Source organism: Streptomyces thermocarboxydus (assembly GCF_024760485.1).
Taxonomy (GTDB): domain Bacteria; phylum Actinomycetota; class Actinomycetes; order Streptomycetales; family Streptomycetaceae; genus Streptomyces; species Streptomyces cellulosae.
In genome coordinates, this window is sequence record NZ_CP058273.1 from 5,815,421 (window position 1) to 5,872,160 (window position 56,740).

Annotated in this window: 50 protein-coding genes and 3 pseudogenes (1 of these 53 only partly in view); 31 read left to right on the plus strand and 22 right to left on the minus strand. The window is 73.9% G+C overall.

Annotated features, from left to right (window positions below; genetic code table 11):
* Positions 1-271, plus strand: a pseudogene (locus AY578_RS26630) (DNA-3-methyladenine glycosylase 2 family protein); the annotation flags it as partial.
* 5 nt (positions 272-276) lie between these two features.
* Positions 277-771 (plus strand): methylated-DNA--[protein]-cysteine S-methyltransferase, encoded by a 495-nt coding sequence (locus tag AY578_RS26635; RefSeq protein WP_026243598.1) that lies wholly within the window; start codon positions 277-279, stop codon positions 769-771.
* 12 nt (positions 772-783) lie between these two features.
* Here AY578_RS26635 and AY578_RS26640 read toward each other — a convergent pair whose 3' ends face one another.
* Positions 784-1,266 (minus strand): DUF456 domain-containing protein, encoded by a 483-nt coding sequence (locus AY578_RS26640; protein ID WP_019523329.1) that lies wholly within the window; start codon positions 1,264-1,266, stop codon positions 784-786.
* 1,040 nt (positions 1,267-2,306) lie between these two features.
* Here AY578_RS26640 and AY578_RS34150 point away from each other — a divergent pair.
* Both AY578_RS34150 and AY578_RS26650 read left to right on the plus strand, forming a co-directional pair.
* Entirely contained in the window at positions 2,307-3,443 is a 1,137-nt protein-coding gene (locus AY578_RS34150) for a protein phosphatase 2C domain-containing protein (protein WP_420341320.1), read from the plus strand.
* Between the two features lie 66 nt (positions 3,444-3,509).
* Complete coding sequence (locus tag AY578_RS26650; RefSeq protein ID WP_019526584.1) at positions 3,510-5,255, plus strand: pyruvate dehydrogenase; 1,746 nt, start codon at positions 3,510-3,512, stop codon at positions 5,253-5,255.
* Positions 5,256-5,261: 6 nt separating this feature from the next.
* Here the strand turns inward: AY578_RS26650 and AY578_RS26655 are convergent, their stop codons facing one another.
* Positions 5,262-6,635 carry a helix-turn-helix domain-containing protein gene (locus AY578_RS26655; protein ID WP_258905797.1) on the minus strand — a complete coding sequence of 458 codons (1,374 nt, stop codon included), beginning with the start codon at positions 6,633-6,635 and terminating at the stop codon, positions 5,262-5,264.
* A gap of 266 nt (positions 6,636-6,901) precedes the next feature.
* On the opposite strand from AY578_RS26655, the gene AY578_RS26660 reads away from it, so the two are divergent.
* Both AY578_RS26660 and AY578_RS26665 read left to right on the plus strand, forming a co-directional pair.
* Entirely contained in the window at positions 6,902-7,567 is a 666-nt protein-coding gene (locus AY578_RS26660) for a hypothetical protein (RefSeq protein ID WP_136238966.1), read from the plus strand.
* Between the two features lie 218 nt (positions 7,568-7,785).
* Positions 7,786-8,211, plus strand: a complete 426-nt coding sequence (locus AY578_RS26665; RefSeq protein ID WP_026244085.1) for an ATP-binding protein — start codon at positions 7,786-7,788, stop codon at positions 8,209-8,211.
* A gap of 61 nt (positions 8,212-8,272) precedes the next feature.
* Here the strand turns inward: AY578_RS26665 and AY578_RS26670 are convergent, their stop codons facing one another.
* Positions 8,273-9,319, minus strand: a complete 1,047-nt coding sequence (locus AY578_RS26670) for a DUF2637 domain-containing protein (RefSeq protein ID WP_019526588.1) — start codon at positions 9,317-9,319, stop codon at positions 8,273-8,275.
* A gap of 325 nt (positions 9,320-9,644) precedes the next feature.
* On the minus strand, positions 9,645-10,517 hold the full coding sequence (locus AY578_RS26675; protein WP_215049107.1) for a (2Fe-2S)-binding protein: 873 nt from the start codon (positions 10,515-10,517) through the stop codon (positions 9,645-9,647).
* 167 nt (positions 10,518-10,684) lie between these two features.
* On the opposite strand from AY578_RS26675, the gene AY578_RS26680 reads away from it, so the two are divergent.
* Positions 10,685-11,491 carry a GntR family transcriptional regulator gene (locus AY578_RS26680; RefSeq protein ID WP_258905798.1) on the plus strand — a complete coding sequence of 269 codons (807 nt, stop codon included), beginning with the start codon at positions 10,685-10,687 and terminating at the stop codon, positions 11,489-11,491.
* Positions 11,492-11,572: 81 nt separating this feature from the next.
* Here the strand turns inward: AY578_RS26680 and AY578_RS26685 are convergent, their stop codons facing one another.
* Together AY578_RS26685 and AY578_RS26690 are read right to left on the minus strand one after the other, a co-directional pair.
* A complete protein-coding gene (locus tag AY578_RS26685; RefSeq protein ID WP_037779178.1) occupies positions 11,573-12,340 on the minus strand; it encodes a hypothetical protein in 768 nt (255 codons plus the stop codon).
* A 274-nt stretch (positions 12,341-12,614) separates the two neighbouring features.
* Positions 12,615-14,309, minus strand: a complete 1,695-nt coding sequence (locus tag AY578_RS26690; protein WP_136238967.1) for a PucR family transcriptional regulator — start codon at positions 14,307-14,309, stop codon at positions 12,615-12,617.
* Positions 14,310-14,659: 350 nt separating this feature from the next.
* On the opposite strand from AY578_RS26690, the gene AY578_RS26695 reads away from it, so the two are divergent.
* From AY578_RS26695 to AY578_RS26715, 5 genes are all read left to right on the plus strand, one after another.
* Positions 14,660-15,550 carry an FAD binding domain-containing protein gene (locus tag AY578_RS26695; protein WP_136238968.1) on the plus strand — a complete coding sequence of 297 codons (891 nt, stop codon included), beginning with the start codon at positions 14,660-14,662 and terminating at the stop codon, positions 15,548-15,550.
* A complete protein-coding gene (locus tag AY578_RS26700; RefSeq protein WP_019526594.1) occupies positions 15,550-16,125 on the plus strand; it encodes a (2Fe-2S)-binding protein in 576 nt (191 codons plus the stop codon). Before AY578_RS26695 ends, AY578_RS26700 begins: the two co-directional genes overlap by 1 nt.
* Before the next feature lie 2 nt (positions 16,126-16,127).
* Positions 16,128-18,512, plus strand: coding sequence for a xanthine dehydrogenase family protein molybdopterin-binding subunit (locus tag AY578_RS26705; protein ID WP_136238970.1), 2,385 nt, complete (start codon positions 16,128-16,130; stop codon positions 18,510-18,512).
* Between the two features lie 409 nt (positions 18,513-18,921).
* A complete protein-coding gene (locus tag AY578_RS26710; RefSeq protein WP_258905807.1) occupies positions 18,922-20,379 on the plus strand; it encodes an NCS2 family permease in 1,458 nt (485 codons plus the stop codon).
* Between the two features lie 58 nt (positions 20,380-20,437).
* The gene (locus AY578_RS26715) at positions 20,438-21,586 is read left to right on the plus strand and encodes an XdhC family protein (protein ID WP_136238972.1); all 1,149 of its coding nucleotides are present in this window, start codon (positions 20,438-20,440) and stop codon (positions 21,584-21,586) included.
* 15 nt (positions 21,587-21,601) lie between these two features.
* Here the strand turns inward: AY578_RS26715 and AY578_RS26720 are convergent, their stop codons facing one another.
* The 3 genes from AY578_RS26720 to AY578_RS26730 all read right to left on the minus strand — a co-directional run bounded on the left by AY578_RS26720 (position 21,602) and on the right by AY578_RS26730 (position 23,675).
* A complete protein-coding gene (locus AY578_RS26720; RefSeq protein ID WP_215049147.1) occupies positions 21,602-22,324 on the minus strand; it encodes a DinB family protein in 723 nt (240 codons plus the stop codon).
* A 110-nt stretch (positions 22,325-22,434) separates the two neighbouring features.
* On the minus strand, positions 22,435-22,875 hold the full coding sequence (locus AY578_RS26725; RefSeq protein WP_019526599.1) for a hypothetical protein: 441 nt from the start codon (positions 22,873-22,875) through the stop codon (positions 22,435-22,437).
* A 29-nt stretch (positions 22,876-22,904) separates the two neighbouring features.
* Positions 22,905-23,675 (minus strand): polysaccharide deacetylase family protein, encoded by a 771-nt coding sequence (locus AY578_RS26730; protein ID WP_136238974.1) that lies wholly within the window; start codon positions 23,673-23,675, stop codon positions 22,905-22,907.
* 387 nt (positions 23,676-24,062) lie between these two features.
* Between AY578_RS26730 and AY578_RS26735 the strand changes: the two genes are divergently transcribed.
* Genes AY578_RS26735 through AY578_RS26765 form a run of 7 tightly spaced genes read left to right on the plus strand, consistent with a single transcriptional unit; the run spans position 24,063 to position 30,365 of the window.
* Positions 24,063-25,067, plus strand: coding sequence for a glycosyltransferase family 2 protein (locus AY578_RS26735; protein ID WP_258905816.1), 1,005 nt, complete (start codon positions 24,063-24,065; stop codon positions 25,065-25,067).
* Complete coding sequence (locus AY578_RS26740) at positions 25,064-25,711, plus strand: D-glycero-alpha-D-manno-heptose-1,7-bisphosphate 7-phosphatase (protein ID WP_136238975.1); 648 nt, start codon at positions 25,064-25,066, stop codon at positions 25,709-25,711. Before AY578_RS26735 ends, AY578_RS26740 begins: the two co-directional genes overlap by 4 nt.
* Complete coding sequence (locus tag AY578_RS26745; protein WP_258905817.1) at positions 25,708-26,697, plus strand: glycosyltransferase family 9 protein; 990 nt, start codon at positions 25,708-25,710, stop codon at positions 26,695-26,697. Before AY578_RS26740 ends, AY578_RS26745 begins: the two co-directional genes overlap by 4 nt.
* Positions 26,694-27,644 carry a glycosyltransferase gene (locus AY578_RS26750; RefSeq protein WP_028961533.1) on the plus strand — a complete coding sequence of 317 codons (951 nt, stop codon included), beginning with the start codon at positions 26,694-26,696 and terminating at the stop codon, positions 27,642-27,644. Before AY578_RS26745 ends, AY578_RS26750 begins: the two co-directional genes overlap by 4 nt.
* Positions 27,641-28,600, plus strand: a complete 960-nt coding sequence (locus tag AY578_RS26755; RefSeq protein WP_258905818.1) for a glycosyltransferase family 9 protein — start codon at positions 27,641-27,643, stop codon at positions 28,598-28,600. The genes AY578_RS26750 and AY578_RS26755 overlap by 4 nt, the downstream gene beginning before the upstream one ends.
* Positions 28,597-29,472, plus strand: a complete 876-nt coding sequence (locus tag AY578_RS26760; RefSeq protein ID WP_258905819.1) for a glycosyltransferase family 2 protein — start codon at positions 28,597-28,599, stop codon at positions 29,470-29,472. The genes AY578_RS26755 and AY578_RS26760 overlap by 4 nt, the downstream gene beginning before the upstream one ends.
* A complete protein-coding gene (locus AY578_RS26765) occupies positions 29,469-30,365 on the plus strand; it encodes a glycosyltransferase family 2 protein (protein WP_258905820.1) in 897 nt (298 codons plus the stop codon). Before AY578_RS26760 ends, AY578_RS26765 begins: the two co-directional genes overlap by 4 nt.
* 817 nt (positions 30,366-31,182) lie before the next feature.
* On the opposite strand, the gene AY578_RS26770 is transcribed toward AY578_RS26765, so the two are convergent.
* The 3 genes from AY578_RS26770 to AY578_RS26780 all read right to left on the minus strand — a co-directional run bounded on the left by AY578_RS26770 (position 31,183) and on the right by AY578_RS26780 (position 33,227).
* Positions 31,183-31,530 carry a DUF3040 domain-containing protein gene (locus tag AY578_RS26770; protein ID WP_258905822.1) on the minus strand — a complete coding sequence of 116 codons (348 nt, stop codon included), beginning with the start codon at positions 31,528-31,530 and terminating at the stop codon, positions 31,183-31,185.
* 62 nt (positions 31,531-31,592) lie between these two features.
* On the minus strand, positions 31,593-32,522 hold the full coding sequence (locus AY578_RS26775) for a polysaccharide pyruvyl transferase family protein (protein WP_258905824.1): 930 nt from the start codon (positions 32,520-32,522) through the stop codon (positions 31,593-31,595).
* 84 nt (positions 32,523-32,606) lie between these two features.
* Complete coding sequence (locus tag AY578_RS26780) at positions 32,607-33,227, minus strand: hypothetical protein (protein WP_258905825.1); 621 nt, start codon at positions 33,225-33,227, stop codon at positions 32,607-32,609.
* A gap of 180 nt (positions 33,228-33,407) precedes the next feature.
* Here AY578_RS26780 and AY578_RS26785 point away from each other — a divergent pair, with 180 nt between their 5' ends.
* Complete coding sequence (locus AY578_RS26785) at positions 33,408-34,532, plus strand: winged helix DNA-binding domain-containing protein (protein ID WP_258905826.1); 1,125 nt, start codon at positions 33,408-33,410, stop codon at positions 34,530-34,532.
* A gap of 600 nt (positions 34,533-35,132) precedes the next feature.
* On the opposite strand, the gene AY578_RS26790 is transcribed toward AY578_RS26785, so the two are convergent.
* Both AY578_RS26790 and AY578_RS26795 read right to left on the minus strand, forming a co-directional pair.
* A complete protein-coding gene (locus tag AY578_RS26790) occupies positions 35,133-37,937 on the minus strand; it encodes an ATP-binding protein (protein ID WP_258905828.1) in 2,805 nt (934 codons plus the stop codon).
* Between the two features lie 153 nt (positions 37,938-38,090).
* Positions 38,091-38,692: pseudogene (locus tag AY578_RS26795) on the minus strand (helix-turn-helix transcriptional regulator).
* 125 nt (positions 38,693-38,817) lie between these two features.
* On the opposite strand from AY578_RS26795, the gene AY578_RS26800 reads away from it, so the two are divergent.
* Genes AY578_RS26800 through AY578_RS34155 form a run of 3 tightly spaced genes read left to right on the plus strand, consistent with a single transcriptional unit; the run spans position 38,818 to position 42,520 of the window.
* Entirely contained in the window at positions 38,818-40,491 is a 1,674-nt protein-coding gene (locus AY578_RS26800) for an AMP-binding protein (protein WP_258905829.1), read from the plus strand.
* A complete protein-coding gene (locus AY578_RS26805; protein WP_258905830.1) occupies positions 40,488-42,080 on the plus strand; it encodes an AMP-binding protein in 1,593 nt (530 codons plus the stop codon). Before AY578_RS26800 ends, AY578_RS26805 begins: the two co-directional genes overlap by 4 nt.
* 53 nt (positions 42,081-42,133) lie before the next feature.
* Entirely contained in the window at positions 42,134-42,520 is a 387-nt protein-coding gene (locus tag AY578_RS34155; protein ID WP_420341334.1) for an SDR family oxidoreductase, read from the plus strand.
* A 5-nt stretch (positions 42,521-42,525) separates the two neighbouring features.
* On the opposite strand, the pseudogene AY578_RS26810 reads toward AY578_RS34155, so the two are convergent.
* Both AY578_RS26810 and AY578_RS26815 read right to left on the minus strand, forming a co-directional pair.
* Positions 42,526-42,897 (minus strand): annotated as a pseudogene (locus AY578_RS26810) (GNAT family N-acetyltransferase); the annotation flags it as partial.
* 43 nt (positions 42,898-42,940) lie between these two features.
* Positions 42,941-43,615, minus strand: a complete 675-nt coding sequence (locus AY578_RS26815) for a hypothetical protein (protein ID WP_258905831.1) — start codon at positions 43,613-43,615, stop codon at positions 42,941-42,943.
* Between the two features lie 214 nt (positions 43,616-43,829).
* Between AY578_RS26815 and gcl the strand changes: the two genes are divergently transcribed.
* Positions 43,830-45,614, plus strand: coding sequence for a glyoxylate carboligase (gene gcl, locus AY578_RS26820; protein WP_258905832.1), 1,785 nt, complete (start codon positions 43,830-43,832; stop codon positions 45,612-45,614).
* A gap of 116 nt (positions 45,615-45,730) precedes the next feature.
* Here the strand turns inward: gcl and AY578_RS26825 are convergent, their stop codons facing one another.
* The 6 genes from AY578_RS26825 to AY578_RS26850 form a co-directional block, all read right to left on the minus strand.
* Positions 45,731-46,318 carry an RICIN domain-containing protein gene (locus AY578_RS26825; RefSeq protein ID WP_215188738.1) on the minus strand — a complete coding sequence of 196 codons (588 nt, stop codon included), beginning with the start codon at positions 46,316-46,318 and terminating at the stop codon, positions 45,731-45,733.
* Between the two features lie 311 nt (positions 46,319-46,629).
* Positions 46,630-47,904 (minus strand): acyltransferase family protein, encoded by a 1,275-nt coding sequence (locus AY578_RS26830; RefSeq protein ID WP_258905834.1) that lies wholly within the window; start codon positions 47,902-47,904, stop codon positions 46,630-46,632.
* Between the two features lie 112 nt (positions 47,905-48,016).
* Positions 48,017-48,721 carry a TIGR04222 domain-containing membrane protein gene (locus AY578_RS26835; RefSeq protein ID WP_258905836.1) on the minus strand — a complete coding sequence of 235 codons (705 nt, stop codon included), beginning with the start codon at positions 48,719-48,721 and terminating at the stop codon, positions 48,017-48,019.
* Between the two features lie 166 nt (positions 48,722-48,887).
* Complete coding sequence (locus AY578_RS26840) at positions 48,888-49,124, minus strand: hypothetical protein (protein WP_258905837.1); 237 nt, start codon at positions 49,122-49,124, stop codon at positions 48,888-48,890.
* A gap of 388 nt (positions 49,125-49,512) precedes the next feature.
* Complete coding sequence (locus AY578_RS26845; protein WP_019521906.1) at positions 49,513-50,403, minus strand: 2-hydroxy-3-oxopropionate reductase; 891 nt, start codon at positions 50,401-50,403, stop codon at positions 49,513-49,515.
* 68 nt (positions 50,404-50,471) lie between these two features.
* A complete protein-coding gene (locus AY578_RS26850) occupies positions 50,472-51,302 on the minus strand; it encodes a TIM barrel protein (protein ID WP_019521905.1) in 831 nt (276 codons plus the stop codon).
* A gap of 118 nt (positions 51,303-51,420) precedes the next feature.
* On the opposite strand from AY578_RS26850, the gene AY578_RS26855 reads away from it, so the two are divergent.
* The 7 genes from AY578_RS26855 to AY578_RS26885 form a co-directional block, all read left to right on the plus strand.
* A complete protein-coding gene (locus AY578_RS26855) occupies positions 51,421-51,672 on the plus strand; it encodes a thiamine-binding protein (RefSeq protein ID WP_078504458.1) in 252 nt (83 codons plus the stop codon).
* Positions 51,669-52,037 (plus strand): helix-turn-helix domain-containing protein, encoded by a 369-nt coding sequence (locus AY578_RS26860; protein ID WP_019521903.1) that lies wholly within the window; start codon positions 51,669-51,671, stop codon positions 52,035-52,037. The genes AY578_RS26855 and AY578_RS26860 overlap by 4 nt, the downstream gene beginning before the upstream one ends.
* A gap of 156 nt (positions 52,038-52,193) precedes the next feature.
* Entirely contained in the window at positions 52,194-52,703 is a 510-nt protein-coding gene (uraD, locus tag AY578_RS26865; protein ID WP_028961520.1) for a 2-oxo-4-hydroxy-4-carboxy-5-ureidoimidazoline decarboxylase, read from the plus strand.
* Between the two features lie 6 nt (positions 52,704-52,709).
* Positions 52,710-53,099: a hydroxyisourate hydrolase gene (gene uraH / locus AY578_RS26870; protein ID WP_019521901.1), complete on the plus strand. Its 390-nt coding sequence runs from the start codon at positions 52,710-52,712 to the stop codon at positions 53,097-53,099.
* Positions 53,100-53,104: 5 nt separating this feature from the next.
* Positions 53,105-54,001, plus strand: coding sequence for a factor-independent urate hydroxylase (gene pucL, locus AY578_RS26875; RefSeq protein ID WP_136238984.1), 897 nt, complete (start codon positions 53,105-53,107; stop codon positions 53,999-54,001).
* 117 nt (positions 54,002-54,118) lie between these two features.
* Positions 54,119-55,498, plus strand: coding sequence for an 8-oxoguanine deaminase (locus tag AY578_RS26880; RefSeq protein ID WP_019521899.1), 1,380 nt, complete (start codon positions 54,119-54,121; stop codon positions 55,496-55,498).
* Positions 55,499-55,752: 254 nt separating this feature from the next.
* A protein-coding gene (locus AY578_RS26885; RefSeq protein WP_026243375.1) for a nucleobase:cation symporter-2 family protein crosses the window boundary here: on the plus strand, positions 55,753-56,740 show its 5' portion. It continues 401 nt past the right edge of the window; 988 of the gene's 1,389 nt are visible here — the first part of the coding sequence; its start codon is at positions 55,753-55,755; its stop codon lies off the right edge, out of view.

Sequence of the window (56,740 nt, forward strand, 5' to 3'; positions counted from 1 at the left end):
CGCCGGCGCCGAGCCCGGCGGCACCCTGGGCGCGCTCACCGCCGCCCTCGCCGACGGCGCCGTACGGCTCGGACCCGGTGACGACCGGGACGCGGCGCGGGACGCCCTCGCCGCCGTCCCCGGCCTCGACGACCGTACGATCGCCGAGATCCGCACCCGTGCGCTCGGCGACCCCGACGTGGCCCCGCCCGGCCTCGACGCCCCCGACAGCTGGCGCCCCTGGCGCTCGTACGCCCTGAACCACCTGCGCGCCGCAGGGGAGTTGGAGTGACCCTCATGACGACGACGTACTGGACGCACGTGGACAGCCCGCTCGGGCCGCTGCTGCTGACCGCCGCACCGACCGGCGAGCTGACCTCGCTCACCGTGCCCGGGCAGAAGAAGGCGACCGTGGTGCTGGACGACTGGACGCGGGACTCCGGGCCCTTCCGGGAGGCGGAACGGCAGCTCGCCGCGTACTTCGCCGGTGACCTCAAGGAGTTCCGGCTGCCGACGCGGGCCGTCGGCACCCCCTTCCGGGAGAAGGTGTGGGCCGCCCTCGACGACGTGCCGTACGGCGGGACCGTGACCTACGGGGAGATCGCCGCGCGCGTCGGGGCGCCCCGGGCGGCCGTGCGCGCGGTCGGCGGCGCCATCGGCGCGAACCCGTTGCTGATCGTCCGCCCGTGTCACCGCGTCATCGGCGCCGACGGGTCCCTCACGGGGTACGCGGGCGGGCTGGAGCGGAAGGTCGCGCTGCTCGCGCACGAGGGTGTGCTGCCGCGGCCCTGATCCCGGGGGGCGTCAGCCGAAAAAGACCGCGCCGAGCCACGCCGCCGCGATCAGCTGGCAGGTGAACAGCTCCGTCAGCAGGCTCCACCCGCCCGACCGCATCACCGTGCGCACCGCCGCCCTCGCCTCCCCACGGCGGCCGAGACGGATCCGTTCGTGGACGTACACCCCGGCGAGGAAGCCGGGGATCGCGCCGATCACCGGGAGCAGGACGAACCCCGCGAACGAGCCGCCGCCCGCGTACGTCAGCAGTTCGGCGTCCACCCCGCCCTCCCGGAGTCTGCGGGGCGGCAGCGCCCAGCGGACCACCTGCGACAGGAACAGCACCACGGTCGCCCCCACCAGCACCCACCACGAGACCGCCTGCGGGTCCTTCAGCGTCCACCACAGGACCGCGGCCCACACCAGCCAGGACCCGGGCACACCGGGCACCAGCACTCCGCACAGACCGAACAGGAGCACCAGTCCGGTGAGCAGGAGGTCCCACGCTCCCATCTGTCCAGGGTGCAGGAGGGTGCGGGACGGCGCAGATCGGGAGCCGGGACCGCGCAGATCGGGAGCCGGGACCGCGCGGTGAGGGTCGCGCGGTGCGGCGATTTTCCCGATGCCCCGTTTTCATCCGGCCCGTCCGGTGGACAATTGGGGGCATGAGTCAGCAGGGGGGAAGGCCCGGCGGGCCCACCGGTCCCGGTCCCGAGGACGACTGGTGGGGTCAGCTGTACGACGACGCCGCCGACGACACGGGGCCGGCGCCCGCGGCCGACTCGCTGGACGACCGGTTCGCCTCGGCGGCGGGAGCGGTGGGGGGTGCCGGGGTGCCTGCCCCGTCGGCCCCGGATCCCCGGGGCGGCCCCGGGACCCCGGTGGTGCCGGGCCAGCGCCGGACGCCGCCGGTGCAGGGCTCCGCCGGGACGCCGTCCCGGGCCTGGTGGGAGCCTGCCCCTCCGGCGGACGCCCGTCCGACGCCGTTACCTCCGGACCAGGCCGGTCCGGCCGACACGCCTCCGGCGGCGGAGCCGCCCGCGAAGCTCCCGCCGGAACCTGCCGTCCCGGCCGACCCGCCGCCCGCGACGCCCCGCCGGGCGGACTTCTCCGGCCGACGGCCTCCCGCGCCGAACGGCCGTCCGGCCGGTGCCGGCGCCTGGACCAACGGCGCCTTCGTACCCCCCGGTCAGGGCGGTCCGGCTGACTCGCCGTCTGCGTCGCAGCCGCCGTCCGGCCCGCCGCCGGCGCCGGGTCGGCGCCTGGGCCAGCGCGCCCCGCAGCGCCCCGTACCCGCCCGGACCGGGCCGTCCGGCCGACCCGCGCCCGCGTCACAGCCGCCGTCCGGCCCGCCGTCGCCGTCGGCTCCCGAGGCGACGGCGCCCGCAGCGCCCCGCACCCGCCGACCGGGCCGTCCGGCCGACCCGCGCCCGCGTCGGAGACGCCTCCTGCGCCGCCCGCATCCAGGTGCCCGGCACCCGGCGCCGCAGCCGAGCCGCCCCGCCGACGTCCCCGCCGCGCCGGAGGCGGAGCCCGCGTCGGAGGCGGACCCCGTGTCGGAGGCGGACCGCGCGCCGGAGGCGACCCCCACCCTCGCCGACCGTCCGCCCCCCTCCGGCCCCACCGCCGCCCCCGTCTACGGCGACTGGACCCCCGCCGCGCCGGCCGACGGTGAGCCGGAGGACGGCGGTGAGTCCAGGCTCGGGCCGCTCCCGCCCCCACCGCCCTCCCGTGCCTACGTCGGCACCCGGCCGCCCACCTACGACGCCGAGCCCACCGCGCTTCCCGCCGCCGACCCCGACGACCTGGACGCGCTCGTGCCGGACACCGTGCTGGACGGCGCCCGGTACGGGGCCTGCACCCTGCGGGCCGTGTCCGTGCGGGGGGACTCCGCGCGGTACCGGGGCGAGCCCCGCCGTGACGCGCTGCTGACCGCGCGGTTCGGGGCGGGGGAGCGGGCCCTCGTGCTGGTGGCGCTGGCCACCGGCGCCAGGACCGCTCCCGGCGCGCACCTGGCCGCCGCCGAGGTGTGCCGCTGGATCGCCGCGGCGGTCGGCCGCAGCCACGAGCGGCTCACCGGCGACATCCGGGCGGCCCGCCGCGCCGACCTCAAGGCGGGCCTGCACCGCCTCACCGACCGCAGCCTCGGCAAGCTGCGGGCCGCCGCGGCCGAGCAGGGCCTCGACCCCGACGACTACGCGGCCACCCTGCGCTGCCTGCTGCTGTCCGCCGACCCCGAGTGCCGCACCCGGGTGTTCTTCGGGGTCGGCCCCGGAGGACTGTTCCGGCTGCGGGACCGCGAGTGGCAGGACATCGAGCCGGAGGTCGCGGAGGTGAAGGGCGAGCCGGTCCTCGGCTTCGGCTCGGCGCCGCACGAGACGCCGGACGGCGACCGCCTCACCATGGACCTCGGCATCCCCACGCCCCCGAGCCCGTACGAGCCGGCCCCCGAGCCGCCCCGCGAGCCCTTCCGTTTCCGTACCTCCGTAGCCCGGCCGGGTGATGTGCTGCTGATGTGCGGCACCGGGTTCGCCGAACCCCTGCGCGGCGAACCGGAACTCCGCGCCCACCTCGCCGACCGGTGGTCCGGTCCCGAGCCGCCGGGACTGACGGCGTATCTGGCCGACACCCAGGTACGGGTGAAGGGGTACGCCGACGACCGTACGGCCGTGGCCGTCTGGGAGGCGTGAGCCCGCGCGGTGTGAATTCATGGAAACCGTCAGGCATCTCCGGCACCCGAGGGGCAGACGGAAACCATGGCCAAACAGAACATCGCGGAACAGTTCGTCGACATCCTCGTCCGAGCGGGAGTCAAACGCCTGTACGGCGTGGTGGGCGACAGCCTCAACCCGGTCGTGGACGCCGTGCGCCGCAACTCCGCCATCGACTGGATCCATGTCCGGCACGAGGAGACCGCCGCGTTCGCGGCCGGCGCCGAGGCGCAGGTCACCGGCCGGCTCGCCGCCTGCGCCGGCTCCTGCGGCCCCGGCAACCTCCACCTCATCAACGGCCTCTACGACGCACACCGCTCCATGGCGCCCGTCCTCGCCCTCGCCTCCCACATCCCGTCCAGCGAGATCGGCCTCGGCTACTTCCAGGAGACCCACCCGGACCAACTGTTCCGGGAGTGCAGTCACTACTCCGAGCTGATCTCCAGCCCCCGCCAGATGCCCCGGCTGCTGGACACCGCCATTCAGCACGCGGTCGGCCGCTCCGGCGTCAGCGTCGTCTCGCTGCCCGGCGACCTCGCCGACGAACCCGCCCCCGACCAGGCGCCCGAGACCGCGCTGGTCACCTCCCGGCCCACGGTCCGCCCCGGCGACGACGAGATCGACAAGCTCGTCGACATGATCGACCGCGCCGAGAAGGTCACCCTGTTCTGCGGCGCCGGCACCAAGGGCGCGCACGCCGAGGTGATGGAGTTCGCCGGGAAGATCAAGGCCCCGGTGGGCCACGCCCTGCGCGGCAAGGAATGGATCCAGTACGACAATCCGTACGACGTGGGCATGAGCGGGCTGCTCGGCTACGGCGCCGCGTACGAGGCGACGCACGAGTGCGACCTGCTGATCCTGCTCGGCACCGACTTCCCGTACAACGCCTTCCTGCCCGGCGACGACGTGAAGATCGTCCAGGTGGACGTGCGGCCCGAGATCATCGGGCGGCGCTCCAAGCTGGACCTCGCGGTGTGGGGCGACGTGAGGGAGACGCTGCGCTGTCTCATCCCCCGGGTGCGCGCCAAGGACAACCGCAAGTTCCTCGACCGGATGCTGAAGAAGCACGCGGAGGCGCTGGAGGGGGTGGTGAAGGCGTACACCCGCAAGGTGGAGAAGCATGTGCCGATCCACCCGGAGTACGTGGCGTCCGTCCTGGACGACATGGCCGACGACGACGCCGTCTTCACCGTCGACACCGGCATGTGCAACGTCTGGGCCGCCCGCTACATCTCACCCAACGGCCGCCGCAGGATCATCGGTTCGTTCTCCCACGGCTCCATGGCGAACGCGCTGCCGATGGCGATCGGGGCGCAGTTCACCGACCGGCACCGTCAGGTCGTGTCGATGTCCGGCGACGGCGGATTCAGCATGCTGATGGGCGACTTCCTCACGCTCGTGCAGTACGACCTGCCGGTGAAGGTGGTCCTGTTCAACAACTCCTCGCTGAGCATGGTGGAGCTGGAGATGCTGGTCGCCGGACTGCCCTCGTACGGAACCGGGATGAAGAACCCCGACTTCGCCGAAGTGGCCCGCGCGTGCGGCGCCTACGGGGTGCGGGTGGAGAAGCCGAAGGAGCTGGCGGGCGCGCTGAAGGCGGCGTTCAAGCACAAGGGTCCGGCGCTGGTGGACATCGTGACCGACCCCAACGCGCTGTCCATCCCGCCGAAGATCAGCAAGGAGATGGTGACCGGGTTCGCCCTGTCCGCGTCCAAGATCGTGCTGGACGGCGGGGTCGGCCGGATGGTCCAGATGGCCCGCTCCAACCTGCGGAACGTGCCGCGCCCGTAGGCGGGTTCACGTGCTCCGGGCCCGCCAGGACCGGTTCAGGGTGTCGTACTCGTAGTGCGGCAGGCCCTCGACGGCACTGGTGCGGAAGGGACGGCCACGGTCGTCGATCCGCACCGTGCCGGTGCGGCCCTGCGAGGACCAGTCCAGCTCCAGGTACCAGCGGCAGTCGCAGCCCTCGGTGCGAGCGGTGATCATCAGCACCTCGGGGTCGGTCGCGGACACCCGGTACGGCATCCGCACCGCCGGGATCGGCGTCCCCGCGTCGTTCCCGGCGACCGCCCGCGCGATCGGCCGGTCCTTGTCGAGGTCCACGTCGAAGTAGCGCGGGGTCAGCGCGCCGCCGCACCCCTGGTCCATCGCGTACGCGTTGCCGGGCGCCGGCGCCGAACGGCCGGCCACCCGGACCCGCAGGGCCGTGAGTACGACGGCCGTGTCGGACCTCCCCTGCACCGACAGCTCCACCAGCATCTCCTTGCCGTGCACGGCGCCCTGCGTGGCCGCCCAGGTCCGGGCGTCCTGCGGGGCGGGCGGCGGAGGCACCCGGGCGGGCGGCTTCGCCACCACGTAGTCGTGGCCGCAGCCGTACGCCCAGGCGTGGTCGTTCACCGACCAGGTGAGGGGCACCGGCCCTGCGGGCGCGCTGTCCGGGGCGGTGGGGGAGACGGCGGGGGCCGGCGCCTTGGACGCGGTGCCGTTGCCGCCGTGGCGGGCGGAGGGGGAGGGGGAGGCCACCTTCGACGGGGAGGGGGAGCCGGTGGGCGCGACGGACCGCGCGGGGCCCGCGCCCCTCGAGGTGCCGCTCTCCTCGGTTTCCTCCGCGGCCCCGACGGCCCCGCTCCCGGACACCGTCCCCCGGTCCTTCGGCAGGAACGACAGACTCCCGACGGTGGCGAGCACGGCGCACATGGCAGCGGCGGCCACGGCGACACGCTTGTGCCGCCAACGCCCCCGACGGGGGCCCTGGTTGTGCCCCACGGGCCCGCTGACGACGTGGGTATCGTCCGGGCCCGGCTCCTCGGAGTGGCCGGAACCGATCGCTGGGGAGGAACCCGGTTGCTCACCCTCTGATGTCCCGGACGAGGCCTCCGGCCCCTGGGGCGTCTCCGGGGTCTCCCCACCCCGTGGCCGGCGCCGTGCCTCCGCCGCGCGGAGCCACAGGCGGTGCAGTTCGAGGCGTTCCGCGTCGGTCGCTCCGCACAGGGCGGCGAACCGTTCGACCGGGGCGAAGTCGACCGGGACCGCGTCTCCGGCGCAGTAGCGGTGCAGCGTCGAGGTGTTCATCTGGAGGCGGCGGGCCAACTGGCCGTAGCTGCGGTCCGTACGGTCCTTCAGCTCCCGCAGCAGCGCCGCGAACTGCGTCACCTCGTCCTGTGCCGACACCGGTTCCGTCCCCCCGTCACTCGTCCGAACGTGCCCGAGTCCGCCTCGCCCGGGCGTCCCGGTCCGTCCCAGGCACCCTGTATCCCTGCACGTCGCACGGGCCGGGATGGTTCCATGCCGGGGAATCGGGCGGCGACGCTTGCGCCGGTCCTCCGCGACGGCGGATGCTCTGACCACGGCGTACCGCCCCGACGGCCCGGATGACCATCCCGGCCGTCGCGGTGCACGTGTCGTCATTCCACCACGCACATCCACGGGGGTCACCCATGCCTGTCCGCACCCGTGTCGCGGCACTCGCCGCGCTCACCGCCACCGCGCTCGCCGTGGGCGCTGCCGCCACCACACAGGCCGGCGCCACGCCGGGCGACGCCGCACGGACGAACGCGGCGGCGAAGAACGCGTCCGCGCAGAAGAAAGCAGCGGCACCCCGGTTCCTCGCGGCGTCCGAACTGCCCCCGCACCCGACCGGCTGGACCGCGGGACCGGTCACCGACGGCTTCCCTGAGCAGCTCGCGTACTGCCTGGGCGAGGGCGTGCCCGCGTACGACTACCGGCACCGCCTGTTCCACACCGAGCTGGACACCAGCGCCGTGCAGGTCACCGTCGTGACCGGGTCCGCCGCGAAGGGCAAGGCCCTGGCGGCCCGGCTGAACAAGGAGATCCGCGGCTGCGCGGCCCGGCTGGAGCGGCTGTACCCGGAGATCGAGGCCGAGGGCCGGTTCTTCGGCACGCTGCCCGTCGAGGAGGGGGCGACGGTGCACGGCCTGCACACCGAGACGTCGTACGGCGCCACGGACGTCAACCTGCTGTCCGTGGGGCGCGACGGCCGCACCGTGACCGTCGTCGGCTGGGGGCAGATGGGCGACTTCGACGACGCCCCGCTCGCCGCCTTCAAGAAGACTGCGAAGAAGGCGGTCACCAAGCTCTACTGAGGTTCACGAGTTCCACGGCCACCGTGTGACAGCCGGGGTCGTCCTCTCGCCACGGGGGTCGGGAGGACGGCCCCGCACACGGTTGTGTGGCCGTTGCACTTCGGACAACAACGCGTCACAGCCGCTCCGTATGACTGGCATGTGAACGACCGGGCAAGCATTCCCGTGTAGGTGTTCGAGCAGGTGGGGGAATCGGCATCGGCACGCGGGCGGGGGTCATGAGAAGTCAGGCTTCGGCGGATCGGCTGAGGCGCACACTGGGGCGTGCGGATCTGCGGGCGGTGGCCGAGTCCCGCCGCGCCCTGCGCGAGCTGTTACGTCACCGGTGCGATCCGGAGCGGTCCGCGGTCGCGGAACTGCTCACCAGCGAACTCGTGACCAACGCCCTCGTCCACACCGACCGCGACGCGGTCCTCACCGCGGACGTCGGCCCCTGGGGACTGCGCGTGGAGGTACGGGACTTCACCGCCCGTGAGCCCCGGCCGCGTTCGCGGACGGGCAACGACACGACGAACGGGCGGGGTCTGGTGCTGGTGGAGTCGCTGGCCGACGACTGGGGCGTGAGACGGCACGGCGTGGGCAAGTCCGTCTGGTTCGCGCTCGGCCCGGAGGCGGAGACGGAGACGGACGCCGACGCGGCGTGAGGGAGGCGGTTTCCCACCGCGTCCCTCACGCCGCGTCGCGCAGTCGGTCCAGGCTCACGCGTCAGCCGAACTGCTGCTCCAGGTCCTTGAGTTTGCGCTCCAGGCTGTCCAGACGCGGCAGCGCCTGGGTGTCGTCCTCGGCCGTGAGGTCGACCGTCAGCGCCTCACCGCCGGAGCGGCGGACCGGCTGCAGGGAGGGACGCGGGGCGGGGGCGGGCAGGGCCTCCGGCGCCGCTATGGCAGGCTCCGCGGCGACCACGTCGGAGTCCCGCTCCACCGTGGCCTCGAGCTCGCGCCCGCCGCCCCGGCCGCCGAACCCGCGGTGACCGCGGCTGATCGCCTTCAGACGGGCCCGGTCCATACGCTCCTGGTCCCGCCGGCGCCGCTTCTCCTGGTCCTTGCGGAGCTTGTCCTCGCGGACCTCCTCGACCGCCTCGTCCAGGCTGCGCACGCCCTCCAGCAGCATCAGCGACCAGGCGCGGTAGGTCTCCCGGGGAGCGCGCAGCCAGCGGACGATGCGGATCTGCGGCAACGGCCGCGGCACCAGGCCCTGTTCCCGCAGGGCGGCGCGGCGGGTCTGCTTCAGCGCGCGGTCGAAGAGGACCGCGGCGGACAGGGACATGCCCGCGAAGAAGTGCGGGGCGCCCGCGTGGCCGACGCCGCGCGGCGCGTGGACCCAGTTGAACCAGGCGGCCGCGAGGGCGAACGTCCACACCAGTATGCGCGAGCCGAGGGCCGCGTCACCGTGGCTGGCCTCGCGCACGGCGAGCACCGAGCAGAACATCGCCGCGCCGTCCAGGCCGAAGGGGACGAGGTACTGCCACCCGCCGGACAGGCCGAGGTTCTGCTCACCGAAGCCGACCAGGCCGTGGAACGACAGGGCGGCTGCCACCGCCGCACAGCAGAACAGCAGCACGTAGGAGACGGTGCCGTAGAGGGCCTCCTTGCGCCTGCGGCGCTCCTCGCTGCGCTCCCACGAGTCGTCGGCGCTCGTGTCCTTGACCGAGGAGCGCTTGCCGCGCGCCAGCACCGCCACCGCCGCCAGCATGCCCAGGAGCAGCACGGCGCCCGGAAGCAGCCAGTTCAGCGATATGTCGGTCAGTCTCATCTAGGGGTCCCTTGCATTGGGATAGGGCGTAACGCCCGCCATAGTGGCCCAATCCCGGCGTCCCTCAGGGGGTTTCGGGGCAAGAGGCCGCCAACGGAGCGCGAGGGGGTGCCCAGGGCGGCTTTCTGCTCGAACTGCCGCATGAGGGGCGGGAGTTGAGTTCGAATAAGACTACCCGTACGGGTGGTTCCGTGGAGACTTCCTGCGGGCGGTGAGGAAATCGTGAAGTGCTCGTGACCTCACGCCCGGACGCGGCGGGGCGCAACGGCGGGGCGGCCGGACGATCTTACCCCGTCCGGCCGCCCCGCGTTGCTCTGACAGCTCGTCAACCGGCCTGTCCGACCAGCTCTTTCTCCCGCTCAGGGGCGCGCGCCCCGGTCCGCTCCTTGGCGCAGGTGCGCGGGCAGGTGGCGCAGACGTCCGCCGGGCGCAGGGTGTAGAACATGCAGCAGCTCACCCGCTCCCGGGTGGCGGCGGCCGGCTCCCCGCCGGGCCCGGACGGCCTGCGGAACGTCACCGCGCCGACGTACGGCTTCGTCGCGCCCGGCAGCAGCAGCTCCAGCTCGCGCAGGGCCCGCTCCTCCTCGCCGAGCAGCCCGGCGACGTACCAGAGGCTCTCGACGATCTCGTCGGTCGCCATGCCCCACAGCGCCCGGCCGCGCCGGCGCATCCGGGGGCCGAATCCGGTCAGCACGGGCTCCAGGTGTTCGGCGACCGCCGCGCGCACCTCCGCCCGCAGCGCCTCCTCGTCCCGCACCACGCGCGCGCCGGGGAGGGCGGCGGCCGGGTCGTCCGGCAGACAGGCGAAGCCGGCGGGGCGTACGGCCATGCGGCCGACGGCGAGCCCGGCGGCGGTGCGGTCGAACGAGACGTGCGTCACGGGGTAGCGCGGGACCCGGCGGTGCAGGAACCATGGCACGGTGATCAGCAGACAGGCCGGCCAGGCGTACCGGTGCAGACCGAAGCTCGCGATGACGTCCGGGCGGCCCTGCTGTCCGTAGTCCCGCCGCACCTGCGTGTCGTCCCAGGCGAGGAAGGCGTCGAGTGCGTCCCCGCCTGCGGCGAGGCCGGCGGCGTCGACCCAGCCGCCGCCCCGGGGGGCCGCCTCCTCCGCGCCGAGCTCGGTGACGGCGAGGGCGGGGAAGGCCTCCGCCAGGCGGGCGTACGCGTCCGCTACGGCCGAACCGGGCACGGCCATGGGGCCACCCCTTCACGTCTCGTGGAACCGGGCAATCAAAGGTAAGCCTCACCTTACCCAAATTCGCGGAGATGTGAACTGGCGTCCGATGCGCCTATGGTGCTTGACGCACAGGTGCCAACCCGCCGTAATGACCCCAAGTACCGACACGTCCGCAGGAGGACCTTGTGAAGCAGGGCACGCAGGGCTCCGCCGGGACGACGACGGGCGAGGCGGCCGCGGCCGCCGAGGCCGCCGCCCGCGCCGGGGACGCGGACCGGCGCCGCGACGCCGGCGCGGCCGTCGAGGGGTCCGCGCGCGGCGAGCACACCCACGGCGAGCCCGTCCTTCCCCGTCCCCGGTCCGCCGTCCAGCGGTCGTCCGTGCGCGGCCAGATCCTGGCCGCCCTGCGCACCGCGCTGGTCACCGGCGACCTGCGGCCCGGCGAGGTCTACTCGGGGCCCGCGCTGGCCGAGCGCTTCGGCGTCTCCGCCACGCCCGTCCGCGAGGCCATGCAGCAGCTCGCCCAGGAGGGCGCGGTCGAGGTCGTGCCCAACCGGGGCTTCCGGGTCGTCGAGCGCAGCGAGCGGGAACTGGCCGAGCTGGCGGAGGTGCGCGCGCTGATCGAGGTGCCGGTGATGCTGCGGCTGGCCCGTACGGTGCCGCCCGAGCGGTGGGCCGGACTGCGCCCGCTCGCCGAGGCCACCGTCCGCGCCGCGTCCTCCGGCTGCCGCGCCACGTACGCCGAGGCGGACCGCGCCTTCCACAGCGCGGTCCTCACGCTCGCCGGCAACCAGCAACTGGTCGGCGTGGCGGAGGAGTTGCACCGCCGCGCCCAGTGGCCCCTGGTCGGCGGCAACGCTCCCGGCGGCGGCACCCGCGCCGAACTGATCGCGGACGCCCACGAACACACGGCTCTGCTGGACGCGTTGATCGCGGGCGACCTGGACGTGGTGAGGGCACTGGTGGGCGAGCACTTCAACGGGGCGGAGTAGGAGCGGGCCCCGTCCGACACCCCTCCTGACTCCCCTGAGCCGCACCCCGGGTTCACCCGAACGAGGCACCCGTCACGGGTCTCACGCCGTCGCCGCGTCCGCTTCCGGAGGGGCCAGGCGATCGGCGAGCCACGTGGGGACTCCGCCCAGGAGGCGGAAGAGGCGGCGGGCCTCCTCGCGGAGGCGGGAGGCCTCCGGTTCCGTCTCCGTGTCCGCCAGGGACACCAGCGCCGGCGCCGTGCCGACCAGGTACCCCAGCTCCTCCCGGATCCGCAGCGACTCCGCGAACCCGTGCCGGGCCTCCGTCAGCTCGCCCTCGCGCAGGGCGAGTCCGGCGAGATGGCGCCAGGTGGCGGACAGCAGCAGCGGGTCGGCGTGCGCGGTGGCGCCCGCGTGCGCCCGCCGGTACGCGGCGCGGGCGGCCTGCGGGGAGCGGGTGAGGTTCTCCGCGATCAGCCCGCGCCGGAAGTCCAGCAGCGGCCGTCCCGGCGCGCCCGGCGCGATCAGCGCGGCGGCCCGGCCCAGCGCGGCTCGCGCCTCGTCGGCCCGGTCCCGGACCTGGAACAGCGTGGCCGCGTAGGCCAAGTACCCGCGTTCACAAGCGGCCGCCCCCCGCTCGTCGTCGGTGTGCGCCAGCGCCTCCGCCGTACGGAGCGCGTCCTCCGCGTCCTCCCACCCCGCCTCGGTGTACAGGCACCGCTCCACCAGCAGCGACGCCCGCTGCAGAGCCGCCTCAGGGGTGGCGGGGGTGAGCAGTGCGGCCGCGTCCACCCAGCAGGCGCGGGAGCGGAGCCGCCACACCGCCGTCCGGAGGGGATCGTCTTCGGCGGTCGTTCCGTCACCGGACATGGCGGTATGCGCCACGTTGCCCTCCCCGAGCACGCCATCGAGCTGTTGAGTGGTGGCCGCATCTCAGCACGAACCACCGGGCCCGGCCAAGAGGGCGGGTGAAGGATTTCACAAAGTCATGGGGAGTGGGACGGAACCGGGGAGTCCGGCCCGTGGGCCGGATCGGGGAGGCCGGCACTCCAGCGGGTGGAGCCGTCGTGTGCCGGGTGCGGGCCGGTTGTGGCTGGTCGCGCAGTTCCCCGCGGCTTTAAGGGCGTTGCACCCATGCAGGTGATCAGCTCATCCGCAGTGCCAGGAAGAAGTCCAGCTTGTCCTCCAGCCGCGACAGGTCACGCCCGGTCAACTGCTCGATGCGGCCGACGCGGTAGCGCAGCGTGTTGACGTGCAGGTGGAGGCGGGTGGCGCAGCGGGTCCAGGAGCCGTCGCAGTCGAGGAACGCCTCCAGCGTGGGGATCAGCTCGGCGCGGTGCCGGCGGTCGTACTCGCGCAGCGGGTCCAGCAGCCGGGCGGTGAACGCGCGCCGCACGTCGTCCGGCACGAACGGCAGCAGCAGCACGTGCGACGCCAGTTCCTGGTGTCCGGCCGCGCAGACCCGGCCGGGGCGGGCCGCGGCGACCCGGCGCGCGTGCCGGGCCTCCTCCAGCGCGCCGCGCAGCCCGTCCGCCGAGTGCACGGCCGCGGACACGCCGACGGTGAGCCGTCCGTCCCCGTCGAGGCCCGCCGTCAGCGGCCCCCGCACCGACTCCAGCAGCGCGTCGGCCAGCACCCCGGGGCCCGCCTCGTCGTGCTCGTCGGCCACCGACGGCAGCGGGACCAGCGCGACCGCCTCGTCGCCGGTGTGCGCCACCGCGATCCGGTCGGACGGCTCGGGTCCGGTCGACGCCGGGTCGACCAGGATCTCCTCGAGCAGCGCCTGCGTGACGGGCCCCGCGTCGCCGCGCCCGTCCTCCCACTCGACCCGGGCGACCACGACCTGCCAGTGCGGCGCGGTCCCGAGACCGGGCAGCAGCACCGGCGCGGCCACCCGCAGACGCGCGGCGATCTCCGCGGGAGCCGCGCCCGTCTGCACCAGCTCCAGCACCTCCTGCGCGAGCCGCCGCCGCACCGTGCGCGCCGCGTCCCGCCGGTCCCGCTCGACGGCGATCAGCTGGGTGACGCCCTGGAGCAGATCCAGCCGCTCCTCGGCCCAGTCCCCGGCGTCCGCCTCGACCGCCAGCAGCCAGTCCGCGAGCATCGTCTCGCGCGGGTCCGCCGGCTCCGAGGACGGGCCGTGCCCGCTGCCCCGCACCGGGAAGAGGCTGTACGTCGTCCGGTCCAGCACCACCCGGTGCGGACCGCGCCGCCCGGTCCGCACGGCCGCCAGATGCTCCGCCGCGAGCCGCGCGCACGCCTTGGCGTCCAGCGCGGGCGCGGTGCCGCGCGCCCCCGCGGTCTCCTTGGGCGCCGCGATCAGCCGGCCGGTGGGGGAGAGCACCCAGGCGCGCAGGTCCAGGTCGGAGCCGAGCAGGTCGAGCACCACGTCGGGGCCGCCGCCCGCCGGTCCCGAGGTCATCATCCGCCGGTGCCGGTCCACCACGGCCGCCAGGTCCCCGGCGCGCTCGCCGGACACCTGCCGTACGACGTGCTCGGTGACGGTCGCGAAGGCCACCGACTCGTGCACCGCGAACAGCGGCAGCCGGTGCCGCGCGCACGCCACGACCAGGTCGTCGGGGACGTCCCCCAGCTCCGCCTCGCCCGCGGCCAGCGCGGCCACCCCGGCCTGCACGAGAATCCGTACGAACGGCTCGGAGTCGGCGGCGTCGCGGCGCCAGGCCAGCCCGGTGAGCACCAGCTCGCCGCCGGACAGATAGCGGCTGGGGTCGCGCAGGTCGGTGGTCATCACCCCGCGCACACTGCGGTCCAGCTCGTCCTCCCCGCCGAGCAGCTTCAGGCCCAGCGCGTCGGTGTCCAGCAGTGCGCGCAGCCGCATTCTCGTCGCCGCCGTTCCTTGTCTCGGTGTCTCGGTACCCGTGGGGAGGGTGAAGGGTGGGTCGGGAGGGGCCCGTGGGACTGGCCTGCGGACATGCTCCGCCCGGCCCCGATCGACTCCCGCGTTACTGGAGGAAGACCGGAAGGTTACTGGGCCTCTCCGTTCATACGAATCTACAAGATGCCCGCGTTGGCCAGCCAACTCCTTCATGGTTTCCGTGACTGACCCGGGCGGAGTACGCGGCGGTGTACTGAACGCACTCCGCGTGAACACCGCAGGAACGAGCCGCGCCCGCCGCACACGGATTGGCTCAGTCCGTACGCCCCACGAGACGAAGAAGAGAGCCGGTCATGGACTTCCTTCGCCCCGCCAGCTGGGAGGAGGCGCTCGCCGCGAAGGCCGAGCACCCCACCGCTGTGCCGATCGCGGGCGGCACCGACGTGATGGTCGAGATCAACTTCGACCACCGCCGTCCCGAGTACCTGATGGACCTCACCCGCATCGGTGATCTCTACGAATGGGAGGTGGGCCAGGACACCGTCCGGCTCGGCGCCTCCGTCCCCTACGCGAAGATCATGGAGCACCTCCGCCCCGAGCTTCCGGGCCTCGCCCTCGCCTCCCACACGGTCGCCTCCCCGCAGATCCGCAACCGCGGAGGCGTCGGCGGCAACCTCGGCACCGCCTCCCCGGCCGGCGACGCCCACCCCGCCCTGCTCGCGGCCGGCGCCGAGGTCGAGGTGGAGTCCGTACGGGGCTCCCGCCGCATCCCGGTCGACGACTTCTACACCGGCGTGAAGCGCAACGCCCTCGCGCCCGACGAGCTGATCCGCGCCGTCCACGTCAAGAAGGCGGACGGGCCGCAGCAGTACTCCAAGGTCGGCACGCGCAACGCCATGGTCATCGCCGTGTGCGCCTTCGGCCTCGCCCTGCACCCGGAGACCCGCACGGTCCGCACCGGCATCGGCTCGGCCGCCCCGACCCCGATCCGGGCGACGGCCGCCGAGGACTTCCTGAACGCGGCCCTGGAGGAGGGCGGCTTCTGGGACAACGGGAAGATCGTCACCCCGTCCGTCGCGAAGCAGTTCGCCGATCTGTGCGCCGCCGCCTGCAATCCCATCGACGACGTGCGCGGCACCGCGAGCTACCGCCGTCACGCGGTCGGCGTGATGGCCCGCCGCACCCTGACCTGGACCTGGGAGTCGTACCGCGGCGCCCACCGCACCACGGAGGGAGCCGCGTAATGCGCGTCAACTTCACCGTCAACGGACGCCCCCAGCAGGCCGACGACGTCTGGGAGGGCGAGTCCCTGCTCTACGTCCTGCGCGAGCGCCTCGGCCTGCCGGGGTCCAAGAACGCCTGCGAACAGGGCGAGTGCGGCTCCTGCACCGTACGGCTCGACGGGGTGCCCGTGTGCTCCTGTCTGGTCGCCGCCGGACAGGCCGAAGGCCGCGAGGTCGTCACCGTGGAAGGCCTCGCCGACCACGCCCGGCAGCGCGCCTGCGGTACGGGCGGGACCTGCGGCACCTCCCTCGACGAGGCCAAGGGATGGACGGCCGACGGCGCCGACTCGCAGACCGGCGAGGGCGCCGAACTCTCTCCGGTCCAGCAGGCGTTCATCGACGCCGGCGCCGTCCAGTGCGGCTTCTGCACGCCCGGGCTGCTGGTCGCCGCCGACGAGATGCTGGAGCGCAACCCCAACCCGTCCGACGCGGACATCCGCGAGGCGCTCTCCGGCAACCTCTGCCGCTGCACCGGCTACGAGAAGATCATGGACGCGGTCCGCCTCGCGGCCGCCCGCCAGTCCGAGGGGGTCTGAACATGCCCACGAACGGCGTTCCCACGAAGATCACACAAGGCTCCGGCACCAAGGGCGGCATCGGCGAGTCCACCCTCCGCCCCGACGGCACCCTCAAGGTCACCGGCGAGTTCGCGTACTCCTCCGACATGTGGCACGAGGACATGCTCTGGGGCCAGATCCTGCGCTCCACCGTCGCCCACGCCGAGATCGTCTCCATCGACACCGCCGAGGCCCTCGCCACCCCGGGCGTGTACGCCGTCATGACGTACGACGACCTGCCCGCCGACGTGAAGCACTACGGTCTGGAGATCCGGGACACCCCGGTCCTCGCCCACGGCAAGGTCCGCCACCACGGCGAGCCCGTCGCGATCGTCGCCGCCGACCACCCCGAGACGGCCCGCCGCGCCGCCGCGAAGATCAAGGTCGAGTACCGCGAACTCCCCGTCATCACCGACGAGGCGTCCGCGACCGCCCCCGACGCGGTCCTGGTCCACGAGCACCGCGACGACCACCACGTCGGGCACGTCCCGCACCCCAACATCGTGCACCGCCAGCCCATCGTGCGCGGAGACGTCGCCGCCGCCCGCGGGCGCGCCGACGTCATCGTGGAGGGCGAGTACACCTTCGGCATGCAGGACCAGGCCTTCCTCGGGCCCGAGTCCGGACTCGCCGTGCCCGAGGAGGACGGCGGCGTCCACCTCTACATCGCCACCCAGTGGCTCCACTCCGACCTGCGCCAGATCGCGCCGGTGCTCGGCCTTCCCGAGGACAAGGTGCGCATGACGCTGGCCGGCGTCGGCGGCGCGTTCGGCGGACGCGAGGACCTGTCCATGCAGATCCACGCCTGCCTGCTCGCCCTGCGCACCGGCAAGCCCGTCAAGATCGTTTACAACCGCTTCGAGTCCTTCTTCGGCCACGTCCACCGCCACCCCGCCAAGCTCCACTACGAGCACGGCGCCACCGCGGACGGCAAGCTGACCCACGTCAAGGCCCGCATCGTCCTCGACGGCGGCGCGTACGCCTCCGCCTCCCCGGCCGTGGTCGGCAACGCCTCCTCGCTCGGCGTCGGGCCGTACGCCGTGGACGACGTCGACATCGAGGCGATCGCCCTCTACACCAACAACCCGCCGTGCGGCGCGATGCGCGGATTCGGCGCGGTCCAGGCGTGCTTCGCCTACGAGGCGCAGATGGACAAGCTGGCGGCCAGGCTCGGCATGGACCCGGTGGAGCTGCGGCAGCGCAACGCCATGGAGCAGGGCACCCTCCTGCCGACCGGCCAGCCCGTCGACTCCCCGGCGCCGGTCGCCGAACTCCTGCGCCGCGTCAAGGCGATGCCCATGCCGCCCGAGCGCCAGTGGGAGTCCAGCGAGGGCGCGGACGTACGCCAGCTCCCCGGCGGTCTGTCCAACACCACGCACGGCGAGGGCGTCGTCCGGGGCGTCGGCTACGCGGTCGGCATCAAGAACGTCGGCTTCTCCGAGGGCTTCGACGACTACTCCACCGCCCGCGTCCGCATGGAGGTCGTCGGCGGTGAACCGGTCGCCACCGTGCACACCGCGATGGCCGAGGTCGGCCAGGGCGGCGTCACCGTCCACGCCCAGATCGCCCGCACCGAGCTGGGCGTCACCCAGGTGACGATCCACCCGGCCGACACCCGCGTCGGCTCGGCGGGTTCGACGTCCGCGTCCCGCCAGACGTACGTCACCGGCGGCGCGATCAAGCACGCCTGCGAGCTGGTCCGCGAGAAGGTCCTCGAACTGGGCCGGCGCAAGCTGGGCTCCTACCACCCCGCCTGGGCACACGCCGAACTGCTGCTGGAGGGCGGCAAGGTCGTCACCGACGGCGGCGAGGTCCTCGCCGACCTGGTGGACGTCCTCGGCGACGAGGCCGTCGAGGTCGAGGAGGAGTGGCGCCACCGCCCCACCGAGCCCTTCGACCTGCGCACCGGCCAGGGCAACGGCCACGTCCAGTACTCGTTCGCCGCGCACCGGGCGGTCGTCGAGGTCGACACGGAGCTGGGGCTGGTGAAGGTGATCGAGCTGGCCTGCGCGCAGGATGTCGGCAGGGCGCTGAACCCGTTGTCGGTGGTCGGCCAGATCCAGGGTGGCACCACCCAGGGGCTGGGGGTCGCGGTCATGGAGGAGATCCTGGTCGACCCGACGACGGCGAAGGTGCGGAATCCGTCGTTCACGGACTATCTGATTCCGACGATCCTCGACACCCCGACGATCCCGGTGGACGTCCTGGAACTCGCCGACGACCACGCGCCGTACGGGCTTCGGGGCATCGGTGAGGCGCCTACGTTGTCGTCGACACCGGCGGTGCTGGCGGCGATCCGTGCGGCGACGGGCCTGGAGCTCAACAGAACGCCGGTCCGTCCGGAACACCTCACGGGCACGGCGTAACGCCGGGTGCGGGCAGTCCGTGGCCGGTCGCGCAGTTCCCCGCGCCCCTTGAGGGGCGTTCCGCCCCAGCTGCGGGCCGGCTGCCGCCGTAGCCGCGGGTGCAGCGGCGCCCTTGCAACGCCGGGTGCGGGCAGTCCGTGGCTGAGCGCGCAGTTCCCCGCGCCCCTGAAGGCGTGCGATCGCCCCGGCCGCTGAAAGCGCACCGCGCCGCCGCTGCGGGCAGTCGTGCCGCTGGGGCGGCACGGGTGGGCGCAGCGGCACCCCCGCCGGGCAGGCGTCGACCCACCCACCCCCGCCCCGGCACCACCTCGTTCGTCTCGGGCCGTCCCCCGGGTCGTGCACCTCCCCAAATCCCGACGCCCCCCGCAGGGGGACCGGGTGCCCCTATGAACCTTGGGAGCAGGCCACCATGACCCAACAGTCACTCGACCCCACCACCACCCCCGAGAACCGGGGCCCGGAATCCCCCGTTTCCGACCACACCCCCTGGCTCGACCGCTACTTCCACATCACCCGCAGAGGATCGACCCTCGCCCGCGAACTCCGCGGCGGCACCACCACCTTCATGGCGATGGCGTACATCCTCCTCCTCAACCCCTTGATCCTCTCGGGCAAGGACGCCGCGGGGAACACCCTCGCCCCCACCGCCCTCATCACCGCCACCGCCTTCGCCGCCGCCGTATCCACGCTCCTCATGGGCTTCTTCGGCAAGGTCCCCCTCGCCCTGGCCGCCGGCCTCTCCGTGTCCGGCGTCCTCGCCTCCCAGGTCGCGCCGGAGATGACCTGGCCGCAGGCGATGGGGATGTGCGTGATGTACGGCGTGGTCATCATGCTGCTGGTCGTCACCGGCCTCCGCGAGATGATCATGAACGCCATCCCGCTGGCCCTGAAGCACGCGATCACCATGGGCATCGGCCTGTTCATCGCCCTGATCGGCTTCTACAAGGCCGGCTTCGTCCACCAGGGCGAGTCCACCCCGGTCACCCTCGGCCCGTCGGGCGAACTGGCGGGCTGGCCGGTCCTGTTGTTCGCGATCACCCTGCTCGCCGTCTTCGTGCTGCAAGCCCGCGGGGTCCCCGGCGCCATCCTCATCGGCATCGTCGGCGGCACCGTACTCGCCGTGGTGCTCAACGCGTTCGGCGTGATCGACCCCAAGCAGTGGGCGAGCGGCCCGCCCGAGCTGAAGGGCGGCGCGGTGTCGATGCCGGACTTCTCGCTCTTCGGGCACGTCGAGTTCGGCGGCTGGGGCGAGGTCGGCGCGATGACCGTCGGGATGATCGTGTTCACCCTCGTCCTGGCCGGGTTCTTCGACGCGATGGCGACCATCATCGGCGTCGGCACGGAGGCGGAACTCGCCGACGACAAGGGCCGCATGCCGGGCCTGTCGAAGGCGCTGTTCATCGACGGCGCCGGCGGAGCGATCGGCGGCGTGGCGGGCGCGTCCGGCCAGACGGTGTTCGTCGAGTCCGCGACCGGCGTGGGCGAGGGCGCCCGCACCGGTCTGTCCTCCGTCGTCACCGGGCTGTTCTTCGCCGCCTGCCTGTTCTTCACCCCGCTGACGGCGATCGTGCCGGGCGAGGTGGCCGCCGCGGCGCTGGTGGTGATCGGCGCGATGATGATGTCGAACGCCCGTCATGTCGACTGGGCCGACCGCGCCACCGCGATCCCGGTGTTCCTGACCGTGGTGGTCATGCCGTTCACCTACTCGATCACCGCGGGCGTGGCCGCCGGCGTCGTCTCGTACACCGCCGTCAAGGCGGGCCAGGGGAAGGCGCGGGAGGTCGGACCGTTCATGTGGGGGCTGACCCTGGTCTTCCTGGTGTTCTTCGCCCTCGCCCCGATCGAGGGCTGGCTCGGGGTGCGCTGAGAGGGCCACCCTGTCTTCCACGTCACCGCAGCCGTCAACGCAGCCGAGGAGAGCGAGAATGCTGGACATCGCCGAGGAGCTTCACCGGTGGGTCGCCGAGGGCCGTGACTTCGCCGTCGCCACCGTGGTGGCCGTCGGCGGCAGCGCGCCCCGCGGGGCCGGCGCCGCGCTCGCGGTCGACGCCGACGGCACGGCGGTCGGCTCGGTCTCCGGCGGGTGCGTGGAGGGCGCGGTGTACGAGCTGTGCGTACGGGCGCTCGAGGACGGCGTGACCGTCCTCGAGCGGTTCGGCTACAGCGACGAGGACGCCTTCGCCGTCGGCCTCACCTGCGGCGGGATCATCGACGTGATGGTCACCCCCGTACGGGCGTCCGACCCCGCCCGCCCCGTGCTGGCCTCCGCGCTCGCCGCGGTGGCGGGCGGGCGGGCGGCGGCGCTCGCCCGCGTCGTCGAGGGCCCGGAGCATCTGCGCGGCCGCGCGCTCACCGTCCTCGCCGACGGTTCGTACGAGGGCGGCTTCGGCGCGCACCCGGAGCTGGACCGCACGGTCGTCGCCGAGGCGGGCGCCTTCCTGGACGCGGGCCGTACCGGCACCGTGGAGACAGGCGAGGAGGGCTCGCGCTGCGGGGAGCCCGTCACCGTGCTGGTCGAGTCGTCGGTGCCGCCGCCCCGGATGATCGTGTTCGGCGCGATCGACTTCGCGGCGGCGCTGGTACGGGTCGGCAAGTTCCTCGGCCACCACGTCACCGTGTGCGACGCGCGGCCGGTGTTCGCGACCCGGGCGCGCTTCCCGGAGGCGGACGAGATCGTCGTGGAGTGGCCGCACGAGTACCTGGCCCGCACGGAGGTGGACGCCCGCACGGTGCTGTGCGTCCTCACCCACGACGCCAAGTTCGACGTACCGCTGCTGGAGCTGGCGCTCCGTCTGCCGGTCGCCTACGTCGGCGCGATGGGCTCCCGCCGCACCCACCTGGACCGCAACGCGCGCCTCCGGGAGGCCGGCGTCACCGAGCTGGAGCTGGCTCGCCTCAGGTCCCCCATCGGCCTCGACCTGGGCGCCCGCACCCCGGAGGAGACGGCCGTGTCCATCGCGGCGGAGATCGTCGCCGCCCGCAGAGGCGGCACGGGCGTCGCCCTCACGGGCGCGCACACCCCCATCCACCACGACACCCCGGCCCCGGCCCGCACCATCGGCTCGGTGGCCTGAGCGGAAGCCCGTACGTCAGCGCCCCGACAGCGCGTGCCGGACCCGCCACAGGTCGCGCAGCAGCGCGATCTCCGCCATGTGGTGGACGAACTCCAGGTTGGCTCCCGCGATCACGCCGACGAACGGGTCGTCGGGGTCGGAACCGTAGGGGTACTGCGAGAAGCCCACCGTGTCGAGCTGCTCCTCGGTGACGCCGCCGATGGCGTCGCGCCACCAGTCGACGGTCTCCCAGAACCGCTCCAGCGCGGCGGCGGCGGAGGGCGTGAAGTCGACCATCTGCTTCGGGTCCTGACGCTTCTCCCCGAAGGCCCACTCCCAGCCGCCCGCGAACTCGTAGTGCAGATGCCCCAGCCGCCACGCGATCGTGGTGAGCGGGGTGTCGTCGGGCTCCGGTTCCCCGGTGTGGGCGAGGACCTCCTCGACCCGCGCCACGCTCACGCTCCAGTCCTCGGCGATCTTCTCGACGCTCATCCCGGAGGCCGCCTGCCGGGCCACCTCCGCGTACTCGGACGCGGGGATGTCCGGGTCGCCCAGGTCGAGCACCCACGCGCCGGGTCCGAAGGCCCTGGGCGTCACCGCCTCGCCGCGGGGCCGGATCGACCAGCAGCCGGGCACCGGCTCCCAGAGGTACTCGTCGTCGCCGAGCCCCGACAGGCGCGCACGGGCCATGTCCGTCGCCTTGTCGAACTGCTCCAGCAGCATGCTCAAGCGGTCGGTCCGTATGCCCTCGGTGCCCATGCCAGGCCTTCCCGTGGTCGGGTCGCTGTCCGGATTGCCACCGGGACCGTAGTGGCCCCGCGCCGGGGGACGCGACTGCTTTTCCGGGGGCACCCACGCCGCGGCGGAGGTCACCCCCGCCGCAGCAGCCGGTCCGTCGCCCGCCCGAACATCACGCGACCCGCCCGCGCCAGCAGCCCGTCGCACGCGGCCGGGAGGAAACGCACGCGGACGTCCTCCCGCCACACCACCCGGCTGCGTCCGCCGGGACGCGCGTGCACCTCGATCTCCGCCCACCCCATGACCGTCCGCCCGCGCTTCTCCAGCCGGCAGAACCCCGGGGAGTCGCCCGCCGGGGGCCGCCACACCGTGACCTCCATCGGGTCGTCGAAGCCGAGCGGGACCGTGCCCGTGCGGGCGGTGAACCGGGTGCCCTCGCCGGTGGGCGGGGGAGTGGTGACGGTGATCCGGGTCAGCGGGACCACCTCGCCGTGCCGGGGCCAGGTGGTGACCCGGCGCCAGGCCTCGGCGGCAGACAGGGGCACGGTGCGCTGGAGCTCGAAGGTGGCCACGGGCCGATCCTAGGAGCCCCTCCCCGCCCTCACCGGTACACCGCGCCCGGCTCCGCCTTCCCCGGCGCGAGCAGTTGCGGGACCGTCACGAAGACGTACCCCCGCTTCTTCAGCGCGTCGATGATGCCCGGCACGGCGGGCACGGTGCCGTCGTAGAGGTCGTGCAGCAGGATGATGCCGTCGCGGGAGGACCGGGCGAGGACCCGGCGCGTGATCAGGTCCGGGTCGGTCGTCGTGTAGTCCTTCGCCGTCACGCTCCACAGCACCTCCGACAGCCCCAGCTCGCGGCTGATGCCGTGCACCGTGTCGTTCGTGCGGCCCTGCGGCGGGCGCATCAGGGTGGGGCGGCGGCCGGTGAGGCGCTCTATCGCGTCGTTGGTGCGCTCCAGCTCCTCGCGTATCTCGTCCGGCTCCAGCTCCGTGAGGATGCGGTGGGTCCAGGTGTGGCTCGCCACCTCGTGCCCCTCGTCGGCCATTCGCCGCACCAGCTCCGGGTACGTGTCGATGTGCCGCTTGCCGAGGAGGAAGAAGGTCGCCGGGACCCGCTCCTCCTCGAGGATGTCGAGCAGCCGCGCGGAGTGCTCGCTCGGCCCCGCGTCGAACGTCAGCGCTACGCACTTGGCCTCGCGGCAGTCCACGGCCCCGAACCGCGCCTGCACGTCGGTCGCGCGGACGGTGCTGGGCGCGGTCGACTCCACGCGCGTGCATCCGGTCAGCGCCAGCGCGGCCACCGCGGCCCCGGCCGCAAGGGCGTGGAACGCGGCCCCTCTTCTCGTCGTCTTCCTGTTCGGAAAAGGCATGCGCGGACTGTACACACGGTCTATACACCGGGTTTATAGTCCGCTGTCGCGTGCCTCCGTCCGGGTGATCCGGCCCTGTGAGAGTTGTCACCGGGCGGCCGGGCAACCATCCGGCCCGTCCCGCCCTCCGACCTGCGCCCCTCTCCGTCTCGGGGCACGCTGGTGCAGAGCGCCGCATACACGCACGGAGCGGGGCGAGCCGTGTCCAACCGTTTGACGCGGGCCGGGCGCGGCACCCGCTCCCCGCAGTACTCGCCCGACGCAGGGACGGAGCCAACTCCCCATGCACGACCCCGGTGACCACGCCCCGTTCCCCGAGCGCCGCCCCACCCCCGCGGGTCCGCGCCCGGGCGGGCCGTACGCCGGGTGCGGAGGGAGGGCGCCGGGATGACGCCCTACGCCGTCGTGGTCCCCACCCTCGTGCGGGACTGCCTCCCCGACTGCCTCGCCGCGCTGGCCGCCGCGCGCGGACCACGCCCCGAGCGCATCGTCCTCGTCGACGACCGCCCCGCCACGCCCGTCCCCGACCCGGAGCCCCTGGAGCACGCGCTGAGCGTCCTCGGCGACCTCCGCGACCGCACCACCGTGCTGCCGGGAGAGGCCCGCGGCCCCGCCGCCGCCCGCAACACCGGACTGCGCGCCGTCACCGAGCCCTGGGTGGTGTTCGTCGACGACGACGTCCAGGTCGGGCCGCACTGGTGCGCCCAGCTCCAGCAGGACCTCGACGAGGCGACGCCCGACACCGCGGGCGTGCCGGGTGTCATCACCGTGCCGCTGCCCGGCGGACGGCGCCCCACCGACTGGGAACGCGGCACCGCGGGACTGGCCCGCGCCCGCTGGATCAGCGCCGACATGGCCTACCGCACCGAGGTCCTCCGCCGGGTAGGAGGCTTCGACGAACGCTTCCCCCGCGCGCACCGCGAGGACGCCGACCTCGCGCTGCGGCTCCTCGACGCCGGCTGGCGCATCCGCCGCGGCCGGCGCACCACCCTGCACCCCGTGCGCCCCGCCTCCCGCTGGGCGTCGGTGGGCAAGCAGCGCGGCCACGCCGACGACGCCCTGATGCGGCGGCTGCACGGCCCCGACTGGTGGGAGCGGGCCGTCTCGCCGCGCGGACGCATCCGCCGGCACGCCGCGATCACCGCGGCCTGGGCCGCGTGCGCGCTCGCCGTCACCGGACACCGCAGAGCCGCCGCGGCCTGCGCGGCGGGATGGGCGGCCGGCACCGCCGAGTTCGCCCGCGCCCGTATCGCGCCCGGGCCGCGCACCCCCGAGGAGGTAGCGACCGTGCTCGCCACCAGCGTGGTCATCCCGCCCGCCGCCACCTGGCACCGCCTGGCCGGCGCCTGGCGCCACCGCAACGCCCCCGCCTGGCGGGAGGTGGCCCGATGAGCCCTGTGCGGGCGGTGCTGTTCGACCGCGACGGCACCCTGGTGCACGACGTGCCCTACAACGCCGCCCCGGAGCGCGTACGCCCCGTCGACGGGGCGCGCGAGGCGCTCGACGCGCTGCGCGACCGCCGTATCCGCCTCGGTGTCGTCACCAACCAGTCCGGGGTCGCCCGGGGGCTGCTCACCGAGGCCGACGTCCGGCGGGTCAACAAACGCGTGGAGGAACTCCTCGGCCCGTTCGACGTCCGGGCGTTCTGCCCGCACGGCCCCGACGACGGCTGCCCCTGCCGCAAGCCCCGGCCCGGAATGATCCTCGACGCCGCCCGGCAGCTCGGCGTCGACCCCGCCGACTGCGTCGTCGTCGGCGACATCGGCTCCGACGTCGAGGCCGCCTGCCGGGCCGGCGCGCACGCCGTCCTCGTCCCCACGCCCGTCACCCGCCCCGAGGAGACCGCCGCCGCCCCGCATGTGGCGCGCGACCTGCCCGCCGCCGTACGGCTCATCCTCGACGGCCCGCCGTGGGAGACCCCGGGCGGCACCCCCGCGCTGGGGCTGTACGCCGACGCCGAACACGCGCGGGTGGCCTCCCGGCGCCCGCCGGCCGCCCCCGCCGAAGCGCCGCCCCGGACCCGGAGGTACCTGTGAGAGCCCTCGTCACCCGGCTCGACAGCTTCGGCGACGTCCTGCTCGCCGGGCCCGCCGTACGCGCCGTCGCCGCCCGCGCCGACCACGTCACCCTGCTGTGCGGACCGCACGGGGCGCCCGCGGCGCGGCTGCTGCCCGGGGTGGACGAGGTGATCGTCTGGGAGTCCCCGTGGACCGGGTTCCGGCCGCCGCCCGTCGACCGGGACGACATCGGCAAGCTCGTCGCGTCCCTCGACGCCGACGCCGCGCTCGTCCTCACCTCGTTCCACCAGTCGCCGCTGCCCACCGCGCTGTTGCTGCGGCTGGCCGGCGTGCCCTTCATCGCCGCCGACAGCGAGGACCACCCCGGCAGCCTCCTCGACGTACGCCACCACCGCGCCCCGCACGCCCACGAGGCCGAGGCCGCCCTCGACCTCGCCGAGGCGGCCGGCTTCCCCCGCGTCGACGACGGCCGGCTGCGGGTCCTCCCGCCGCCCGCCGCCGACGCGCTCACCGGCGACAGGCCGTACGTCGTCGTCCACCCCGGCGCCAGCGTGCCCGCCCGCGCCTGGAGCCCCGGACGCTGCGCCCAGGCGGTGCGCGAACTGACCGCCGCCGGACGGCGCGTCGTCGTCACCGGCGGCGCGGGGGAGCGCGACCTCACCGCGTACGTCGCCGGCGGCCGCGCCCTCGACCTGGGCGGCCGTACCGACGCCCCGCGGCTCGCCGGGGTGCTCGCCGGGGCCGACTGCGTCGTCGCGGGCAACACCGGCCCCGCCCATCTCGCCGCCGCCGTCGGCACCCCCGTGGTGTCGCTGTTCGCGCCGGTCGTCCCCGCCGAGCGGTGGCGCCCCTACGGCGTGCCCCACCTGCTGCTCGGCGACCAGGACGCCCCGTGCGCCGGAAGCCGCGCCCGGCGCTGCCCCGTACCGGGCCATCCCTGCCTGGACACCGTGACCGCGCTCGACGTCGTCGCCGCGGTCGACAAGCTCGTGGAGGTGGCATGAGGATCCTGCTGTGGCATGTGCACGGGTCGTGGACCACGGCCTTCGTGCAGGGACCGCACACCTACGTCGTCCCCGTCACCCCGGACCGCGGACCCGACGGGCTCGGCCGCGCCCGCACCTTCGACTGGCCCGACACGGTCGTGGAGGTCCCGCCGGAACGCCTGGCCGAGCAGGACATCGACGCCGTGGTGCTGCAACGCCCGCACGAGATCGGCCTGGTGGACCACTGGCTGCGCCGCCGCCCGCCGCTCGTCTACCTGGAGCACAACGCCCCGCACGGCGACGTCCCCGACACCCGGCACCCCGCGGCGGACATCCCCGGCGTGACCCTCGTGCACGTCACCCACTTCAACCGGCTGATGTGGGACGCCGGTTCCACCCCCACCACGGTGATCGAGCACGGCATCGTCGACCCCGGCCCGCTGTGGACCGGCGAGCTGCCGCACGCCGCCGTCGTCGTCAACGAGCCGGTGCGGCGCGGCCGTACGACCGGCACCGACCTGCTCCCGGAGTTCGCCGCCGCCGCGCCGCTGGACGTGTTCGGCATGGGCACCGAAGGCCTCGCCGGCCACCTCGGGCTGCCCGCCGACCGGTGCCGCTCCCACGAGCTGACCCAGGCACGCCTGCACGCCGAGCTGGCCCGCCGCCGCGTCTACGTCCACCCGGTGCGCTGGACCTCCCTCGGCCTGTCCCTGCTGGAGGCCATGCACCTCGGCATGCCCGTCGTCGCCCTCGCCACCACCGAGGTCACCGAGGCGGTGCCGCCCGGCGCGGGCGTCGTCTCCAACCGGATCGACCTCCTCACCGACGCCGTACGGGAGTTCGTCGCCGACCCGCTCGCCGCCCGCCGCACCGGCGAGCTCGCCCGCGCCGCCGCCCTCGCCCGCTACGGCCTGCCCCGCTTCCTCGACGACTGGGAACGTCTCCTCAAAGAGGTCACGCGATGACGTCCCCCCGGGTGCTCGTGCTGCGGGCGCTCGGGCTCGGGGACCTGCTCGCCGGGGTGCCCGCGCTGCGGGCGCTGCGACGCGGCTTCCCGGAGCACGAGATCGTGCTGGCCGCTCCTGCCGACCTCGCTCCCGTCGCCGAGGCGACCGGGGCCGTCGACCGGCTGCTGCCCGCCTCCGCGCCCGGCCGGGCCGTCCCCCGCACCCTCGACTGGACCGGCCCGCCCCCGGACGTCGCCGTCGACCTCCACGGCAACGGCCCGCCCAGCCACCGCCTGCTCCAATCCCTGCGCCCCGCCCGGCTGTTCGCCTTCGCGCACCCGGACACCCCCGGCATCGAGGGACCACCCTGGTACCGCGACGAACACGAACGCGACCGCTGGTGCCGGCTGCTGACCTTCCACGGCCTCGACGCCGACCCCGCCGACCTGCGGCTGCCCCGCCCGGACACCCCCTCGCCCGCGCCCGGCGCGGTCGTCCTGCACCCCGGCGCCGGCGCGCCCGCGCGCTGCTGGCCCGTCGAGCGGTACGCGGCCGTCGCCTCCGCCCTGCGCGACCGGGGGCTGCGGGTCGTGGTCACCGGGGGCGCGCACGAGTCCGACCTGGTGGCCCGGCTCGCCAAGGAGGCCCGGCTGTCCGACACGGACGTCTTCTCCGGCGGCCTGCCCTTCCACCGGCTGTCCGCCCTCGTCGCCGGCGCCCGCGCGGTCGTCAGCGGCGACACCGGCGTCGCCCACCTCGCCGTCGCCCACGCCACGCCCACGGTCACCCTGTTCGGCCCCGTCCCGCCGAGCCACTGGGGCCCGCCCCCGCACCCCCGCCACATCGCCCTGTGGCACGGCCCCGAGGGCGACCCGCACGCCCGCCGCCCCGACCCGGCACTGCTGCGCATCACCCCCGACGAGGTGCTGGACGCCCTGCACCGCGTCCCCGCACCCGAGGAGCCCGCCCCATGACCCGCCACCACCGCGTCGGCGTCGTCATCGCCACCCGGAACCGCCGCGACCGCCTCGCGGGCACCCTCCGCCACCTCACCGACCTGCCCGAACGGCCCGACATCCTCGTGGCCGACAACGCCTCCACCGACGGCACCCGCGCCATGGTCGCCCGGGACTTCCCCCACGTACGGGTCCTCGCCCTCACCCGCAACCACGGCGCCCTCGCCCGCAACCACGGCGTCCGCGCCCTCGACACCCCGTACGTCGCGTTCGCCGACGACGACTCCTGGTGGGAGCCCGGCGCACTCGCCCGCGCCGCCGGCCTGTTCGACGCCCACCCGCGGCTCGGACTGATCGCCGCCCGCACCCTCGTCGGCCCCGAGAACGCCGAGGACCCGCTCAACGACCTCCTCGCCCGCTCCCCGCTCGGTCCCGCCACCGACCTCCCCGGCGTCCAGGTGCTCGGCTTCCTCGCCTGCGCCGCCGTCGTCCGCCGCATCGCCTACCTCGACGCGGGCGGCTTCCACCGGGTGCTGTTCTTCGGCGGCGAGGAGACCTGCCTCGCCTACGACCTCGCCGCCCGCGGCTGGGGCGTCACCCACTGCCCCGACGTCGTCGCCCACCACCACCCGGCCACCTCGGGACGCCCCGGCCGGCCCGTGCAGCAGCGCCGCAACGAGGTGCTCACCGCCTGGCTGCGCCGTCCCGTCCGGTACGCCCTCGCCCGCACCGGCGCCCTCGCCGCCGAGGCCCGCGCCGACACGACCGCCCGGTGCGCCCTGCGCCAGACGGTCGCCCTGCTGCCCGCCGCCCTGCGCGCCCGCCGGCCGCTGCCCCCGCACGTGGAGCGCGCCGCCCGCCGGCTGGAACTGGAGGGGGCGACCGTATGACCGACCCCCGCACCACCGTCGTCGTCATCACCCACAACCGCCGCCGGGAACTGCTGCGCACCCTCGACCGGCTAGCCGAACTCCCCGAACGGCCCCAGATGATCGTCACCGACAACGGCTCCACCGACGGCACCGCCGACGCCGCAGCCCGCCACCACCCGGAGGCCCGGCTGCTGCGCCCCGGCCGCAACCTCGGCGCGGTCGGCCGCAACCTCGCGGTCCGTGAGGTCACCACCCCGTACGTCGCCTTCTGCGATGACGACTCCTGGTGGGCGCCCGGCTCCCTCACCGGCGCCGCCGACCTGCTCGACCGTCACCCCGGCGTCGTCTCCGTCACCGCGCGCATCGTCGTCGAGCCGCACGGCACCGAGGACCCCATCGTGCGCGAGCTGCGCGAGTCGCCCGTGCCGGGGCCGCCGTGGATGCCCGGCCCCGCCCTCGGCTCCTTCCTCGCCGCCGCGACGGTCCTGCGCACGGACGCCTTCCGGAAGGCGGGCGGCTTCCACCCCAAGCTGTGGCTCGGCGGGGAGGAGGAACTGCTTTCCGCCGACCTCGCCGCCGACGGCTGGTGGCTCGTCTACGCCGACCACCTCACGATCCACCACCACGCCTCGGAGGCCCGCGACGCGACCCTGCGCCGCCGCCACGGCATCCGCAACACCCTGTGGTTCACCTGGCTCCGCCGCCCGGTCGTCCCCGCCCTGCGCCGCACGCTCAACCTGGCCTGCACGGTCCCGCGCGACTCGACGTCACTCCTCGCCTTCACGGAAGCGGCGGCGGCACTCCCCTGGATCCTCCGGGAACGCCGCGTCCTCCCCCCGGAGGTCGAATCCCGCCTCCGCCTCCTGGAACCGGCCCAACGGGCGTCGAAGGCACGGCGCTATCTGGGCTGAGCGAGGGGTGCCCGCGGAGCGGGCTTCGCGCCCCGGCTTGTGTGCGGGGGCGCCCGCGGGTGTCCCGCCCTTGCGCGCCCCGGCGCCCTCGCGGGGGTGGGGATGCCGAGGGGGCCCCTGGCGGCCGTGCGCGTGCGTCGGTTCGGCGGCGTCCGGCGCGGCGCCGCAGGCCTCATGCCCCCGGCGCGGCGCCGCAGGCCTCATGCCCGGCTCACGTGCCGGGAGGTCAACGGGGCTTGGGCCGTCGGCCGGCGCGTCCGCCCCTCGGGGACCGCGGTGGCCGTCACCACGGTCCCCGAGGGGCGGACGCCGGGTGTCGCTGCCTGCGGGCCAGTCCCCGGAGCGGTCGGGGCACCGAGCGAGACCTCGCCCGTCTCTCGGCCCTCGATCGGGGCGGAGCGGGGCCGCCACCCGCCGCGCGGCCCTGCCGGGCGTACGTGGCGCGTCCCCCTGTCGCGGCGTCGCAGGCGTTCGCCGCTCACCGCGAGTCTCCGCCCGGCTCCCGTGCCGAGGGCGGGGAGCGACGCTGTCACCGCAGGCCGACCCTCCTGCCTCGGGCAGCCGCCGTGCTGCGCCGGAGGCCGCGTGCGTCGCCCGCGTGGCGGGCAGCCGGAGGCCGCGGAGGCTGGGCCCTGGAGCGGACGGTGACGGAGAGGGCGCCGAGCGGGGCCTCATCTCCCGATCGCCGCGCGGGCGCCGCCGGTCGCGGCCCGCGGGGCCGCCGCCCCGGTCGCGGCCCCGCCGAATGATGCGGCACCGTCGCGGGCCGCGCGGGCACCCCGCCACCCAAGGGGCATCCGCCCCGCGCAGCGGCTCCTCATCGCCCGTCGGGCGGCGGTCCCGCGTCTGCCGACCAGCGGGACAGCAGGCGGAAGCCCATGAAGACCACCACCGGCCACACCACCGCGAACGTCCAGATCGCCCACGGGGCCGCCGTGACGAGGCCCGTCACCATCAGAGCCACCGCCACCACGGCCAGCAGGGCGACGGTCCGGCCGCGTGGAACGGCGCGGCGGGTCACCCGGGCCGCGAGACGCCTCAGGCCGGGGCCGCGGCGGGTCCGACGGCCCCGCATCAGCCGGTTGAGGCGGCGGTCACGCCGCAGCGACCGCTCGATCTCGTCGAGGATGTGCTGTTCGTGTTCAGGGAGCCGACCGAGGGACACCGTCTCTCCTCCAACGACCGCCAGGGTGGACGTGCGTTCCGGGTGCCCGGCGGACCCGCGCCCTAACCGGCTCCGGCACCCGACGTCAGCGCCTCCAGCAGCCGGTCCGCCCCGTCCGGCACCCGGCCCTCGCGGAACGTCTCACGGGCCTGCCGCGCGGCCACCCGGCCCGAGGTCAGACACCAGTCCCACCACCGGTCCAGCCGCCGCTCGTCCACCTGCTCCGCCGGCAGCAGCGCCGGCCACCCGCAGGCCCGCGCCTGCGCCGTCACCTTCGCACCGCCCGCCACCGGGTCGATCGCGATCACCGGCGTGCCGACCCTGAGGGCCAGCACGAGCCCGTGCAGCCGGTCGGTGACCACCAGGTCGAGCCGCGCCAGCACCGACTGCACCTGCGCCGGTGTGGCGTTCAGATGCCAGTCCCTGGTGTCGAGCCGCGTCTCCAGCTCCAGTCGCGCGCAGTCCTTCCCGGCCAGCCAGTGCGTCACCCGCTCGGCGACCTCCCCGTGCCGCCGCTGCGCCCCGTACTCATGCTGACCATGGGTGAGGATCACCCCGACCACCGGCCGCGGCGGCACGGCGGGCGCGCGGGCCGCCAGGTCCTCGGTGGGCGCGCGCCCGGGCGCGTCCCGGGCCAGCACCCGGTGGAACCCGGTGACCGCCGGCTCCTCCGGGTCGATCACCGACGTCCCCACGGCGATCCGCACGCAGTGCGCGAACCGCCGGTGCAACTCCTCCACCTGCGGCCCGTGCAGCGGCCCGCACACGAACACGACGTGCGTGTAGTCGTGGGGGCGTACGTCGTCGAGGTGCAGCGCGTCCGGCCGGAACCCGGGGCTCCAGGCGACGTCGTACGGTGTGCCGGACCCGCGCAGGACCGTCTCGACCCGGTGCAGGGCCAGGACGTCCCCGGCGGTCGCCTCCCCGTCGCGGAAGCTGAACCATCCGGTCAGCAGGACCCTGCGCGGTGCTGTTCGGCTTTGCTCGTGCACGGCGCACCGAGTGCCCCTCCCGGCGCGACGGCAATCGGCGCGCGTGACATCAGGGACGGGAGAACGCAGAGCGGGGAGCAGAGGTCAGCCGGCGTCGGGGCGCTGCGGCTCCTCGTGGCGCCCGGCCTCGCCGTCCTGCGGGCCGCCGCCGTCCTGCCGGGGCCGGTCCTCGTACGCACGCGGACCGGGACCCTGCTGTCCGGCGCCCTGCGGACCGGGACCCTGCGGACCGGCGCCCTGCGAACCGGGACCCTGCGGACCGGCGCCCTGCGGACCGGGACCCTGCTGCTGTCCGGGCCTCCGGGGCAGGTCGAACCCCTGCGGCGGCTGCTGACCGCCCTGCGGCTGCCCGGGCCCCTGGCCAGGACCCTGACCCTGCCCGTGAGACGAGGACCCCTGCCCCTGAGGCGAGGCCCCCTGCCCCTGCCCCGGCCCCTGCGGCAGTCCCGGCTGCCCCTGCTGCTGCCGGGGCCCGCCCTGCGGCTGGCGCGGGCCGCCCTGGGGGTGGCGGGGACCGCCGGGGCCCTGCTGCTGGCGCGGGCCGTTCTGCGGCGGACGGGGACGGACGGTGCCCGCCAACGCCTGGCGGACCTCGAACTGGGTCCGCTCGGCCACCTCGCGGACCTCGGCCACGACGTCACCGCGCTCGCGCACGAGTCTGTCGTAGACCGGGAGGTCGTCGGGGGAGGAGGCGGAGGAAGTCATGGGGTCTTTCCTTCGTGGGGGGATGTCGTGCATCGGGGCCGGATTTCCCGGCCCCGTAGGTTAAGCGCCGCCGGAGGGCCAGGGCGTTACACTCCGCCGCTTTTTGTCCGGGAAAGCGGCAGCTGTCCTGATCGGGAAAAGAGGACGGAATCCGGCCTACATCCTCGCTAGCGTGACCGCATGACGAAGCCCAGGCGGACCACCGCCGCCCCGCCGTCGCCGCCCGTCCTCGGCCCCCGCGCCCTGAACCGCGCGACCCTGGCCCGGCAGCTCCTGCTGAGCCGCTCCCCGATGTCCGCGACGGCCGCCGTCGAACACATGGTCGGCCTCCAGGCGCAGAACGTCAAGCCGCCGTACTACGCCCTCGCCGCCCGCCTCGACGGCTTCACCCCGGACGCGCTGTCCCGGCCCATGGCCGACCGCGAGGTGGTCCGCATCGTCACCCTGCGCTCGACGATCCACACCCATACCGCCGACGACTGCCTCACCCTGCGCCCCCTGGTGCAGCCCGCCCGCGACCGGGAGCTGAACCAGTTCCGTGCCGGGCTCGCCGGGGTCGACCTGGACCGCCTCGCCGCCAAGGCGCGCGCCCTCGTCGAGGAGGAGCCGCGCACCATGAAGGAACTGCGCGAGGCGCTCCTGGAGGACTGGCCGGACGCCGACCCGCAGGCCCTCTCCGTCGCCGCCCGCTGCAAGCTGCCGCTGGTGCAGGTCACCCCGCGCGGGCTGTGGGGCCGCAGCGGCCAGGTCCGGCTGACCACCGCCGAGCAGTGGCTGGGCCGGCCCGCCGAACCCGCGCCCGACCCGGACGGCACCGTACTGCGCTACCTCGCCGCGTTCGGTCCCGCCTCCGTGAAGGACATGCAGACCTGGGCCGGACTCACCCGGCTCCGTGACGCCTTCGAGCGCCTGCGGCCCCGGCTCGTCACCTTCCGCGACGACAGCGGCGCCGAACTCTTCGACCTCCCCGACGCGCCCCGCCCGGACCCCGACACCCCGGCCCCGCCCCGTTTCCTGCCCGAGTTCGACAACCTGCTGCTCTCCCACGCCGACCGCACCCGCGTGGTGCCGCCCGAGCTGAAGGGCCGGCACTGGCAGGGGAACATCGCCTACCGCACCCTGCTGGTGGACGGCTTGCTGGCGGGACTGTGGCGGCCGGACGACGACGCCCTCGTGATCGAGCCCTTCGGCCACCTCGACCGGGCGCGGCGGGCGGAGATCACGGAGGAGGCGGAACGGATGCTCGGAATCCTGCACCCGGGGACGCCGTACGACATCCGCTTCGGGACGGTACGGGACAGCTGAGGCGGCATTGGATAGGGGGCGCTGCGGGCTGCTCGTGGAAGCCCGCAACGCCCCCTGGTCGTGACCTGAGGGTTGCTCAGGAAATCATGGGGTCGGCCCTTGACGACGGCACGGCGTGACGGCGGGGCGGACGGGGGAGGCGGCGAAGGGGACGGCGTGGGCCGCGGCGGCAGTGGCGCGTCCGGGGGCGGACCGTCTGGTGCGGGTGAGCCCTGTCATGGGTCTCCTCCAGTCGCCGGTGGGGGGTCGCACTCGGGTGGGGGGGGCCGGGCGTCGGGGCGGGGTCCCGGTGCCCGGGCGATCGGCACGTGTCACACGCTAGAACCGGTCGCGGGGCCGTCCCAATGAGGGAACCCCCTAAGGGGAGTTGGACAGGGAAAACCCTCGGTCGCCGGGGGCCCGGACCAGCTGGTTTCCGGTCACGTCGGCCGGATCACGGCGCCTCGAAAGCCCGTCACGAGCCGATGACGGCAGCCTCGAGAAGTCCCTCACGGCAACGACCGGGAACCCATCGTGGCACGCACCACGCACCCTCCGTGACCCGGGTCACCCACGTCGCCCGGCGCCCCGCTCGCCTAGGGCGCCCGGCGCCCCGCTCGCCTACGGTGCCCGCCGCCCCGCCGCCAGCCGCACGATGTCCACGCGGGAGCGTATGCCCAGTTTCCGGTAGACCCGGGTGAGCGTCGCCTCGACGGTCTTGACGCTGATGAAGAGGCGCCCGGCTATCTCCCGGTTGGTCGCCCCCTCCATGACCAGCGCCGCGACCTGACGCTCCATCGAGGCCAGCCCGTCCAGCGCGGCCGGCGTCGCCGGGGGCACCGGGTCGGCCTCCGCCGGTCCGGCCGCCACGGCCTCGTCGACCTGCCGCAGCCACGGCAGCGCACGGCACCGCCGGAACAGCCGCGCCGCCTCGTCGTACCCGGCGGGACCCGGAGTCCGGGAGCGCAGCCGGGCCCGCGCGAAGGCGGCCCGCGCCTCCTCCAGGCCGTAGCCGAGCTTGGCCAGGCGTTCCTGCGCCGACGTCAACTGGGCGATCGCGGCTTGGTGTTCGCCCCGTGCCGCGCGCACCAGCGCCTCCGCGCGGTCGAGCACCGCCAGCACGCTCGCCCGGTTCAGCCGCAGCGCGTGCACCCGGGTGACGTTGATCAGCTCCTGCGCCTCGCCGGGCTCGCCGATCCGCACCAGCGCCTCGGCGAGGTCGCCCTGCCAGCGGCCGCGCGCCGGGTCGGTGATGCCCATGCCGTGCTCCAGCTCGCGCACCCGGCGCAGCGAGTGCACGGCGGCCTGCGCGTTCCCGGACACCAGCTGGGCGTAGCCGAGGGCGGCCAGGGCGAGGGACAGGTACAGCTGGTCGCCGTCCACCTCGGCGTGGTCGGCGGACTCGCGGGCCAGGGCCAGCGCCCGGTCCACGTCCCCGCCGGACGCCTCGGCGACGGAGGCGAGCATCGCGGACGCGCTCTCCCCGATGCCGGAGTCCCGGGCCAGGCGCAGGCTCTCCCCGGCCAGGTCGAGGGCGCGCCCGCAGTGCCCGAAGCGCAGCTCGGTGTCGGCGAGCAGCCGGGAGAAGTGCACCTCGCTCTCGACCATGCCGCGCCGCCGCGCCTCACGCAGCAGCGCCGTGATGGCCGTACGGGCCTCGGGGAGCTGGTCGCTCATCAGCAGCCAGCGGAACCGGGCCATCGCGGCGCCGTTGTGGTGGCTGGCGACGTCGGGGTCCTGAGGCTCCTGGAGCGCGCGGCGGATGGTGGCGGGGGCGTCCGGGTGGCCCATGAGGGTCTCGGTGGACGACTGGAAGGAGAGCGCCATCAGCTCGGTGCGCCGGTCCCCGGCGCGGGCGGCCAGCTCCGCCGCGTGCGCGGCCTCCTGACGGGACTTCGCGAAGTCGCCGTTGACGACGACCTCCCGCCAGGCGAGCTGGTAGTGGACCAGGGCGAGCAGCCGGGGGTCGTCCCCGGCGTCGGCGAGCACCTGCGGGAACACGGCGTCGACCTCGCCGAGCGCCTGCCCGGCCGCCTCGATGACCACCATCCACGCCCGGACCCGCTCGGCCGGCACGGTCGCCCGGGTCAGCACCTCGCGGGCGATGTCGCGGGCGAGGTCGACCTCGCCGGCGGTGATGGCGTCCTCGGCGGCCTCGAGGCGCCGCTCGTCGGGGGCGGGCACGGAGTCGGCGGGGGTGTGCCGGGCGGCGAGCAGTCCGAGGGAGGCGGCGACCGACGGCGCGGTAGCGGAAGTGCCGGCGGCCTCCGCGAGGCGGGCCGCGACCTCCGGGTCGGGTCCCGTGGAGGCGAGCGCCAGGTGCCGGGCGCGTTCGATCGGGTCGGAGGCGGCCGTGGACAGCGCGGTGTGCGCGGCGCGCCGCTCCCGCGCGGGGGCCTCCGCGTAGAGGGCGGCGGAGATCAGCGGGTGCGTGAAGCGCAGCGCCGGGTCCTCGGGGTCGGTGATGAGCAGCCCGAGGGAGGTGGCCTGGGCGGTCTCGGCCTCCGCGTTGTCCCGTCCGGCCGCGTGCAGCAGGGCCAGGGTGGGGCGGGCGCCGGCGCTGGCCACCAGCAGGGTGCGGCGGGCCTCGTCGGACAGCATCTCCAGGCGGCTGAGGACCAGCGCCCGCAGCGAGGTCGGCACCGGCAGCGGCTCGCCGGGCCGGGGCCGGGTGGGGCTCTCCGCGAGGGCGCGGCCCAGCTCCAGCGCGAACAGCGGGTTGCCGCCGCTGGTGCGGTGGATGTCACGCACCGTGGAGCGGGACAGGGTGGTGTAGCCGCGGTGGTCGAGCAGCGCGGACACCTCGGTGCGGGAGAACGGGCCGAGCCGCACGGCGAGCGTGTCCGGCGGGCAGGCGCGCAGGTGGCGGTCGTACTCCTCGTCCTCCGTGCGCACCGCGCACAGCATGCGCACCGGGCTGTCCCCCAGGCGGCGGGCGGCGAAGCCGAGCAGTTCGGCGCTGGCCGGGTCGAGCCACTGGAGGTCGTCGGCGACGACGAGAACGGGGCCCTCGGCGGACAGCGCGCGCAGCGTGGACAGCACCGCGAGCCGCAGCGCCAGGCCGTCCCGCTGGAGCGTGGACTCGCCGCGCCCCGTGAGCGCCGACTCCAGGGCGGTGCGCTGGGCGACGGGCAGCCGGGGGGCCACCTCGTCCAGCACCAGACCGAACAGGTCGGCCAGCGCGAGGAACGGCAGATGGGATTCGGACTCCGTGGCCGAACAGCGCAACACGCGCGAGGTCGCCGCGGCGTTTTCCGCCGCAAGTGCCCGCAGCACGGTCGATTTACCTATTCCGGCCGGGCCGTGCAGGAGCACGCTGCCGCCGCGCGCGAGCTGCGCCCTGGCGTCGGCGAACAGCTCCTCCCGGCCGATGACCAGGTCGGGGCGGTACCTGGCAGGCTCCTTGTCGTCCCGTCGCACGGTCACCGCTCCCCTCCGTGTGGCGTGTCCTGGCCAATATTAGGCAACAGGGTCCTCAATTCCGGCGGACGGTGGAGTGAGGTAAATGACAACGTTCCGATCAACTGTTAATCAAAGGTGTACTCGTGCTATTGCCGTCCGTGGGAGAACACCGCAAATCTACGGCAACCACCCGGCCCGCCGGGCGGCGACCACCGCCTCGCCCCGCGTCCGGGCTCCGAGCTTGCGCATCGCGGACCGCAGATACGCCTTGACCGTTTCGGCCGTCAGCCCCAGCCGGACGGCCGCCGCCCCGTTCGTCGCCCCCGCCGCGACGAGGGCCAGCACGTCCACCTCCCGGGGCGCCAGCCGCACCGCCCCCGAGGGCGCCTGCCGAGCGGCCGTGCGGTGCGCAGCGCCCCGTACAGCACCGCCCGCACCCGCCGCCGTACGACGACCGGCACGGCGACCACGGAGCGCAGGCCCTCGGCGGCGACCGGGACGTCGTACTCGTGGCTGATCTGCCGGGAGACGGAGTAGTCCGTCACCGCGCACGGCCGGGCCAGCGCGACCGCCTTGCCGCCGAGACCGTTGCCCGGCGTCACCGCCAGCGAGCTGAGCGCCGGGGTGGCGGTGCCGCTCAGCTCGCTGATGCGGACGTGCCGGCGCCCTGGCTCCACCAGCCCGCCGAACGCCACCGGCAGCCCCGTCGCGCGCCGCAGCCGGGCCAGCGCACCCCTGATCTCCACCGCCTCGCCCGTCCTCGTCGGGTCTGCTGTCACCTGTTCGCCCCTTCACCGCGGCCCGTGTGCGGGCGCACACCCCCGTTCGGGGGTAGTGAGACCTGCATCACGGATTACACGATGGCGGTGAGCCGCCCGGCAAGGTCCGGCACCGAGGAGGACGCATGACGACGGCGACGGAGCAGTTCCGCAGGGCCCGGGACTTCCTGCTGGAACACCGTGAGGACTACGCCACCGCCTACCGGGACTTCGCCTGGCCCCGGCCCGAACGCTTCAACTGGGCCCTGGACTGGTTCGACGCGATCGCCGACGGCAACGACCGCACGGCCCTGCACCTCGTCGAGGAGGACGGCGACGAGACGCGCCTCTCCTTCGCCGAGCTGTCGCGCCGCTCCGACCGGGTCGCGAACTGGCTGCGCGAGCGGGGCGTGGCCGCCGAGGACCGGGTGCTGGTGATGCTCGGCAACCAGGCCGAACTGTGGGAGACCGCCCTGGCCGCGATGAAGCTGCGCGCCGTGGTCATCCCCGCCACCCCGCTGCTCGGCCCCGCCGACCTGCGCGACCGCGTCGACCGCGGCCAGGTCCGCCATGTGATCGTGCGCTCCGCCGACACCGCGAAGTTCGACGAGGTGCCCGGCGACTACACCCGCATCGCGGTGGGGGAGGAGCGCGGCGGCGCCTGGCTGCCGTACGCCGACGCGTACGGCGCGTCCGAGGCCTTCACCGCCGACGGGCCGACCCAGGCCGACGACCCGCTGATGCTGTACTTCACCTCCGGCACCACCGCCCGCCCCAAGCTGGTCGAGCACACCCACACCTCGTACCCGATCGGGCATCTGGCGACCATGTACTGGGTCGGCCTGCGCCCCGGCGACGTCCACCTCAACATCTCCTCGCCCGGCTGGGCCAAGCACGCCTGGTCCAACCTCTTCGCCCCGTGGAACGCCGAGGCGACGGTCTTCCTGCACAACTACACCCGCTTCGACGCGCCCCGCCTGATGGCCGAGATGGACAAGGCGGGCGTCACCACCTTCTGCGCCCCGCCGACCGTGTGGCGCATGCTCATCCAGTCCGACCTGGGCCGGCTGCGCACCCCGCCCCGCGAGGTCGTCGCCGCGGGCGAGCCCCTCAACCCGGAGGTCATCGAACAGGTGCGGCGCGCCTGGGGCGTCACCATCCGGGACGGTTTCGGGCAGACCGAGACCGCCGTGCAGGTGTCCAACAGCCCCGGTCAGGTCCTCAAGACCGGCTCCATGGGCCGCCCCAGCCCCGGCTACCGCGTGGAACTCCTCGACCCGGTGTCGGGCGCGCCCGGCGTCAGCGAGGGCGAGATCGCGCTCGACCTGTCCGAGCGGCCCGTCGGCCTGATGACGGGCTATCACGGCGACCCGGACCGCACGGCGGAGGCGATGGCCGGCGGTTACTACCGCACCGGCGACATCGGCTCCCGCGACGAGGACGGCTACATCACCTACGTGGGGCGCGCGGACGACGTGTTCAAGGCGTCCGACTACAAGATCAGCCCGTTCGAGCTGGAGAGCGCGCTGCTGGAGCACGAGGCGGTCGCCGAGGCGGCCGTGGTGCCCGCCCCGGACGACCTGCGGCTGGCCGTGCCGAAGGCGTACATCGTGCTCGCCGACGGCTGGGAGCCAGGACCCGACACGGCGAAGGTCCTCTTCGACCACTCCCGCCAGGTGCTCGCCCCCTACAAGCGCGTCCGCCGCATCGAGTTCGGCGAGCTGCCCAAGACCGTCTCCGGCAAGATCCGCCGCATCGAACTGCGGGAGGCGACGGCGGCCGGCTCGACCGCCGAGTACCGCGAGGAGGACTTCCGGTGACCGACCTCTCCTACAGCCACGGCACGGGCGCCACGCCCCTGCTCGGTGACACCATCGGCGCCAACCTGGACCGCGCGGTCGCCGCCTGGCCCGACCGCGAGGCCCTGGTCGACGTGGAGTCGGGCCGGCGCTGGACGTACGCCGAATTCGTCGAGCAGGTCGACGAGCTGGCGTCCGCGCTGCTCAACTCCGGTGTGGCGAAGGGCGACCGGGTGGGCATCTGGGCGGTCAACTGTCCCGAGTGGGTGTTCACGCAGTTCGCCACCGCCCGCATCGGCGCGATCATGGTGAACATCAACCCGGCGTACCGCACGCACGAGGTGGAGTACGTCCTCAAGCAGTCCGGCATCCGGCTGCTGATCGCGTCCCTCAGCCACAAGACGAGCGACTACCGGGCCATGGCGGAGGAAGTCCGCGGAAGATGCCCGGAGTTGCGGGAGGTCGTGTACATCGGCGACCCGAGCTGGGACGCCCTGGTCGCCCGCGCCACCCCGGACCCCGTCCGGCCGGAGCTGTCCTGCGACGACCCCATCAACATCCAGTACACCTCGGGCACCACCGGCTTCCCCAAGGGCGCCACCCTCTCCCACCACAACATCCTCAACAACGGCTACTTCGTGGGTGAGTTGATCGCCTACAGCGAGCAGGACCGGGTGTGCATCCCTGTCCCGTTCTATCACTGTTTCGGCATGGTGATGGGGAATCTGGCGGCCACCTCCCACGGCGCCTGCATGGTCATCCCCGCCGCGTCGTTCGACCCGGCGGCCACCCTGCGCGCGGTCCAGCAGGAGCGCTGCACGTCGCTGTACGGGGTGCCGACGATGTTCATCGCCGAGCTGAACCTGCCCGACTTCGCCGCCTACGACCTCACCTCGCTGCGCACCGGCATCATGGCGGGCTCGCCCTGCCCGGTGGAGGTGATGAAGCGGGTGGTCGCCGAGATGCACATGGAGCAGGTCTCCATCTGCTACGGCATGACGGAGACCTCGCCGGTGTCCCTCCAGACCCGCATGGAGGACGACCTGGAGCACCGCACCGGCACGGTGGGCCGCGTCCTGCCTCACCTCGAGGTGAAGGTCGTGAACCCTGCCACCGGCGTCACCGTGCCACGCGGCACGTCCGGCGAACTGTGCACCCGGGGCTACAGCGTGATGCTCGGCTACTGGGACGAGCCGGAGAAGACCGCCGAGGCGATCGACCGGGGCCGCTGGATGCACACCGGCGACCTCGCGATGATGCGCGACGACGGCTACGTGGAGATCGTCGGCCGCATCAAGGACATGATCATCCGAGGCGGCGAGAACATCTACCCGCGCGAGATCGAGGAGTTCCTCTACGGCCACCCGAAGGTCGCGGACGTCCAGGTCGTCGGCGTCCCGCACGAGCGGTACGGCGAGGAGGTCCTGGCCTGCGTCATCCCCCGCGACCCGGCCGACCCGCTCACCCTGGACGAGTTGCGGACGTACTGCGACGGCCGCCTGGCCCACTACAAGGTGCCGAGCCGCCTGGAACTCCTGGAGACCTTCCCGATGACGGTCTCGGGCAAGGTGCGCAAGATCGAACTGAGGGAGAGGTACGCGACGGGCTGATCCCCTGCCTGCTCCGTGCCCCGGCACGACGCGCCGGTGCCGTTCCTCGCGCCGTGGGATCTGCGCCGCTGTGGTCCGGGATGGGCGAGGAGGACCGGGAGCAGAGGTACGCCGGTCTCGCCGCGTCCCCGCCCCTGGGCCGCGCGGTGGAGCCGGACGACGCGGCCAAGGCGTTCCTCGCCCTCATGGACCAGGACTGCATGACCGGCACGGTGTCGGTCGTCGACGGCGGCACCCTCGCCGCCCGAGGACGTAAGAGGTCCGGGGTCAGCCTCCCAGGAGGAGGCCGGCGGACGTCCCCCCCGGCGGGCGGCAGTTCCAGGCGCATGCACACGCGTGGCCACTGGTCGAGGCCGTGGGCCGACTCCTCGGCACGGATGCGGCGCAGGCCCGGGGTGAGTTCGGGTTCGGACAGGACGCGGAAGCCGAGGCGGGCGTAGTACGGGGCGTTCCACGGGACCTCGGTGAACGTGGTGAGGGTGAGGGCGCGCAGGTCCCGCTCGCGGGCGTGCTCGGCGGCGTGCGCGAGCAGGGTGCGGCCCACGCCCCGGCGGGCGGCGCGCGGGTGGACGGAGACCTGTTCGACGTGGAGGGCGCCGTCGACCGGCTCGGCGGTCAAGTACGCCGTGGGGCGGTCCTGTTCGTCCGCCGCGACCCAGCAGCGGCCGGCCTTCCGGTAGCGCTCCAGCTCGTCCAACGTGGGCGGGTCGTCGTCGGCGATCTCCGGCATGCCCAGGTCGCGGAACGGCGCGCCGGCGGCCCGTTCGACGTCCTGGAGGGCGGGCAGGTCACCCGGGGTGGCGGGGCGGATGCGCATCCGACGAGTATGGGACGCACCCGCCGCACCCGTCGCGGGAGTTTCAGGACGCTTCCGCGTCCAGTGCCACGGCGGCGGCGTTCTCGGGGCGGGCGGCGCCCGAGGGTTCGAGGACGAACAGCGGCACGTCCAGGGCGTCGGCGCGGGCGCGGGCCTCGGCGCTGTAGCCGGAGAGGGAGAAGTACAGGCAGGCCGCGGACTCTGTCATGGCGGTCAGCCACAGGCACTCCACGTCCCGCGGGGTCGCCCGCCGCGCCGACGGGTCGAGCTGGGCCAGCACGCCCCGGCCGGCCAGTCCGATGCCGGACGTCGGCCGCTGGTCCGCGCGCCGGATGTCGTCGTGGCCGAGACGGCGCAGATACAGCACGGCGGCCGTGACGGCGTCGCGCGCGGTGCGGATCGGCACGGTGGGGGCGGCGGGACGCCCCGGCCTCCCGGTGGCGGGCGCGTCCTCACGCCGGCCGATGACCGGGATGCGCAGCACCGTCCCGCAGGGGCAGCCCAGTTCGGGATGCGGCCACTCGCCGCGCGTGCCGCAACTGCCGCAGCGCACGGTCACCCATTCCTCGCGCCAGGAGCGGTGCCCGACGGCGGCCGGCACCCGGTCGGGGTCCAGCGTCGCCGCGACGGGCGCGCCGCAGGCGCAGGGGTACGCCGGGGCCGTGTAGCGGTGCGAGCGCCGACAGGCGGGGCAGCGCACCGGGAGGCTCTCGGACATGGGGCCACTCCCGTACAGATCTCGAGGCGGGTCCATCGTCCTCCTCTCCGCCGCCGATGTCCCGTACTTGAGCCCGCTCTTGACGGTCTCCCTCCACCGCTTCTACATTCATTCCAGATAGCAGAAAGAATATTCCGCTATACGGAATACGGAAGCGGCTCACCGCGGGGCGCGACGGGCGTGCGAATCCGAGAAGCCGAAGCAGGAGTACTCCATGGCTCGAATGACGGCTGCCCGCGCGGCGGTCGAGATCCTCAAGCGTGAGGGCGTCGACACCGCGTTCGGCGTCCCCGGCGCGGCGATCAACCCGTTCTACGCGGCGCTCAAGGCGTCCGGCGGCATCAGCCACACCCTCGCCCGCCATGTCGAGGGCGCCTCCCACATGGCCGAGGGCTACACCCGCACCCACCCCGGCAACATCGGCGTGTGCATCGGCACGTCGGGTCCGGCCGGCACCGACATGATCACCGGCCTGTACTCGGCGTCCGGCGACTCGATCCCGATCCTCTGCATCACCGGCCAGGCGCCGACCGCGGTGATCCACAAGGAGGACTTCCAGGCCGTCGACATCGCGTCCATCGCCCGGCCGGTCACCAAGATGGCGGTGACCGTGCTGGAGGCGGCGCAGGTGCCCGGCGTCTTCCAGCAGGCGTTCCACCTGATGCGCTCCGGGCGCCCCGGACCCGTGCTGATCGACCTGCCGATCGACGTGCAGCTGACGGAGATCGAGTTCGACCCCGACACGTACGAGCCGCTCCCCGTCTACAAGCCGGCCGCGACCCGCGCGCAGATCGAGACGGCGTTCGGCATGCTGAACGCCGCCGAGCGCCCGCTGATCGTCGCGGGCGGCGGGGTAGTCAACGCCGACGCGGCGGACCTGCTCGTGCGGTTCGCGGAGCTGACCGGGACGCCCGTCGTGCCGACGCTGATGGGCTGGGGCGTCATCCCCGACGACCATGAACTCAACGCCGGCATGGTCGGGTTGCAGACCTCCCACCGCTACGGCAACGCGACGTTCCTGGAGTCCGACTTCGTCCTCGGCATCGGCAACCGCTGGGCCAACCGCCACACCGGACGCCTCGACGTCTACACCGCCGGCCGCACCTTCGTGCACGTCGACGTCGAACCCACCCAGATCGGCCGCATCTTCGCCCCCGACTACGGCATCGCGTCCGACGCGCGCGCCGCGCTGGAACTGTTCGTCGAGGTCGCGGAGGAGATGCGGGCGGCGGGCCGCCTCCCCGACCGCACCGCCTGGGCGGCCTCCGCGCAGGAACGGCGCGCCACGCTGCAGCGCCGTACGCACTTCGACGACGTGCCGATGAAACCGCAGCGGGTCTACGAGGAGATGAACAAGGCGTTCGGGCCCGAGACGCGGTACGTCACCACCATCGGCCTCTCCCAGATCGCGGGCGCGCAGATGCTGCACGTCTACCGGCCGCGGCACTGGATCAACTGCGGCCAGGCGGGCCCCCTCGGCTGGACCGTCCCCGCGGCGCTGGGCGTGGCGAAGGCCGACCCGGAGGCCCAGGTCGTCGCCCTCTCCGGCGACTACGACTTCCAGTTCATGATCGAGGAACTGGCCGTGGGCGCACAGCACCGCATCCCGTACGTCCACGTCCTCGTCAACAACGCCTACCTGGGCCTGATCCGCCAGGCCCAGCGCGCCTTCGACATCGACTTCCAGGTCAACCTGGAGTTCGAGAACATCAACACCCCCGAACTGGGCGTCTACGGCGTCGACCACGTCAAGGTCGCGGAGGGCCTGGGCTGCAGGGCGATCCGCGTCACCGACCCGAACGAACTGGGCGCGGCCTTCGAGCAGGCGAAGAAACTCGCGGCGGAACACCGCGTCCCGGTCGTCGTGGAGGCGATCCTGGAACGCGTCACGAACATCGCGATGTCGACGACGAACGACATCAGCAACGTGATCGAGTTCGAACCCGTCGCCACGGAACCGGGCCACGCCCCGACGGCGGTCAGGCCGCTGAAGGTCTGACCGGCGACGGTCGCGCGGCGGTCCCGGCCGACGAGTGCCGGCCGGGACCGATCGCAGCGGGCGCCGCCCTCCCCTGCCTTGGCGGCCCTCCGCTGCCGTGAGGGACGGTGCGGGGGTTACTCCGTGAAGGCCCAGCCCTGGTTCGCCGAACCGTCACAGGGGAACTGGGCCGCCTGCGCGCCGTTGGCGGTGCTCGCACCGGAGATGCCCAGGCACAGCCCGCTCTTGCGGTTCTTCATCTGGAAGACGGTGTCCGAGCGCCATGAGAGGAGCCAGTCCTGGTTGGCGTCGCCGGAACCGTTGGCCTGGATGGCCACGGCGCCGGCCGCGGTGCTGGCGCCGTCGATGCCCAGGTTCTTGTCCGACCCCTGGTTCCAGAAGCTGACGTAGTTGCCGTCGCCGACGAGAGCCCAGCGCTGTGTCGCGGCAGAGCTCGCCGGCTGCTGGACGATCTTGGCGCCGTTGGCGGTGCTTCCGCCCGAAGGCTGCAGGAACTTCTGGGACTTGGTGTTCTTCACCCGATAGCTCACGACCGCCGCGGACAAGACGTCCGCGCGCGACACGGGGCGAAGGTCCGCGCCCGCCACGGGCGCCGGTTCACTGCTCCGCGGCGACTGGGCGTGGGCGACGGCGGGCGCGGCCGAGGCCAACAGCGCCCCGGCCAGAACCGCGCCGAGGACGTGACGAGTGTGCTTCTTGCGCATGCTGCGTCTCCTTGCGGGGGGTGGTCGTGGTGTTACAGAGAGCACCCCATCAGGCCTCCGCGGGCATCGCAAGAAGGTTCGATTCTTTGACCGAAAGCCCCCCTCTTGACGTGTGCATCCTGCATCCGGTTCGAGATCGCCAACGCGAGATCACGCCAGGTGGGTGAGGGTTTCGGCCGTCGTACCGACCCCGGGCAGCCGCGCACCCTCGACGAGCCGTACCGCTGAGCGACGGCGGGCCCGTCGCCAGGGCGCCCCGGACCTCATCGGTCACGGGGCGTCCTGTGCTTCCGCTGTGCGGAGGCGGTCCGTCATCCCGGCGGTCCTGTGCGATCGGACAGCCTCCGGCCCCACCTCTGGCCCGGGGCCTCGACGAAGCGATAGGTCAGGACGCTCACCGGCAGCAGCACGGCGTAGAACGCGGCCACCATCAGGGGGTTGTCCCGCTCCCACCTGCCGAGGGTGCCGTCGTTCACGGCCAGGAGCAGAGGGTGCACCAGGTAGACCGAATAGCTGATCGTGCCCAGACCGGTCAGCAGGCGCGGGATGCGCCGGTGCCGCCAGGCCAGACCCGCGCCGAAGGTCGACGCGGCCAGCAGAAAGGCCGCGATCCAGCCGCGGCGGGTGAAGTTGCTGCTGTCCCCGTAGGCGTACGCACTCCCCACCGCGCAGGCCAGGACGGTGCCGGCCGCGCACGCCGCGGAGCGCCATGGGATCTGACCCTGCTCGGCGCGGTACACGGCGGTGCCGAGGAACATCACCGCCAGGACGACCAGGCCCTCCCACATGGGGACCCCGCCGTTGAAGGAGACCAGCGCGAGCGCCAGGACGCCGCCGAGCACAGCTCCGAACAGGCTCAGGGCGGGCGACTTGGAGCAGGCACAGCAGATGGCGACGGCCATGGCGCACGAGGCGAGCGCGATCAGCCGGCCGGTGCCCAGGGCACCCGACAAGGCGGACGGCGGCAGGGTGACGCCCGCCGCCACGCTCAGGGCGGCGAGTACCGCCAGAGTGACGGACACGCCCACCGACCGGCGGTGCAGGCGGACCCTGAACAGAGCGACGACGAGCAGGTAGAACGCCATCTCGTAGGAGAGCGTCCACAGCACGAGCAGCAGGTTGGGCGTCCCCAGAAGCTCCTGCAGCAGGGTGACATGGGCGACCGCCACGGACAGGACACCCTGGCTGCCGAAGTCGCGGACCTGCGCGACACCCGCGAGGTCGGCGGCCAGGAGTGCGGTGACCACCACGGCCCACAGCGGATAGATGCGGAACAGCCGTCCGACCCAGAACCTGCGGACACAGCCTCGGCGCTCCAGCGAGGCCGGGATGATGTAGCCGCTGACCAGGAAGAACACCATGATGCCGTACCGGCTGGTGTTGAACTCGGGCATCAGCTCCCGCCGGAAATCCGCGAGGTAGGAGTACGACGCGTGGTCGAACACCACGACGAGTGCCGCGATGCCGCGTAAGGCGTCCAGCCAGGCCAGGCGCGAGCGTTGCGTCGCGGCGGCGGGCGCGGACGACGCTGCTCCCGGCGCGGACGGCCGCTCCTGGTCAGGAGGGGCGGAGGCAGAAGGGTCCATGCCCATGTTCACGTGATCATCGACGGCCCTGTTCAAGGACGCGCGGTCAGGTCACCAGGTACGGCCTGAAGTCGACGCGGAGGCCGGGGTGACGGGCCGGTCGGCGGTCCCTTCAGTTCCCCCCACCCCCGCCGCAGCCCCCTCCGCCCCCGCAGCCACCGCCACTCCCGCCCCCGCAGAAGCCGCCGCCGCAGTAGTGGGGGCCCGTGTAGGCGCCGCCGGAGGCGGGGATGAAGTGGCGCAGGCCGCGCTTGTGGCGGAGGCGGACGCGCGGGGTGAGGCCCGCGCGGAGGGCGAAGCGGGGAACGACGACGCGGAGGGCCGCCTGGCCGTGCAGGGCGACGGCCAGCAGCTTCTCCTCGTCGCAGAGGCCGTCCCGGCTCGCCGGGACGGGATACGCGGTGCGCAGCACGTGCAGGCGCCGGCGTGCCGCCCGCGTCGTGCCCAGCAGCGGGGGCGGACTCACCAGGTCCGTGTCCGCCAGCCCGGCCTTCAGCGTGTCCACCGCCCACCGGACGTCCGGGTCGCGCAGCAACTCCCGTATCTCGCACGGCCGGTGCAGCCGCTGGTGCACCGCGCTCTCCAGGTACGGCACCCGCAGCTCCGCCGGGACGTCGAGGTCTTCGTCCGGTGTCGGCAGCGGCGGCAGCGCGTGCCCCGCCTCGTTGTCGAGCGCCACCAGCCTGCCCCGCGAGCCCGGCTCGACGGCGCCGCGCAGATGCAGGGCGACGACCGCCACCACGACGGCGGCGCGCGGCCCCCCGGCCAGCAGGGCGAGTTCGTGCGGCGCTTCGCGGACGCGCTCGGTGTCGGCCATGACAGGACACCCCCTCGGACAGGGGGCCCGCCGCCCCCGTGCCGGCGGGCCCCTTGTGCGGGGATGGTTCCGCGCGCGGGGCCCGTCGAAGCCTCGGAAGGCCGTGTTCAGAGGTTCATTTGAGGGTGCCGTACCTCGTCTACGGACGTTGCCGTACGCCCGCGTCTCATGACTCGTGGTGTTCGAACAGCCCCGGCCAGTCGTCCGGGCCGCCGCCCTGCCACTCGATGAAGTCCGCGTCCTCGACGTCGGTGACGTACAGGCCGGCCAGGCGCAGGATCTCGCCCACGTCGTCGGTGTGCGTGGCGACGCCCAGCGTCTCGTCGTCGGAGGTGACCCGCCGGGAGCCGTCCAGGGCGGGCGGATGGACCACGATGTGCGGATGCTCCGTCGGATGTGCCATGCCCCCAGGCTGCTGCGGACCGCGCGGATCCGCACGCCGGGACCGGACGCACGCCGGGACCGGATCCGCACGCCGGGACCGGGCGCACGCCGGGACCGGACGCACGCCGGGAGGACGGTGGGCTCGGGGCCGCGGCGGCGGCGACGGCCGCCGGGGCGCCTCCCCTCAGGTCGAAGGAGACGGCCCGCGGCGTTGACCACCGCACTGGCTCGCGCGCCCGCGGCGCCCTCGCCCCGCCCGCATCGCGCGGACGCGGTACGGCCACCCCTCATCCGGGCCGTACGGCGTCGCGGTGCGGGCCGTGGGTTCCGGGCGGCGCCGCCGCCTTGGGCGCGACGGGACTGATGTCGGCGCCGGCGCCGCCCGGGGTCTCAGGAGGACAGCGGGGTCAGACCTCCGCGCCGGACAGCCGCTCGACGGCCCGCAGCAGCGCGGAGTGGTCGAGCCCGCCGTCGCCCTGGGCGCGCAGGCTCGCCACCAACTGGGCGACCACGGCGCCGACGGGCAGCGCGGCGCCCACGTTCCGGGCGGCGTCGGTGACGATGCCCATGTCCTTGTGGTGCAGGTCGATGCGGAAGCCGGGCTTGAAGTCCCGCTTCAGGAAGTTGTCCTTCTTGCGGGCCAGCACGGTCGAGCCGGCCAGACCGCCGCCCAGGACGTCCAGCGCGGCCGTGAGGTCGACGCCGGACTTCTCCAGGAAGACCACGGCCTCCGCGCACGCCTGGATGTTCACGGCGACGATCAGCTGGTTGGCGGCCTTCACCGTCTGCCCGGAGCCGTGCGGACCGCACCGCACGATCGTCTTCCCCAGTGCCTCGAACAAGGGCTTCGCCTCGTCGAAGTCGGCCTGGTCGCCGCCCACCATGATGGACAGCACCGCCTCGATCGCCCCGGCCTCACCGCCGGACACGGGCGCGTCGAGCACCCGGATGCCCTTCTCCTTCGCGGCGGCGGCCAGGTCGACGGAGGTCTGCGGGGTGATCGAGGACATGTCGATCAGCAGGGCGCCGCGCCGGGCGTTCTCCAGGATGCCGTCGGGGCCGTACGCCACGGCCTCGACCTGCGGGGAGGCGGGGACCATCGTGACGATCACGTCCGCGTCCCGCACCGCCTCGGCGACGGAGGAGGCGGCGGTGCCGCCCGCGGCGGCCAGCCGGTCCAGCTTGTCCCGCTCCAGGGTGTAGCCGGTGACGTCGTAGCCCGCCTTGAGGAGGTTCTCGGACATGGGGGAGCCCATGATGCCGAGACCGATCCAGGCGACCTTGGGAAGGGTGCTCATGAGGGTGCCTCTCGGTACGTCTCGGTACGTCTGAAATGGGGTGTGTCAGCAGGAAGCGCCTCAGCGGGTCAGCGGGCCTCCCGCGGCAGCCAGTCGAAGGCCTCCGCGCTCGGGCGGTCGCCCGGCTTGTACTCCAGACCGACCCGGCCGTCGTAACCGGCCTTCCGCAGCCGGTCCAGCAGCTCCTCCAGCGGGAGCGACCCGGTGCCGGGCGCGCCGCGCCCCGGGCTGTCGGCGATCTGCACATGCCCGGTCCGGTCCGCGTAGCGGTCGATCACCGCCGGCAGGTCCTCGCCGTTCATGGCCAGGTGGTACAGGTCCATCAGGAAGCGCGCGTTGCCCAGCCCCGTCGCCGCGTTGACCCGCTCGACGACGCCGACGGCGGCCGGCGCCGACACCAGCGGGTAGTGCGGCGACTCGGGCCGGTTCAGCGCCTCGATCAGCAGCACCGCGCCGATCCGGTGGGCGGCCCGCGCGGCGAGGACGAGGTTCTCCAGCGCGAGCGCGTCCTGCTCGGCCGGGTCCACGCCGTCCACCCGGTTGCCGTACAGCGCGTTCAGCGCACGGCAGCCGAGCGACTCGGCGAAACCGGCCGCGACCTCGACGTTCGCCCGGAACCGCTCCGCCTCCTCGCCCGGCACGGACAGGGCGCCCCGGTCGGGTCCGGGCAGCTGCCCGGCGTAGAAGTTCAGGCCGGTGAGCCGCACCCCCGCGTCCTCGATCGCCGTGCGCAGCGCGTCCAGTCCGGACCGAGGCGGCACGGGTGAGTCCACCCACGGCCACCACAGCTCGACCGCGCCGAAACCGGCCTCGGCGGCGGCCGCAGGGCGCTCCAGGAGCGGCAACTCGGTGAAGAGGATCGACAGGTTGACGGTGAAGCGCTGGTCTGCGAATCCCATCGGGCCGCGCTCCCTTCGCATCGTGTCCGGTAATTCCGCATTGCGGAATAAGCTTTCTGCTTACTGGAAGATTGCCTGTGCCGGTGAAGAGCTGTCAAGAGGTCGGTAGGTTGACCCCGTGCGATTGCGAGTGGAGTTCACGACGGAGCCCTTCGACCTCGACGAGGCGCCCGAGCACGCCGTCGTGGCGCGCGAGGTCATCGAGACGGCAGGCCTGGACGAGGTGGACGTCGGGCCGTTCGGCAACACCGCCGAGGGCGGCGCCGACGCGGTGCTCGCCGCCGTGGACACCCTGCTGCGCCGCACCCTGACCGCCGGCGCCACCCGTGTCTCCCTCCAGGTCAACGTCGTCGACGAGGACGACCGGTGAGCGGGACCGGTCGGAGCGCGTTCATCGCGGCCGTGAAGCCGCTGGTCGACGCGATGGGCGGGGAGATGATCCCGCCGGACGAGGCCGGCCCCGACGACGTGGTGCTCACCTGGGAGGACGCCGCCGCCGTCGCCGTACGGCTGCCGCAGCTCGCGGACTCCCTCGACCACATCCTGGCCGCGCTGGAGCGGCGCAAGGGCGTGCCGCTGGCGGAGCTGGACCGCAAGGCGAAGCAGGAGATCGTGCGCAGTCTGGAGGCGCGCGGGGCGTTCGCCGTACGGCACGGGGTGGAGACGGTGGCGAGCGCGCTCGGCGTCAGCCGCTTCACCGTCTACAACTACCTCAACCGCGAAAAGGGCGCGTGAACCGAGGCGCGGTCGCCCTCACACGGCGGCCGCCGGGCGCCTCACCCAAACGTCACACGGATTTTTCAACAAACTGTTGACGGCTGCGACGTGACGGCGTTCACTGTCGGCACGCCCGTTCGCAGCACACGGCCGTTCGCGGCCACGGAGGCTCCCGTGACGTCGACAGCAACGCCCTCGGGCCTGGCCCGGTTCAACGCCCTGGAGGAGCACGCGGCGCGCACCGCTCTCCTCGAGGTCTGCGCCTCCACCGCCTGGGCCGAGCGGCTGATCGCCGCCCGCCCGTACGCGGACCCCGACGCCCTGTACGCCGGGAGCGACGCCGCCATGGCCGCGCTCACCGAGGCCGACCTGGCCGAGGCGATGGCCGGGCACCCCCCGATCGGCCGCCCGAAACCGGGGGACCCCACCTCGGCGCGCGAGCAGCGCGGCATGGCCGGGGCGACGGACGAGCTGCGCGCCGAGATGCTGGAGCTGAACCTCGCCTACCAGGAGAGGTTCGGCCATGTGTTCCTGATCTGCGCCACCGGGCGCACCGCCGAGGAGATGCGGGACGCCGTGCGCGAGCGCCTTGGCAACCCGCCGGAGAAGGAACGCGAGATCGTCCGCACCGAACTGGGGAAGATCAACCGCATCCGGCTGACCCGACTCGTCGAAGAGGACTGACGTCGCATGAGCACCGACACCACCGCATCCGTGTCCACGCACATCCTGGACACCAGCGCGGGCCGCCCCGCCGAGGGCGTCGCCGTACGCCTGACCGCCCGCCCCGGCCCGCGGGCCGCCTGGCAGGAGCTCGGCGGGTCCGCGACCGACGCGGACGGGCGGTGCAAGGACCTGCCGGCCCTGCCGGAGGGAACCACCCATGTACGGCTCGACTTCGAGGTGGAGCCGTACTTCAAGAAGAAGGCCGAGGCTCAGCAGGACGCCCCCGCGCATCGGGACAGCGGTGCCGTGTTCTTCCCGGAGGTGACGGTCACGTTCGCCGTCACGCCCGGCGAGCACTACCACGTACCGCTGCTGCTCAACCCGTTCGGCTACTCCGTTTACCGAGGGAGCTGACACGCATGCCCACCATCCTGGGACAGAACCAGTACGGCAAGGCAGAGAACCGAGTCGTCAAGATCACGCGGGACGGCGCCACCCACCACATCAAGGACCTCAACGTCTCCGTGGCCCTGTCCGGCGACATGGAGGACGTCCACTACAACGGCTCCAACGCCAACGTCCTGCCGACCGACACCACCAAGAACACGGTGTTCGCGTTCGCCAAGGAGCACGGCATCGAGTCCGCCGAGCAGTTCGGCGTCCACCTCGCCCGCCACTTCGTCACCTCGCAGGAGCCCATCCACCGGGCGCGCATCCGCATCGAGGAGTACGCCTGGGAGCGCATCGAGGCCCCCGGCGAGGCCGAGCACTCCTTCGTCCGCAAGGGCCAGGAGACCCGCCTCACCCAGGTCACCTACGACGGTGAGAGCTGGGAGGTCGTCTCCGGCCTGAAGGACCTCACCGTCCTGAACTCCACCGACTCGGAGTTCTGGGGCTACGTCAAGGACCGCTACACCACCCTCAAGGAGACCCACGAGCGGATCCTCGCCACCTCGGTCTCCTCCCGCTGGCGCTTCAACTGGACCGACGACGCGCAGCAGATGCCCGACTGGGAGACCTCGTACGCGCGGGTCAAGCAGCACATGCTGCGGGCCTTCGCCGAGACGTACTCCCTGTCGCTCCAGCAGACGCTGTACCAGATGGGCTCCCGCGTCATCGAGGAGTGCGCCGAGATCGACGAGATCCGCTTCTCCCTCCCCAACAGCCACCATTTCCTGGTCGACCTGGAGCCGTTCGGCCTGAAGAACGACAACGAGGTGTACTTCGCCTCCGACCGCCCCTACGGCCTGATCGAGGCGACGGTCCTCAGGGACGGCTGCGAGCCGCGGATCCCGGTGGACCTCACCAACCTCTGACCGCACCCCACATCGGCACCCGTGGCCGGGTACCCGGGCCCCGCACCCGCCCGGCCACGGCACTCAAACCCCCAGGGTCCTGCCGTGCCCACTCCCCGTACGCGAAAAGGACGCACCATGGCAGCAGACCGGCGCACCGTCATCGAGAACTGTGCGATCGCCACCGTCGACGCGCAGGACACCGAGCACACCACCGGGCATCTCGTCCTCGCCGGCGACCGGATCGAGTCGCTCGGCCCCGGCCCTGCCCCCGAGGGTCTGGAGAACGTCGCCCGCCGGATCGACGCCACCGGCCATCTCGCGACCCCCGGCCTGGTCAACACCCACCACCACTTCTACCAGTGGCTCACCCGGGGCCTGGCCACCGACCACAACCTCTTCGACTGGCTCGTCGCCCTCTACCCGACCTGGGCGCGTATCGACGAGGCGATGGTCCACGCGGCGGCCCAGGGGTCCCTCGCGATGATGGCCCGCGGCGGCGTCACCACCGCCATGGACCACCACTACGTCTTCCCGCGCGGCTCCGGCGACCTGTCCGAGGCGATCATCGGAGCCGCCCGCGACATGGGCGTCCGCTTCACCCTCGCCCGCGGCTCCATGGACCGCGGCGAGTCCGACGGCGGGCTGCCCCCGGACTTCGCGGTGGAGACCCTCGACGACGCGCTCGCCGCCACCGAGGAGACGGTGCGCCGCCACCACGACACCTCGCCCGGCGCGATGACCCAGGTCGCGGTCGCCCCCTGCTCCCCGTTCTCCGTCTCCACCGAACTCATGCGCCAAGGCGCCGAGTTGGCCCGACGCCTCGGCGTGCGGCTGCACACCCACGGCTCCGAGACCGTGGAGGAGGAGAAGTTCTGCCACGAGCTGTTCGGCATGGGCCCGACCGACTACTTCGAGTCCACCGGCTGGCTCGGCGACGACGTCTGGATGGCGCACTGCGTCCACATGAACGACTCCGACATCGCCGCGTTCGCCCGCACCGGCACCGGCGTCGCCCACTGCCCGTCCTCCAACGCCCGCCTCGCCGCCGGCATCGCCCGCGTCCCCGACATGCTCGCGGCCGGCGTCCCCGTCGGTCTCGGCGTGGACGGCACCGCCTCCAACGAGTCCGGCGAACTCCACACCGAACTGCGCAACGCCCTCCTGATCAACCGCCTCGGCGCCCACCGCGAAAAGGCCCTCACGGCACGCCAGGCCCTGCGCCTCGGCACCCACGGCGGCGCGCGCGTCCTCGGCAGGGCGGACGAGATCGGCTCCCTGGAGCCGGGCAAGCTCGCCGACCTGGTGCTCTGGCGGATGGACACCCTCGCCCACGCCTCCATCGCCGACCCGGTCACCGCCCTGGTGTTCGGCGCGGCGGCCCCGGTCACCGCGTCCTTCGTGAACGGCCGTCAGATCGTCGAGAACGGCCGGCTGCTCACCGCCGACGAGGACGCCGTCGCCCGCACCACCCGCGCCGAGGCGCGGCGCCTCGCCCGGATCGCCGGGCACGCCTGACCCCCGCTCGTCTCCGGGCCGCGAGGGACGGCTCCCGGCCCGGAGACCGCGGACCCCGTACGCCGGAGTCCGCGGAGGCCGTCTCCGGGGCGCGCCCCGGCGCGCCCCGGGAACGGCACACATCCCCCGCTCCACCGGACGTCACCGTCCCTCCCCACGCTCGGCCGCACTCGAGCGGGAGGTACTCACGCCCACCCGCACCTCCCTGACAACCACGCCGGACCCGGCGTGCAACCGACCGGAGGAACACCGCAGTGGCCGACCACCCCGTAGACGAGAAACTCCCCGCGCCGAAAATGGCGACCACCGGCCTGCAGCATGTGGCCGCCATGTACGCGGGCGTCGTCGCCCCGCCCCTGATCGTCGGCGCGGCCGTCGGTCTCACCCCCGCCGAACTCACCTTCCTCACCGGCGCCTGCCTGTTCACCGCGGGCCTCGCCACGTTCCTGCAGACCGTCGGCGTGTGGAAGATCGGCGCCCGGCTGCCGTTCGTCAACGGCGTCACCTTCGCCGGCGTCGCCCCCATGACCGCGATCGTCGCCTCCACCGACGACAAGAAGGACGCCCTGCCCATCATCTTCGGCGCGGTGATCGTCGCCGGACTGCTCGGCTTCCTCGCCGCGCCCTTCTTCAGCAAGGCGGTCCGCTTCTTCCCGCCCGTGGTCACCGGCACCGTGATCACCCTGATAGGCGTCTCCCTGCTGCCCGTCGCCTTCGGCTGGGCACAGGGACCGATCCCCGACGCGGACGACTACGGCTCCGCCACCAACCTCGGCCTCGCCGCGCTCACGCTGCTCATCGTGCTGCTGCTGCGCCGCTTCACCCGCGGATTCGTCAAGCAGATCGCCGTACTGCTCGGCATGGTCGCCGGCACCCTGATCGCGATCCCGTTCGGCGTCACCGACTTCTCCCCGGTCGCCGACGCGGACCTCATCGGCTTCCCCACGCCGTTCCACTTCGGCGCCCCGCAGTTCCAGCTCGCCGCGATCCTCTCGCTGTGCGTGGTGATGGTCGTGTCGATGACCGAGTCGACCGCCGACATGCTGGCCCTCGGCGAGATCGTCGAACGTCCCGCCGACGAGAGGACCATCGCGGCCGGACTGCGCGCCGACACGCTCGGCTCGGCGATCGCCCCGCTGTTCAACGGCTTCATGTGCAGCGCGTTCGCCCAGAACATCGGGCTCGTCGCGATGACGCGGATCCGCAGCCGGTTCGTCGTCGCCACCGGCGGCGGCTTCCTCG

Excerpts from the sequence above, each read along its gene's own strand:
- AY578_RS26690 (WP_136238967.1), bottom strand. The coding sequence starts at position 14,309 with ATGCGGCTGCGCGCACTGCTGGACACCGACGCGCTGGGCCTGAAGCTG.
- AY578_RS26715 (WP_136238972.1), top strand. The coding sequence starts at position 20,438 with ATGCTGGACATCGCCGAGGAGCTTCACCGGTGGGTCGCCGAGGGCCGT.
- AY578_RS26800 (WP_258905829.1), top strand. The coding sequence starts at position 38,818 with ATGACGACGGCGACGGAGCAGTTCCGCAGGGCCCGGGACTTCCTGCTG.
- AY578_RS26845 (WP_019521906.1), bottom strand. The coding sequence starts at position 50,403 with ATGAGCACCCTTCCCAAGGTCGCCTGGATCGGTCTCGGCATCATGGGC.
- AY578_RS26780 (WP_258905825.1), bottom strand. The coding sequence starts at position 33,227 with ATGACTTCCTCCGCCTCCTCCCCCGACGACCTCCCGGTCTACGACAGA.
- AY578_RS26750 (WP_028961533.1), top strand. The coding sequence starts at position 26,694 with ATGAGGATCCTGCTGTGGCATGTGCACGGGTCGTGGACCACGGCCTTC.
- AY578_RS26730 (WP_136238974.1), bottom strand. The coding sequence starts at position 23,675 with ATGCCTTTTCCGAACAGGAAGACGACGAGAAGAGGGGCCGCGTTCCAC.
- AY578_RS26825 (WP_215188738.1), bottom strand. The coding sequence starts at position 46,318 with ATGCGCAAGAAGCACACTCGTCACGTCCTCGGCGCGGTTCTGGCCGGG.
- AY578_RS26650 (WP_019526584.1), top strand. The coding sequence starts at position 3,510 with ATGGCCAAACAGAACATCGCGGAACAGTTCGTCGACATCCTCGTCCGA.
- AY578_RS26880 (WP_019521899.1), top strand. The coding sequence starts at position 54,119 with ATGGCAGCAGACCGGCGCACCGTCATCGAGAACTGTGCGATCGCCACC.
- AY578_RS26665 (WP_026244085.1), top strand. The coding sequence starts at position 7,786 with ATGAGAAGTCAGGCTTCGGCGGATCGGCTGAGGCGCACACTGGGGCGT.
- AY578_RS26735 (WP_258905816.1), top strand. The coding sequence starts at position 24,063 with ATGACGCCCTACGCCGTCGTGGTCCCCACCCTCGTGCGGGACTGCCTC.
- AY578_RS26705 (WP_136238970.1), top strand. The coding sequence starts at position 16,128 with ATGCCCACGAACGGCGTTCCCACGAAGATCACACAAGGCTCCGGCACC.
- AY578_RS26840 (WP_258905837.1), bottom strand. The coding sequence starts at position 49,124 with ATGGCACATCCGACGGAGCATCCGCACATCGTGGTCCATCCGCCCGCC.
- AY578_RS26830 (WP_258905834.1), bottom strand. The coding sequence starts at position 47,904 with ATGGACCCTTCTGCCTCCGCCCCTCCTGACCAGGAGCGGCCGTCCGCG.
- AY578_RS26720 (WP_215049147.1), bottom strand. The coding sequence starts at position 22,324 with ATGGGCACCGAGGGCATACGGACCGACCGCTTGAGCATGCTGCTGGAG.
- AY578_RS26785 (WP_258905826.1), top strand. The coding sequence starts at position 33,408 with ATGACGAAGCCCAGGCGGACCACCGCCGCCCCGCCGTCGCCGCCCGTC.
- AY578_RS26670 (WP_019526588.1), bottom strand. The coding sequence starts at position 9,319 with ATGAGACTGACCGACATATCGCTGAACTGGCTGCTTCCGGGCGCCGTG.
- AY578_RS26700 (WP_019526594.1), top strand. The coding sequence starts at position 15,550 with ATGCGCGTCAACTTCACCGTCAACGGACGCCCCCAGCAGGCCGACGAC.
- AY578_RS26660 (WP_136238966.1), top strand. The coding sequence starts at position 6,902 with ATGCCTGTCCGCACCCGTGTCGCGGCACTCGCCGCGCTCACCGCCACC.
- AY578_RS26635 (WP_026243598.1), top strand. The coding sequence starts at position 277 with ATGACGACGACGTACTGGACGCACGTGGACAGCCCGCTCGGGCCGCTG.
- AY578_RS26640 (WP_019523329.1), bottom strand. The coding sequence starts at position 1,266 with ATGGGAGCGTGGGACCTCCTGCTCACCGGACTGGTGCTCCTGTTCGGT.
- gcl (WP_258905832.1), top strand. The coding sequence starts at position 43,830 with ATGGCTCGAATGACGGCTGCCCGCGCGGCGGTCGAGATCCTCAAGCGT.
- AY578_RS26675 (WP_215049107.1), bottom strand. The coding sequence starts at position 10,517 with ATGGCCGTGCCCGGTTCGGCCGTAGCGGACGCGTACGCCCGCCTGGCG.
- AY578_RS26740 (WP_136238975.1), top strand. The coding sequence starts at position 25,064 with ATGAGCCCTGTGCGGGCGGTGCTGTTCGACCGCGACGGCACCCTGGTG.
- AY578_RS26755 (WP_258905818.1), top strand. The coding sequence starts at position 27,641 with ATGACGTCCCCCCGGGTGCTCGTGCTGCGGGCGCTCGGGCTCGGGGAC.
- AY578_RS26695 (WP_136238968.1), top strand. The coding sequence starts at position 14,660 with ATGGACTTCCTTCGCCCCGCCAGCTGGGAGGAGGCGCTCGCCGCGAAG.
- AY578_RS26685 (WP_037779178.1), bottom strand. The coding sequence starts at position 12,340 with ATGTCCGGTGACGGAACGACCGCCGAAGACGATCCCCTCCGGACGGCG.
- AY578_RS26765 (WP_258905820.1), top strand. The coding sequence starts at position 29,469 with ATGACCGACCCCCGCACCACCGTCGTCGTCATCACCCACAACCGCCGC.
- AY578_RS26850 (WP_019521905.1), bottom strand. The coding sequence starts at position 51,302 with ATGGGATTCGCAGACCAGCGCTTCACCGTCAACCTGTCGATCCTCTTC.
- pucL (WP_136238984.1), top strand. The coding sequence starts at position 53,105 with ATGCCCACCATCCTGGGACAGAACCAGTACGGCAAGGCAGAGAACCGA.
- AY578_RS26710 (WP_258905807.1), top strand. The coding sequence starts at position 18,922 with ATGACCCAACAGTCACTCGACCCCACCACCACCCCCGAGAACCGGGGC.
- AY578_RS26760 (WP_258905819.1), top strand. The coding sequence starts at position 28,597 with ATGACCCGCCACCACCGCGTCGGCGTCGTCATCGCCACCCGGAACCGC.
- AY578_RS26815 (WP_258905831.1), bottom strand. The coding sequence starts at position 43,615 with ATGTCCGAGAGCCTCCCGGTGCGCTGCCCCGCCTGTCGGCGCTCGCAC.
- AY578_RS26835 (WP_258905836.1), bottom strand. The coding sequence starts at position 48,721 with ATGGCCGACACCGAGCGCGTCCGCGAAGCGCCGCACGAACTCGCCCTG.
- uraH (WP_019521901.1), top strand. The coding sequence starts at position 52,710 with ATGAGCACCGACACCACCGCATCCGTGTCCACGCACATCCTGGACACC.